The 55,384-nt window shown below is 72.0% G+C and carries 55 protein-coding genes, 1 pseudogene and 1 riboswitch (2 of these 57 only partly in view); of the genes and pseudogenes, 8 read left to right on the forward strand and 48 right to left on the reverse strand.

The window, feature by feature from the left end:
• Positions 1–371, forward strand: partial view of a DUF4832 domain-containing protein gene (locus tag AB0368_RS14080; protein WP_366154580.1) — the final stretch only. The gene continues 970 nt to the left of window position 1, outside the view; the window shows 371 of its 1,341 coding nt (coding positions 971–1,341); its start codon lies beyond the left edge, outside the window; its stop codon occupies positions 369–371.
• A 26-nt stretch (positions 372–397) separates the two neighbouring features.
• On the opposite strand, the gene ribH is transcribed toward AB0368_RS14080, so the two are convergent.
• The 6 genes and pseudogenes from ribH to rpe all read right to left on the reverse strand — a co-directional run bounded on the left by ribH (position 398) and on the right by rpe (position 5,870).
• The gene (gene ribH / locus AB0368_RS14085) at positions 398–874 is read right to left on the reverse strand and encodes a 6,7-dimethyl-8-ribityllumazine synthase (RefSeq protein ID WP_366154251.1); all 477 of its coding nucleotides are present in this window, start codon (positions 872–874) and stop codon (positions 398–400) included.
• Between the two features lie 44 nt (positions 875–918).
• On the reverse strand, positions 919–2,124 hold the full coding sequence (locus tag AB0368_RS14090) for a bifunctional 3,4-dihydroxy-2-butanone-4-phosphate synthase/GTP cyclohydrolase II (protein ID WP_366154252.1): 1,206 nt from the start codon (positions 2,122–2,124) through the stop codon (positions 919–921).
• Entirely contained in the window at positions 2,114–2,716 is a 603-nt protein-coding gene (locus AB0368_RS14095; RefSeq protein ID WP_366154253.1) for a riboflavin synthase, read from the reverse strand. Before AB0368_RS14095 ends, AB0368_RS14090 begins: the two co-directional genes overlap by 11 nt.
• Positions 2,717–2,765: 49 nt before the next feature.
• A pseudogene (gene ribD / locus AB0368_RS14100) lies at positions 2,766–3,812 on the reverse strand (bifunctional diaminohydroxyphosphoribosylaminopyrimidine deaminase/5-amino-6-(5-phosphoribosylamino)uracil reductase RibD); the annotation flags it as partial.
• Between the two features lie 133 nt (positions 3,813–3,945).
• A riboswitch (FMN riboswitch) is annotated at positions 3,946–4,128 on the reverse strand.
• Between the two features lie 75 nt (positions 4,129–4,203).
• Positions 4,204–5,196 (reverse strand): response regulator, encoded by a 993-nt coding sequence (locus AB0368_RS14105; protein WP_366154254.1) that lies wholly within the window; start codon positions 5,194–5,196, stop codon positions 4,204–4,206.
• A complete protein-coding gene (rpe, locus tag AB0368_RS14110) occupies positions 5,193–5,870 on the reverse strand; it encodes a ribulose-phosphate 3-epimerase (protein WP_366154255.1) in 678 nt (225 codons plus the stop codon). The genes AB0368_RS14105 and rpe overlap by 4 nt, the downstream gene beginning before the upstream one ends.
• 66 nt (positions 5,871–5,936) lie before the next feature.
• On the opposite strand from rpe, the gene AB0368_RS14115 reads away from it, so the two are divergent.
• Entirely contained in the window at positions 5,937–6,806 is an 870-nt protein-coding gene (locus tag AB0368_RS14115; RefSeq protein WP_366154256.1) for a septum formation family protein, read from the forward strand.
• A 119-nt stretch (positions 6,807–6,925) separates the two neighbouring features.
• On the opposite strand, the gene AB0368_RS14120 is transcribed toward AB0368_RS14115, so the two are convergent.
• The 19 genes from AB0368_RS14120 to pyrR all read right to left on the reverse strand — a co-directional run bounded on the left by AB0368_RS14120 (position 6,926) and on the right by pyrR (position 28,897).
• Positions 6,926–7,537, reverse strand: a complete 612-nt coding sequence (locus AB0368_RS14120) for a sulfotransferase family protein (protein ID WP_366154257.1) — start codon at positions 7,535–7,537, stop codon at positions 6,926–6,928.
• Between the two features lie 42 nt (positions 7,538–7,579).
• The gene (locus AB0368_RS14125) at positions 7,580–9,067 is read right to left on the reverse strand and encodes a transcription antitermination factor NusB (RefSeq protein WP_366154258.1); all 1,488 of its coding nucleotides are present in this window, start codon (positions 9,065–9,067) and stop codon (positions 7,580–7,582) included.
• Complete coding sequence (fmt, locus tag AB0368_RS14130; protein ID WP_366154259.1) at positions 9,064–9,990, reverse strand: methionyl-tRNA formyltransferase; 927 nt, start codon at positions 9,988–9,990, stop codon at positions 9,064–9,066. The genes AB0368_RS14125 and fmt overlap by 4 nt, the downstream gene beginning before the upstream one ends.
• A gap of 2 nt (positions 9,991–9,992) precedes the next feature.
• A complete protein-coding gene (gene def, locus AB0368_RS14135; RefSeq protein ID WP_366154260.1) occupies positions 9,993–10,550 on the reverse strand; it encodes a peptide deformylase in 558 nt (185 codons plus the stop codon).
• Positions 10,551–10,589: 39 nt separating this feature from the next.
• A complete protein-coding gene (locus AB0368_RS14140; protein WP_366154262.1) occupies positions 10,590–11,807 on the reverse strand; it encodes a cytochrome P450 in 1,218 nt (405 codons plus the stop codon).
• 97 nt (positions 11,808–11,904) lie between these two features.
• Complete coding sequence (locus AB0368_RS14145; protein ID WP_366154581.1) at positions 11,905–14,166, reverse strand: primosomal protein N'; 2,262 nt, start codon at positions 14,164–14,166, stop codon at positions 11,905–11,907.
• Between the two features lie 364 nt (positions 14,167–14,530).
• Positions 14,531–15,721, reverse strand: a complete 1,191-nt coding sequence (gene metK / locus AB0368_RS14150) for a methionine adenosyltransferase (RefSeq protein WP_366154263.1) — start codon at positions 15,719–15,721, stop codon at positions 14,531–14,533.
• A gap of 8 nt (positions 15,722–15,729) precedes the next feature.
• Positions 15,730–17,022 (reverse strand): bifunctional phosphopantothenoylcysteine decarboxylase/phosphopantothenate--cysteine ligase CoaBC, encoded by a 1,293-nt coding sequence (gene coaBC / locus AB0368_RS14155; protein ID WP_366154264.1) that lies wholly within the window; start codon positions 17,020–17,022, stop codon positions 15,730–15,732.
• A gap of 72 nt (positions 17,023–17,094) precedes the next feature.
• Positions 17,095–17,358, reverse strand: a complete 264-nt coding sequence (rpoZ, locus tag AB0368_RS14160) for a DNA-directed RNA polymerase subunit omega (protein WP_071807772.1) — start codon at positions 17,356–17,358, stop codon at positions 17,095–17,097.
• 80 nt (positions 17,359–17,438) lie between these two features.
• On the reverse strand, positions 17,439–18,038 hold the full coding sequence (gene gmk / locus AB0368_RS14165; protein WP_366154265.1) for a guanylate kinase: 600 nt from the start codon (positions 18,036–18,038) through the stop codon (positions 17,439–17,441).
• Between the two features lie 32 nt (positions 18,039–18,070).
• Positions 18,071–18,388: an integration host factor, actinobacterial type gene (mihF, locus tag AB0368_RS14170; protein WP_071807771.1), complete on the reverse strand. Its 318-nt coding sequence runs from the start codon at positions 18,386–18,388 to the stop codon at positions 18,071–18,073.
• Positions 18,389–18,572: 184 nt separating this feature from the next.
• Positions 18,573–19,403, reverse strand: a complete 831-nt coding sequence (gene pyrF / locus AB0368_RS14175) for an orotidine-5'-phosphate decarboxylase (protein WP_366154266.1) — start codon at positions 19,401–19,403, stop codon at positions 18,573–18,575.
• Between the two features lie 20 nt (positions 19,404–19,423).
• A complete protein-coding gene (locus tag AB0368_RS14180; RefSeq protein WP_366154267.1) occupies positions 19,424–20,683 on the reverse strand; it encodes an adenosylmethionine--8-amino-7-oxononanoate transaminase in 1,260 nt (419 codons plus the stop codon).
• A complete protein-coding gene (locus AB0368_RS14185; RefSeq protein ID WP_366154268.1) occupies positions 20,680–21,684 on the reverse strand; it encodes a quinone-dependent dihydroorotate dehydrogenase in 1,005 nt (334 codons plus the stop codon). Before AB0368_RS14185 ends, AB0368_RS14180 begins: the two co-directional genes overlap by 4 nt.
• Positions 21,681–24,989 (reverse strand): carbamoyl-phosphate synthase large subunit, encoded by a 3,309-nt coding sequence (gene carB / locus AB0368_RS14190; RefSeq protein WP_366154269.1) that lies wholly within the window; start codon positions 24,987–24,989, stop codon positions 21,681–21,683. The genes AB0368_RS14185 and carB overlap by 4 nt, the downstream gene beginning before the upstream one ends.
• A complete protein-coding gene (gene carA / locus AB0368_RS14195) occupies positions 24,989–26,098 on the reverse strand; it encodes a glutamine-hydrolyzing carbamoyl-phosphate synthase small subunit (RefSeq protein WP_366154270.1) in 1,110 nt (369 codons plus the stop codon). The genes carB and carA overlap by 1 nt, the downstream gene beginning before the upstream one ends.
• On the reverse strand, positions 26,095–27,375 hold the full coding sequence (locus AB0368_RS14200) for a dihydroorotase (RefSeq protein WP_366154271.1): 1,281 nt from the start codon (positions 27,373–27,375) through the stop codon (positions 26,095–26,097). Before AB0368_RS14200 ends, carA begins: the two co-directional genes overlap by 4 nt.
• On the reverse strand, positions 27,372–28,334 hold the full coding sequence (locus tag AB0368_RS14205; RefSeq protein WP_366154272.1) for an aspartate carbamoyltransferase catalytic subunit: 963 nt from the start codon (positions 28,332–28,334) through the stop codon (positions 27,372–27,374). Before AB0368_RS14205 ends, AB0368_RS14200 begins: the two co-directional genes overlap by 4 nt.
• The gene (pyrR, locus tag AB0368_RS14210) at positions 28,331–28,897 is read right to left on the reverse strand and encodes a bifunctional pyr operon transcriptional regulator/uracil phosphoribosyltransferase PyrR (RefSeq protein ID WP_366154273.1); all 567 of its coding nucleotides are present in this window, start codon (positions 28,895–28,897) and stop codon (positions 28,331–28,333) included. The genes AB0368_RS14205 and pyrR overlap by 4 nt, the downstream gene beginning before the upstream one ends.
• Before the next feature lie 301 nt (positions 28,898–29,198).
• On the opposite strand from pyrR, the gene AB0368_RS14215 reads away from it, so the two are divergent.
• Complete coding sequence (locus tag AB0368_RS14215; RefSeq protein WP_071807762.1) at positions 29,199–29,687, forward strand: transcriptional regulator; 489 nt, start codon at positions 29,199–29,201, stop codon at positions 29,685–29,687.
• Between the two features lie 184 nt (positions 29,688–29,871).
• Here AB0368_RS14215 and nusB read toward each other — a convergent pair whose 3' ends face one another.
• From nusB to aroB, 4 genes are all read right to left on the reverse strand, one after another.
• A complete protein-coding gene (gene nusB / locus AB0368_RS14220) occupies positions 29,872–30,282 on the reverse strand; it encodes a transcription antitermination factor NusB (RefSeq protein ID WP_366154274.1) in 411 nt (136 codons plus the stop codon).
• Between the two features lie 23 nt (positions 30,283–30,305).
• Positions 30,306–30,863 (reverse strand): elongation factor P, encoded by a 558-nt coding sequence (gene efp / locus AB0368_RS14225; RefSeq protein ID WP_071807759.1) that lies wholly within the window; start codon positions 30,861–30,863, stop codon positions 30,306–30,308.
• A 90-nt stretch (positions 30,864–30,953) separates the two neighbouring features.
• Positions 30,954–31,385, reverse strand: a complete 432-nt coding sequence (aroQ, locus tag AB0368_RS14230) for a type II 3-dehydroquinate dehydratase (RefSeq protein WP_366154275.1) — start codon at positions 31,383–31,385, stop codon at positions 30,954–30,956.
• Positions 31,382–32,458, reverse strand: coding sequence for a 3-dehydroquinate synthase (gene aroB, locus AB0368_RS14235; protein WP_366154276.1), 1,077 nt, complete (start codon positions 32,456–32,458; stop codon positions 31,382–31,384). The genes aroQ and aroB overlap by 4 nt, the downstream gene beginning before the upstream one ends.
• Before the next feature lie 71 nt (positions 32,459–32,529).
• Between aroB and AB0368_RS14240 the strand changes: the two genes are divergently transcribed.
• On the forward strand, positions 32,530–33,228 hold the full coding sequence (locus tag AB0368_RS14240; RefSeq protein ID WP_366154277.1) for a Clp protease N-terminal domain-containing protein: 699 nt from the start codon (positions 32,530–32,532) through the stop codon (positions 33,226–33,228).
• On the opposite strand, the gene AB0368_RS14245 is transcribed toward AB0368_RS14240, so the two are convergent.
• Both AB0368_RS14245 and aroC read right to left on the reverse strand, forming a co-directional pair.
• The gene (locus AB0368_RS14245) at positions 33,215–33,721 is read right to left on the reverse strand and encodes a shikimate kinase (protein WP_366154278.1); all 507 of its coding nucleotides are present in this window, start codon (positions 33,719–33,721) and stop codon (positions 33,215–33,217) included. The genes AB0368_RS14240 and AB0368_RS14245 overlap by 14 nt on opposite strands.
• Positions 33,721–34,899 carry a chorismate synthase gene (gene aroC / locus AB0368_RS14250; protein WP_366154279.1) on the reverse strand — a complete coding sequence of 393 codons (1,179 nt, stop codon included), beginning with the start codon at positions 34,897–34,899 and terminating at the stop codon, positions 33,721–33,723. The genes AB0368_RS14245 and aroC overlap by 1 nt, the downstream gene beginning before the upstream one ends.
• A 145-nt stretch (positions 34,900–35,044) precedes the next feature.
• Between aroC and AB0368_RS14255 the strand changes: the two genes are divergently transcribed.
• Positions 35,045–36,196 (forward strand): multidrug effflux MFS transporter, encoded by a 1,152-nt coding sequence (locus AB0368_RS14255; protein ID WP_366154582.1) that lies wholly within the window; start codon positions 35,045–35,047, stop codon positions 36,194–36,196.
• Here AB0368_RS14255 and AB0368_RS14260 read toward each other — a convergent pair.
• The 8 genes from AB0368_RS14260 to AB0368_RS14295 form a co-directional block, all read right to left on the reverse strand.
• Positions 36,171–37,007: a shikimate dehydrogenase gene (locus AB0368_RS14260; RefSeq protein WP_366154280.1), complete on the reverse strand. Its 837-nt coding sequence runs from the start codon at positions 37,005–37,007 to the stop codon at positions 36,171–36,173. The two genes, AB0368_RS14255 and AB0368_RS14260, sit on opposite strands and share 26 nt — an antisense overlap.
• A gap of 10 nt (positions 37,008–37,017) precedes the next feature.
• Positions 37,018–38,205: an endolytic transglycosylase MltG gene (gene mltG, locus AB0368_RS14265; RefSeq protein WP_366154281.1), complete on the reverse strand. Its 1,188-nt coding sequence runs from the start codon at positions 38,203–38,205 to the stop codon at positions 37,018–37,020.
• Entirely contained in the window at positions 38,202–38,663 is a 462-nt protein-coding gene (gene ruvX / locus AB0368_RS14270; protein WP_366154282.1) for a Holliday junction resolvase RuvX, read from the reverse strand. Before ruvX ends, mltG begins: the two co-directional genes overlap by 4 nt.
• Positions 38,664–38,679: 16 nt before the next feature.
• Positions 38,680–41,364, reverse strand: coding sequence for an alanine--tRNA ligase (gene alaS, locus AB0368_RS14275; RefSeq protein ID WP_366154283.1), 2,685 nt, complete (start codon positions 41,362–41,364; stop codon positions 38,680–38,682).
• Entirely contained in the window at positions 41,361–41,663 is a 303-nt protein-coding gene (locus AB0368_RS14280) for a hypothetical protein (protein ID WP_366154284.1), read from the reverse strand. Before AB0368_RS14280 ends, alaS begins: the two co-directional genes overlap by 4 nt.
• Positions 41,664–41,708: 45 nt before the next feature.
• Positions 41,709–42,167 (reverse strand): DUF948 domain-containing protein, encoded by a 459-nt coding sequence (locus tag AB0368_RS14285; protein WP_366154285.1) that lies wholly within the window; start codon positions 42,165–42,167, stop codon positions 41,709–41,711.
• 76 nt (positions 42,168–42,243) lie between these two features.
• A complete protein-coding gene (locus AB0368_RS14290; RefSeq protein WP_366154286.1) occupies positions 42,244–43,257 on the reverse strand; it encodes a hypothetical protein in 1,014 nt (337 codons plus the stop codon).
• Between the two features lie 377 nt (positions 43,258–43,634).
• Complete coding sequence (locus tag AB0368_RS14295) at positions 43,635–43,877, reverse strand: hypothetical protein (RefSeq protein WP_366154287.1); 243 nt, start codon at positions 43,875–43,877, stop codon at positions 43,635–43,637.
• A gap of 256 nt (positions 43,878–44,133) precedes the next feature.
• Here AB0368_RS14295 and AB0368_RS14300 point away from each other — a divergent pair, with 256 nt between their 5' ends.
• The gene (locus AB0368_RS14300) at positions 44,134–45,777 is read left to right on the forward strand and encodes a hypothetical protein (protein WP_366154288.1); all 1,644 of its coding nucleotides are present in this window, start codon (positions 44,134–44,136) and stop codon (positions 45,775–45,777) included.
• A 755-nt stretch (positions 45,778–46,532) separates the two neighbouring features.
• Here the strand turns inward: AB0368_RS14300 and AB0368_RS14305 are convergent.
• The 4 genes from AB0368_RS14305 to AB0368_RS14320 all read right to left on the reverse strand — a co-directional run bounded on the left by AB0368_RS14305 (position 46,533) and on the right by AB0368_RS14320 (position 50,200).
• Complete coding sequence (locus tag AB0368_RS14305) at positions 46,533–47,987, reverse strand: replication-associated recombination protein A (protein WP_366154289.1); 1,455 nt, start codon at positions 47,985–47,987, stop codon at positions 46,533–46,535.
• Between the two features lie 96 nt (positions 47,988–48,083).
• A complete protein-coding gene (locus tag AB0368_RS14310) occupies positions 48,084–48,293 on the reverse strand; it encodes a hypothetical protein (protein WP_366154290.1) in 210 nt (69 codons plus the stop codon).
• A 72-nt stretch (positions 48,294–48,365) separates the two neighbouring features.
• Positions 48,366–49,640 (reverse strand): MFS transporter, encoded by a 1,275-nt coding sequence (locus AB0368_RS14315; RefSeq protein ID WP_366154291.1) that lies wholly within the window; start codon positions 49,638–49,640, stop codon positions 48,366–48,368.
• Positions 49,637–50,200: a helix-turn-helix domain-containing protein gene (locus tag AB0368_RS14320; protein ID WP_366154292.1), complete on the reverse strand. Its 564-nt coding sequence runs from the start codon at positions 50,198–50,200 to the stop codon at positions 49,637–49,639. The genes AB0368_RS14315 and AB0368_RS14320 overlap by 4 nt, the downstream gene beginning before the upstream one ends.
• Positions 50,201–50,258: 58 nt before the next feature.
• On the opposite strand from AB0368_RS14320, the gene AB0368_RS14325 reads away from it, so the two are divergent.
• Positions 50,259–50,738 carry a GNAT family N-acetyltransferase gene (locus tag AB0368_RS14325; protein WP_366154293.1) on the forward strand — a complete coding sequence of 160 codons (480 nt, stop codon included), beginning with the start codon at positions 50,259–50,261 and terminating at the stop codon, positions 50,736–50,738.
• Between the two features lie 33 nt (positions 50,739–50,771).
• Positions 50,772–50,921: a hypothetical protein gene (locus tag AB0368_RS14330; protein WP_366154597.1), complete on the forward strand. Its 150-nt coding sequence runs from the start codon at positions 50,772–50,774 to the stop codon at positions 50,919–50,921.
• On the opposite strand, the gene AB0368_RS14335 is transcribed toward AB0368_RS14330, so the two are convergent.
• The 5 genes from AB0368_RS14335 to AB0368_RS14355 form a co-directional block, all read right to left on the reverse strand.
• A complete protein-coding gene (locus AB0368_RS14335; protein WP_366154294.1) occupies positions 50,922–51,416 on the reverse strand; it encodes a GyrI-like domain-containing protein in 495 nt (164 codons plus the stop codon).
• A gap of 19 nt (positions 51,417–51,435) precedes the next feature.
• Positions 51,436–52,245: a sugar nucleotide-binding protein gene (locus tag AB0368_RS14340; protein ID WP_366154295.1), complete on the reverse strand. Its 810-nt coding sequence runs from the start codon at positions 52,243–52,245 to the stop codon at positions 51,436–51,438.
• The gene (gene aspS, locus AB0368_RS14345; RefSeq protein ID WP_366154296.1) at positions 52,245–54,047 is read right to left on the reverse strand and encodes an aspartate--tRNA ligase; all 1,803 of its coding nucleotides are present in this window, start codon (positions 54,045–54,047) and stop codon (positions 52,245–52,247) included. Before aspS ends, AB0368_RS14340 begins: the two co-directional genes overlap by 1 nt.
• A gap of 89 nt (positions 54,048–54,136) precedes the next feature.
• Positions 54,137–54,814 (reverse strand): hypothetical protein, encoded by a 678-nt coding sequence (locus AB0368_RS14350; RefSeq protein WP_366154297.1) that lies wholly within the window; start codon positions 54,812–54,814, stop codon positions 54,137–54,139.
• A gap of 158 nt (positions 54,815–54,972) precedes the next feature.
• Positions 54,973–55,384: the 3' portion of a hypothetical protein gene (locus AB0368_RS14355; RefSeq protein ID WP_366154298.1), read on the reverse strand. 572 nt of this gene lie beyond the right edge of the window; only the last 412 of its 984 coding nucleotides appear in the window; its start codon lies beyond the right edge, outside the window; the stop codon is at positions 54,973–54,975.

Below are 55,384 nucleotides of genomic sequence, written 5' to 3' on the forward strand. Positions count from 1 at the left end.
GCACGCCGCCCACCGTCCGGCGCGGATCCGCCATGCCGATCACGCTGCAGATCCGCAACGACGGCTGGTCCACCCCCATCAACCGCCGGCCCGTCTTCCTCATCCTGCGCAGCACCTCGACCGGTGCGGTGTACCGCTTCGGCGTCCCCACCGACCCGCGCCGGTGGGCGGCGGGCAGCACCACGACGGTCAGCGAACCGGTCACCATCGGCCTTCTGCCGCCCGGCACCTACGATCTGCTGCTCAGCCTGCCCGACCGGCCTGGCCTCGACTATCGCCCGGAGTACGCCATCCAGCTGGCCGACAGTGGCCTCTGGGAATCGGCGACAGGTTTCAACAAACTGCTCCGTGCCGTCACGGTCGAGCCGTGACGGCCGGGGACCAGTCGCAGCGCCGGTCAGGCCTTCTCGACGTCGCGGATCGCGATGACCGCGTCGAGCACAGCCACCGTGCTCTGCCAGCCCTTGTCCTCGATCGAGTCCTCGAGCCCCGCCCGGTCCTTGGCCTGCCCCAGGCTCTCGACGGTCAGCACCCCGTGCGCCACCGGCGTGCGCTCGTCCAGCGCCACCCTGGTCAGCCCCGCGGTCACCGCGTCGCAGACGTAGTCGAAGTGGGCCGTCTCGCCGCGGATGACCACGCCCAGCGCGACCACGGCGTCGCACTTCTTCGCCAGGGCCTGCGCGACGATCGGCAGCTCCACCGAGCCGGCCACCCGCGTCACGATCACGTTGTCCACGCCGCACGCCTTCGCGGCCGCCTGCGCCCGGTCGACCATGTGGTCGACCAGGTCGGAATGCCAGCGCGAGCCGACGATGCCGACCTTGAGCCCAGCGCCGTCGACGGTGTTCAGGTGCGGATCCCCGAAACCGGCCATGATGCCCCCTTTACGAAAATGTTCCCATATGCGGAGGCCGCTGATCAGCCCAACGCCTCGAACAGATGCCCCATGCGGTCCCGCTTGGTCCGCAGGTAACGGACGTTTTCCGGGTGCAGTCGCACGGGCAGCGCCGCCCGGCCGGTGATCGTCAGGCCGTACCCCTCGAGCCCGGCCCGCTTCGCCGGGTTGTTGGTGAGCAGCTGCATCGAGCGCACGCCCAGGTCGACGAGGATCTGCGCGCCGACGCCGTAGTCGCGCGCGTCGGCCGGCAGGCCCAGCTCGAGGTTGGCGTCGACCGTGTCCAGGCCCCGATCCTGCAGCTGGTACGCCTGCAGCTTGTGCAGCAGCCCGATGCCGCGCCCCTCGTGCCCGCGCATGTAGAGCACGACGCCTCGCCCGGCCGCAGCCACCTTCTCCAGGGCGGCGTCCAGCTGAGGCCCGCAGTCGCAGCGCACCGAGCCGAAGACGTCGCCGGTCAGGCACTCCGAGTGCACCCGCACCAGCACGTCCTCGCCGTCGCCGAGGTCGCCGTACACCAGCGCGACGTGCTCGGCGCCGTCGACGGCCGCCCGGTAGCCGACCGCGGTGAAGTCGCCGTGCTCGGTGGGCAGCCGGGTCTCCACGACCCGCTCGACCTGGTTCTCGTGCCGCCGCCGGTACGCGATCAGGTCGGCGATGCTGATCAGCGCGAGGTCGTGCTCGACCGCGAACTTCTCCAGGTCGGGCAGGCGCATCATGGTGCCGTCGTCGTTGACCATCTCGCAGAGCACCCCGGCCGGACGCAGCCCGGCGAGCACCGCCAGGTCGATCGCCGCCTCGGTGTGCCCCGGCCGGCGCAGCACGCCACCCGGCTTCGCGCGCAACGGCACGACGTGCCCGGGGCGCGACAGGTCGGTGGGCCGGGTGTCGGCGCTCGCCAGCAGCTTGATCGTGTGGGCGCGGTCGGCGGCCGAGATGCCGGTGCTGACGCCCTCGCGCGCGTCCACGGTCACCGTGTACGCCGTACCCCGCCGGTCCTGATTGGTGTGGAACATCGGCGGCAGGTCGAGGCGGTCGGCCTCCTCCTCGGTCAGCGGCACGCAGATGTAGCCCGAGGTGTAGCGGACCATGAACGCCAGCAGCTCCGGCGTGGCGTATTCGGCCGCGAAGATCAGGTCGCCCTCGTTCTCCCGGTCCTCGTCGTCCACGACGATCACCGGCCGTCCGGCGGCGATGTCCGCAACCGCGCGCTCGATCTCATCCAGCATGACGATCCCCCAGCATCTTCTCGACGTACTTCGCGATGACGTCGACCTCGAGGTTGACCGGGTCGCCGACGCCCTTGGAACCCAGGACGGTGAGCTTGAGCGTGGTCGGGATCAGCCCGACGCTGAACGAGTCCACGGTGACCGCCATGACGGTCAGCGAGACGCCGTCGACGGTGATCGAGCCCTTCTCCACCACGTAGCGGGAGAGCTCCGGCGGGAGGGAGAAACGCAGCACCTCCCACTCGGCGGCGGGCTCGCGGGCGATGAGCTTCGCGACCCCGTCGACGTGACCCTGGACCAGGTGCCCGCCGAGCCGGCTGCCCACGGTCGCGGCCCGCTCCAGGTTGACCGGGCTGCCGACCGCGAGCGCGCCCAGCGACGAGCGTCGCAGGGTCTCGCCCATGACGTCGGCGGTGAAGATTCCGTCCTCGTTGTCGATGACGGTGAGACAGACCCCGTTGACCGCGATGGAGTCGCCGTGCCTGGCGTCCGATGTGACGACGGGTCCGCGTACGGCGAGCACCGCCGAGTCGCCCCCCGCGTCGATGAGGCGGACGACCTCACCGAGTTCCTCGACGATTCCGGTGAACATGGAGGATCCCTTCTTCCGGATTTGGGTGGTGGGCGGCGTGGTCGGATGGCTTGTGCCGCAGTAGTGCGGTGAAGCGCAGGTCGGAGCCGATCTGCGCGATGTCGGTGAGGTCCAGGTCGATCGCCTCGGCGATCGTGGTGACGCCCGCGTCGATCAGCGCCGTGCGGCCGGCGCCGAGCAGCTTCGGCGCGATGAAGCCCACCACCCGGTCGACCAGCCCCGCGGCCAGGAACGCCCCGGCCAGGGTCGGGCCGCCCTCGAGCAGCACCGCGCGGATGCCGCGGGCGTACAGGCCGGCGAGCAGGGCGGAGAGGTCGACGTGGCCGTCCGGCCCCACGCCGACCTCGGCCGCCGTCGCGATCCAGGTCTCGGCGGCGGCGTCGCGGACGCGGGCCGTCGCCGGGGTACGCCCGGACGAGTCGACGACCACCCGCAGCGGCTGCTTGATCGCGAGGCTGCCGTCGCGCAGGTCCCGGACGGTGAGCTGAGGGTCGTCGGCGAGCACCGTGCCCACGCCGGCCACGATGGCGTCGACTGTGCTGCGCAGCCGGTGCACGTCGGCCCGGGCCGGCTCCGAGGTGATCCACATGCTGGTGCCGTCGGCCGCCGCCGAGCGCCCGTCCAGGGTGGCCGCGTACTTCCAGGTCACGTACGGGCGGGCGCGGCGTACGGCGGTCAGCCAGGCAACGTTGCCCGCCTCGGCCTCCTGACGGCGTACCCCCGTCTCGATCTGGATCCCGGCGGCGCGCAGCGTCGCCGCTCCCCCGGCCGCGACCGGCGTCGGGTCGTCGACGGCGATGACCACCCGCTTGATCCCCGCCGCGATGAGCGCCTGGGCGCACGGGCCGGTCCGCCCGGTGTGGTTGCAGGGCTCGAGGGTGACCACCGCGGTGCCGCCCCGGGCCCGCTTGCCGGCCTGGGCGAGCGCGACGATCTCGGCGTGCGGGCCGCCCGCGTACGCGTGGAACCCCTCCCCCACGACCTTGCCGTCGAGGTCGAGCAGGAGGCAGCCGACGACCGGGTTGGGGCTGGTGGTGCCGAGGCCACGGGCAGCCAGCGCAATCGCGCGCCCCATCGCCTCGTGCTCGGTGACCATTTCCCTGCCTTTCCCTGACGCGGTGCGGTCACGCGCTCAGGGAGATGGGGAAAAACGCCGGGAACAGGACATCAGGGGACGCTTCGCGCCGCCCTGGACGAGGCACGCCGCGACGAGCCCTCGGTCCTGTTCCGCGCGCTGTCTCCCATCCGGACTGTCTGACCGATCGGCGTGTGCCGTTCGATCAACCGTCGGCCCTGGAGTCTCACCAGGTCCACCGGCCGTCGCAGAGCGACGTCCGGGTCGCGGGCTTACCTCCTCAAGATGCAGGAGGATCACCGCCGGTTCGGAATTTCACCGAGTCCCGCCAGCGCGTGGTGGGTCACCGGTCAGTGTTGCACGGGATCGGCGAGTTGCCACCTGCTGGGCGACCCACGTCACAAGTACGACATCAGAGCGGCGGGTCGTCGAGGTTCTCCGAGTCGAGGCGGCGGCGGTCGATGGCGACGTACGAGCCCGGCTGGCTCTTGGCGACCTTCTTCATCTCCGAGGCGACCGCCACCACGGCCCGGTGGTCGAGGTAGTTGCGGCCACCGTCGGTGGACTGCGCCACCCCGATGGAGAGCGTCACCAGCGCCGCCCGCTGCTTACCGCCACGCCGGTCCGGCACCTCGATGTAGCCGCGGCGCGCGTCCTCCGGGTCGTACAGCTGGTCGGCGGAGGCCTCGAAGTCGGTCACCATGTGCTTGGTCAGGGGAAGCACCTGCTCGGGATGGCAGATGAAGACGAAGTCGTCGCCGCCGATGTGGCCGAGGAACACCGGCGGGCGCCCGGCCGCGGCGGCAGCGCGGTGCAGGCTGCGCGCCAGCGTGGTGATGAAGTCGTCGCCGCGGTCGAAGCCGTACACGTCGTTGACCGGCTTGAACCGGTCGATGTCGACGTAGCCGACGGAGAACTCCCCGCCGGCCTTCATCCGGTCGACGATCTCGCGTGTCACACGGGCGTTGCCGGGCAGCCCGGTCAGGGGCGACACCTCGCGGAACTCCTTGTTGCGCCGCAGCGTCGAGGAGACCCGGGCGATCAGCTCCGCGGTGTCGAACGGCTTGACCAGGTAGTCGTCGACGCCGGCGGTCAGCCCCACGACCTTGTCGACGGTCATGCCCTTGGCGGTCAGCATGATGACCGGCAGCGCGGAGGTCAGCGGCTCGGCCCGCAGCCGGCGGGTCAGCTCGACGCCGTCCATCCGCGGCATCATCCAGTCGACCACCGCGAGGTCGGGGCGGCGCGACTCCATCATCTCCAGCGCCTCCTGGCCGTCGCGCGCCCGGATGACCTCGAAGCCGTGCACCTTGAGATTGAACCCGACGAACCCGGCGATGTCGTCGTCGTCGTCGACGACCATCACGAGGTCGGGTTTCTCCTGGGGTTCGGCGCCGGCGCTCATGCCCGGACGATCGTGCGCTCGGCGAGCGCCCGCAGCCTGCGGATCGCCTCGGCGGGGTCCTCCGCGCCGTAGACGGCGGTGCCCGCGACGAACGCGTCGGCGCCCGCCTCGGCGGCCTGCTCGATGGTGTCGGCCGCGATGCCGCCGTCGACCTCCAGCCGCACCTCGAGGTTCTTCGCCGTGATCCGCCGGCGCACGTCACGGACCTTGCCGAGCATCTCGGGCATGAACTTCTGGCCGCCGAAGCCGGCCTTGATGGTCATGATGAGCACCGTGTCCACGTAGGGCAGCAGCTCCAGGTAAGGCTCCACCGGCGTGTCCCGGTCGATGGCGAGGCCGGCCTTGGCCCCGGCCGCGCGCAGCGTCTTGGCCAGCGCCACCGGGTTCTCGCAGGCCTCGGCGTGGAAGGTGACGTTGTAGGCGCCGGCCTCCGCGTAGCCCGGGGCCCAGCGCTCCGGGTCCTCGATCATGAGGTGCACGTCGAACGGGATGCTCGTCGCCTTGCGCAGGCTCTGGACGACCGGCAGGCCGATGGTCAGATTGGGGACGAAATGGTTGTCCATGACGTCCACGTGCACCCAGTCGGCCGCCCCCTCGATGTCGTGCACCGCTTCGGCGAGATGCGCGAAGTCCGCGGCCAGGATGCTGGGGGCGATGATCGGCGATGACTCCACCGGAGAAGTGTATGGCCTCCGCGGGCCGGGCCGGGATACTCATGGGGTTCCGGACGGGAGGCTGGCATGCGGCGGGTGGTGGCGGCACTGGTGGCGGCGATGCTTGCCGCCGGGTGCACCGGCCCGCCCTCCGGCGACGCGGACGGCGACCTGACGGACGACTGGTCACCGTCGCCCACCCCCGCGGCGTTCCGCCCGGCCGCGCACGCGTGTCACGCACGGCTCGTGCAGGCGGCGTCGGTCGCCGACGAGGAGCCGGTCGGCTGCGACCAGGTGCACGTCAGCGAGGCCTTCCACCTCGGGACGGCGCCCGACGCCGACGTGCCGCCAGCGGCGGGCACGGCCGGCGACCGAGCCGCGTACAGGGAATGTGCGCAAGCCGCGGTGGACTTCGTCGGCGGATCGTGGCGCACCGCCCGGCTCGCGGTCCACGTGGTGTGGCCGACTCGGCAGGGGTGGTCCGGCGGCGCGCGCTGGTTCCGCTGCGATCTCACCCAGACAGACCTTGACGGGTACGGCCAGAGCGGCCGTACCGGCAGCCTCGAGGGCGAACTCACCCGCCCGTCCCCGCTTCGGCTGGGCTGCTTCACCCCGACGGTCGACGGCGAGACGGTCACCGAGATGCGTCCGGTGGGGTGCGGCCAGAAGCACCGCGCGGAGTTCGCCGGCCTGTGGCAGGCACCCGACGTCTCGTACGCGGACCTCGAAGCCGGCGTCGCCAGAAGCGCGGCGGGCTGCCGCAGCGTGATCGCCCACTTCGCCGCCCTGCCGGACGATTCCGACATGCAGTACCGCAGCGGCTGGATCTCGTACAACCCCACGCGCAGCGAATGGGTGGCCGGTGAGCGGCGGGTGCGGTGCTTCGTCTATTTCGCCGAGCGCACCATGACCCGGTCGCTGAAGAACGCCGGCCCGTCCGTGCTGACCGTCGACTGACTCACGCGCGGCGGGGCGCTCCTGTCCACGCGCGCCGCGTGGCAATGCACTCCATGTTCACGCACGCGCGCCTTGTTCACACGCGCCCTGTGTCACGCGCGCGTGGCGATGTGCCCCAGTTACGTGCGTGAGGCGAGGCGCTCCTGGAACGCCGCCGTGTCGTTGGTGCGCGGGAACGGCTCGTCAGGCACCGGCACGCCGAGGAACGCGCAGAGCGGCTCCCAGCCGTCGGTCACCCGGAACTCGAGCAACCGGTCGGCCGGGACCTCCCGCCGGACCGCCGCGTTGTGCTCCTCGAACACCCGGATGGCGTGGTCACGGTCGGCGAAGCGGCCGCCGAACGTGCCGTCCCAGACCACCGTTTCGATCATGGCGACGGGCGAGTCGCCGCCACGCGGGGCGTGCAGCGCCGCCTGGTAGATCGTCCGCAAGGCGCTGTCGTACCAGGCGTCCGGATCCCGCACGGTCAGGACGACCTTGGCGCCCGCGTGCTGCGCGACGAGCTCCCGCCAGAAATAGGTGCCCGGCCAGTCCACGGTGGAGCGACAGCCCTCGAACGCCTTGCGCAGGCTTGCCGGATCACCGCCGGCGGCCCGCCGGAACAGAGCCGAGCGCGCCGGATCGGCCAGCAGCGGCACCATGTGCATGCACGGACCGAAGCCCAGGCGCTCGATGGCGATTTTCAGGCTGAGTGTACCGGTACGTCCGAATCCGACCCCGATGACATCCATGGATGGACGATACTGGACATTGTTGACCCGAAAGGTGAGCTTTCAGCTGGTGCGGCGCAGCACCGCCAGGAACATGGCGTCGGTGCCGTGCCGGTGCGGCCACAGCTGAACCGTCGGACCCGGCCCGAGCTTCGGCATGCCCGGCGGGAGCAGTGGCCGCGCGTCCACGAAGTCGACCTCCACCCCGCTGCGCCGCGACCCCTCGGTGACCGTCACCTGAGTCTCGACCATGTGCGGCGAACACGTCACGTACGCGACCACGCCACCCGGACGGACCGCCCGCAGCGCCGCCACCAGCAGCTCGCGCTGGAGCCGGGTCAGCGGCGGCAGGTCGGCCGGCTGGCGGCGCCAGCGGGCCTCGGGGCGCCGCCGCAGCGAGCCCAGTCCGGTGCAAGGCGCGTCGACCAGCACCCGGTCGAACCCCTCCTCCGGCAGGTCGGGGTCGCGGCCGACCGTACGCCCGTCGGTCGGCAGAACGGTGACCGGCAGCCCGCCGGTGGCCTGCTCGACCAGCCGGGCGCGGTGGTCGGCGACCTCGACGGCGGTGACCTCGGCGCCGCGCTGCGCGGCGATCGCGCCGAGCAGGCCGGCCTTGCCGCCCGGCCCCGCGCACAGGTCCAGCCAGCGGGTGTCCTGGCCCTGGACCGGGGCCGCCAGCAGCGCGGCGGCGACCAGCTGGGAACCCTCGTCCTGCACGTGGGCGCGGCCGTCGCGGATGGCGGCGAGGTCGCCCGGCGACCCGCCGTTGAGATAGACCGCGTACGGCGAGAACGCCCCCGGAACCCCCTCCACCTCGTCGGCGAGGTCGACCGCGTCGGCCCGGCCCGGGCGGGCGCACAGGTGCACGACCGGCGGCTGGTTGTCCTCGATCAGCAGCCGGGCGGTGTCGTCCAGGTCGCCGCCGAGGGCCTCGGAGAACGACCGGATGATCCACTCCGGGTGGTTGTGCACCACGGAGAGGTTGCCGATCGGATCCTCCGAGTAGTCCGGCGCGAGCCGGGTCAGCCAGTCGTCGAGGCTGGTCTCGGAGATGCCGCGCATGACCGCGTTGGCGAACCCGGCGGCACCGGGCGCGACCGACCGCACCAGGTCCACGGTCTGGTTCACCGCCGCGTGCGCCGGGACCCGGGTGAAGAGCAGCTGGTACGCCCCCAGCCGCAGCGCGTCCCGGGCGGGCGGGTCGATCCGGGCCACGTCCCGCCCGGCCGCCTCGGCGATGATCCGGTCGAGGGTGCCCAGGGCGCGCAGCGTGCCGTACGTCAGCTCGGTGGCGAACGCCGCGTCCCGCCCGTGCAGCCCCATGCCCCGCAGGATCTCGCCGAGGACCAGGTTCGCGTACGCGTCATCGCGGTGCACGGCGGCGATCGCCTCGTACGCCGCCTGCCGGGCCGGGTCCGTCGGCGGACGGCCGCCGCGCGGTCCCCGGCCGGAGCGGACGTCACGGCCGTCGGTCCGGCCGTATCCCGGACCGCCGGGTCGCCGGGGCCGCCCGGAGTTGTGGGGGCGGTCGGCGCGGTGCTCGGAACTCACTGAAGCTGCTCTCCCGGGTTGATCCGCAGGCCGCGCGCCCAGTCGCTCGCGGACATCGGCTTCTTGCCGGCGGCCCGGACCTCGCCGAGGATCACCGGGGTGGTGGCGGTGCCGGCGAGCACCTGGGTGCGCTCGACCAGCAGTTCGCCGGGCTTGAGGGGGGACGCGTTGGCGACCGGGCGCACCGGGCCGAGCTTGAGCCGCTCGGCCCGCAGGGTCGTCCAAGCGCCGGGGGCGGGCGTGCACGCCCGGATCCGCCGGTCGACGGCGAAGGCCGGATCGTCCCAGCGCACCCGGGCGTCCTCGACCGTGATCTTCGGAGCCATGCTGACCCCGTCGGCGGGCTGCGGATGGGCCCGGGCCGTGCCGGCCTCGATCGCGTCGAGGACGGCGACCAGCAGCCCCGCCCCCTCGGTGGCGAGCCGGCCGAGCAGGTCGCCGGAGGTGTCGTGCGGGCGGATCTGCTCGGTCAGCGTGCCGTAGACCGGACCGGTGTCCATGCCGGCCTCGAGCTCGAACACGCTGGCACCGGTGACTTCGTCGCCGTGCAGGACGGCATGCTGCACGGGCGCGGCGCCGCGCCACGCGGGCAACAGGGAGAAGTGCAGGTTCACCCATCCGCGTCGGGGAATCTCCAGCGCGGTGGGCGGCACCAGGGCGCCGTACGCGACCACCGGCACGCAGTCCGGCGCGATCTGGCGCAGCCGCTCCTGGAACTCGGCCTCCCGCGGGCGCTGCGGGGTGAGCACCTCGATGCCCCGCTCGTCGGCCCACGCACCGGCGGGCGAGCGGACCAGCCGCCGCCCCCGGCCGGCCGGCGCGTCGGGGCGGGTCACGACGGCCACCAGCTCGTGCGAGGAGGCGGCGATGGCGTCGAGGGAGGGCAGGGTCACCTCCGGCGTACCGGCGAAGACGAGACGCATGCTCACCGCCCCACGCCGAAGAGGCCCCGGCCGTGCGGGCTGGGCTTGACCACAGGTGGCTTGGCAGCGTCGTACCAGTCCGCGGCGCGGATCTGCTTCATCGCGTCCTTCCGGGCGGCGGTGTCGAGGCGGTCCAGGAACAGCACGCCGTCGAGGTGGTCGGTCTCGTGCTGCACACAGCGGGCCATCAGCCCGGTGCCGACCAGGCGGACCGGATCGCCGTACTCGTTGAAGCCCTCCGCCACGACGTTCTGGCGGCGCTTGGTGTCGACATAGACACCGGGGATGGACAGGCAGCCCTCGGGGCCGTCCTGCTCCTCCTCGTCGGGGAAGCTGAGCACCGGGTTGACGATGTGCCCGACCACGTCGTCGACGTCGAACGTGAACACCCGCAGGCCGACCCCGAGCTGCGGGGCGGCCAGGCCGGCGCCACCCTCGTCGAGCATGGTCTCGGTGAGATCCCGGACCAGGGCGCGCAGTTCCTTGTCGAAGTCGGTGACCGGATCGGCCTGCGTACGCAGCACCGGGTCGCCGAACAGGCGGATGGGCTGAACGGTCACGCGGTGCCACTCCTGACTCGGGAAAGACTGGGTCGCGCCCTAGTCTACGGAGCCCACCGAGACCGGAAGAGTCGCCCATCCGCGCAGGGTGAGCCGGTCGCGGCGCACCGGCTCAGCGGCCGGCGCCAGCCGCGGAAACCGGCGCAGCACGGCAGGCAGGGCGACCTGAGCCTCCAACCGCGCCAGCGGCGCGCCGAGGCAGTAGTGCACGCCCGCCCCGAACGACAGCGGCGCGTTGTCCGGCCGGTCCGGATCGAACCGGTCCGGATCGGCGAACCGCGCGGTATCCCGGTTCGCGGCGCCGAGGAACACGATGAGCTCGCTGAACGCCGGCACCGGCACCCCGGCGACCACGGTGTCCGCCCCGGCGAAACGGCCGGTCAACTGCACCGGCGGCTCGTACCGCAGCATCTCCTCGACGTACGCGGGCGCGGCACCGGGATCGTCCCGCAGCCGCCCGGCGAGCGCCGGTCGTTCCAGAAGCACCCGCAGGCCGTTGCCGAGCAGGTTGGTGGTGGTCTCGAACCCGGCGACCAGCAGCAGGGCCAGATTCCCCATCAGCTCGCCGGCGGTGAGCTTGTCCCCGCCGGAATCGTGCGCCGCCGCCAGGGCGGTGACCAGGTCATCCTGCGGATCTTGGCGGCGCACCTCGATGAGGGCGGTGAAATAGTCCTCCAGCTCCTCGGCCGCGGCATGGGCACCGGCGGCCTGCTCCTCGGTGAGCTGCACCTCCAGCACCGCGGTGAGGGCCTCGGCCAGCCGCCGGAACCGGCCCCGATCAGCGGCCGTGACGCCGAGCAGGGCACAGATCACCTTGATGGGCAACGGGTACGCCAGCTGCGTCATGAAGTCGGCCACCCCGCCGCCGGTCCGCGCGACCATCTCGTCGAGGGTTTCCGCGACCTGAGCCTCGATGACGTCCCGGAGCAGACCCACCCGCCGGGCCGTGAAGACGCCGGAAGCCAGCCGCCGCATCCGCGTGTGATTCGGCGGATTCTGCTTCAACATCGAGTCGGCGAACAGGGCGACACCCTTGTTGCCCCGCCAATCGGGCCAATGCTGGTCGAGCAGCGCCGCGTCGAACACGATCATCGCGGGATCCCGAAGAACCGCATCGGCGGCATGCCAGCCGGTGACGAAGAACGCACCGGCCTGCCCGACGATCGGCCCCTGCGACCGCAGCGCGGAGTAGGCGGGATAAGGATCGAGCCCGGCACCGGGCGAAAGCAGCACCTCGACGGCCGCGGCGGCATCCATCACTCCATTGTGCTGACCCCGGCACACCGATGTCGATCCAGCCCTTCAGCGTCGGCGCGTCCTCACGCGGGCTCGACCCCTTTTTCCGGGCCGGACATCACAGCAGTTCAGCGGGGTCGACCTGAACGCGCACCGGCAGGGCCGCCTTCTTCGCGCTCCGCACCGCGGCGCCCTCGTGCAGAGCGCGGGCCAGCTCGGCGGCTCGACCCCGCGACACCCGGACCAGCATGCGTTCCTGGTCCTCCGGCGCGGGCACCGGCCCGAGCAGCTCGGCGCCCTGCGGCAGCCGTGCAGCGGCGAGCAGCTCCGCGACCGCCTCGGCCCGGCCGGTGAGGCTCGCGAACCGGGCGGCGGGCGGAAAGCCCAGCTCCCGGCGCTCCGCCAGCTCCCGGGCGGCGAACCAGCCCGGCTCCCACCGCAGCAACGCCTGCACGGGCGCCAGCGACCCGTCCGCGACAACCACCACCCGGCCACCCGCGGCGCCCGGCCGTGCCAGTGCGGCGGCGGACAACCAGCGCCGCATCGTCTCCTCGGCCGCGCGCAGGTCGGCGCGGGTCAGCAGGGCCCAGGTGTCGAGCAGGAGCACCGCGCCGTAACCGCCCTCGGCGACCGGCTCGGCGCCCGGGGTGGCGACGACCACGGCGGCATCGCCGGGAACGGTGTCCAGCACCTCGTCCCGCCCGGACGTCCGCACCGGCACGCCGGGAAACGCCCGGCCCAGCTCCTCGGCCGTCCGCCGGGCACCGGTCACCGAGGCACGCAGCCGCCGCCCCCCGCATGCCGGACAGGCATAGGCCGCGGCAGCACGCCCACACCAGTGACAGGTCGGCACCGCCCGCGCCCCCGCCAGCCCGAGCGGCCCGGAACAGTGCGGACACCGGGCGGGCATCCGGCACTCGGCGCACGCCACCGAGGGGAGATAACCGCGCCGAGGCACCTGCACGAGCACCGGCGCCCCGCCCTGCAACGCCTGCCGCGCGGTCTGCCAGGCCAAACTCGGCAACCGCGCGGTGACCGCTCCGGGATCCCGCGCGAGCTGCGAATCGTCACCCGTCGGAGCGACCGCGGGACTGCGCGCCCGCAACATGTCCCGCCCCGCGACGATCTCCTTCGCCCATCCGGTCTCCAAGAGCAACTGCGCTTCTCCGGTACGGGCGAAGCCCCCGACAAGCGCAGCACACCCGGCGAGCTGAGCCCGCGTGAGCAGCACCTCCCGAGCATGCGGATAGGGAGCCCGAGGCTCGGCGTGCAGATCGTCGCCGTCATCCCAGATCACCACGAGCCCCAGATCGGCGACGGGCGCGAACATGGCCGCCCGCGTCCCGGCGACGACCCGAACCCGGCGCCGGCTCGCAGCCAGAAACCGCCGATATCGCTCGGAAGGCCCTGCGGCGGCGTGGAGAGCCACATGCCGCCCCTCGCCGAGAACCTTGGTCAGCGCACGATCGACACGGTCGAGGTCGCGCGCGTCGGCCACCACCACGACGACACCCCGCCCACCCCGGACCGTAGCCGCAGCAACCTCAGCGATCCGCGCGGGCCAGTCCTCCCCAGGCAACGCCGACCACACGGCGCGGGCATCGCGCCCCTGCTCGAGCGCATGCAGGAACGCGGGCCCGGCCGGATAGTCGTCCCACCCGGTGCCGCTCACGGCGGTCTCGACGCCGACGTCGGGGGCAGGCCTTGCGCCGGAGTCCCGGGGAACCTCAGCGATGGCATGGCGGACCGGGTCTGTGGCGACATCGCTCGCGGCTTCGGAGACGGGAACATGCGCGGTGTCCGAGGCAGCGTCAAGGGCGGCATCGCGCACGGCGTCGGGAGCACGCTTGATGTCTGCGGCGACAACACGCGCGGCATCCCGCGGGGCGTCTGGGACAGCATCGCGCGCGGCGTCGTCGGCGACACCGCAGCCGGCATCGGGCGAGGCCACAGCTGCGGCATCCCGGGCAACCTCAACGGTAGCTTCGTGGGCCGCTACAGCAGCGGCATCCCGGGCAGCCTCAGCGGCGGGATCGCCGGCGGCTTCAGCGGCGGCCGGTTCGGGTTGTGCCTCCACCCTGGCGTGGCGCGGCGGAATTGCCAGCCTCAGGACGTCCGAGAGGTTTCCGGCATAACGATCCGCGATCGCCCGGGCCAGGCGGGCGATCTCGGGATCGAGCACCCGCTCCCCCGAGACCACTTTGTCCAGATAAGCCAGCTTGGCGTGGGTGCTGGACTCCACCCGTTCGAGCAGGAAGCCGTTGACCATCTGCCCGGCGAAGCGCACCTTCACCCGCACGCCGGGCTGTGCCACCGCGTCGTCCGCGGCGGAGATCAGATAGTCGAACGGCCGATCGAGGTGTGGCAGCGGCACGTCCACGCAGACCCGCGCGACCGGCAGCGTCGCCGCCGGCTCCCGGTCCTTGCTCTTCGCCGTCACCCGCCCATTCTGGCGCCGGGGTGCGACAACTTCGGCGAACAGCGGCGCCACATCGGCACCGATCGAAGGCACCGCGCTGTCGCCTTTGTCCGTGACACCGGGCGGAGGACCGGGCGGTCCCCCAGCCGGCCCGGCGACCAGAGCAGACACCCCGACCGGCCCGGCGACCAGAGCAGACACCCCCACGGGGCCGGCGACCAGAGCAGACACCCCGACAGGGCCGGCGAACAGAGCGGGTGCCCCGGCCGCAGCCTGGGCACCCGTCTCCTGCGTCAAAGCGTCAGCTCTTCCACCAACGGAAGCGTCAGGCCGCAGCGTTCTTCAGGTCCTGAGCGCGGTCCGTGCTCTCCCACAGCAGCTCCGGCAGTTCGCGGCCGAAGTGGCCGTATGCCGCGGTCTGCTGGTAGATCGGGCGCAGCAGGTCGAGGTCGCGGATGATCGCGGCCGGGCGGAGGTCGAACACCTCGTGGATGGCCTTCTCGATGCGCTCCACCGGGACGTTCTCGGTGCCGAAGGTCTCCACGAACAGCGAGACCGGGTGGGCCTTGCCGATCGCGTACGCGACCTGGGTCTCGCACCGCTCGGCGAGGCCGGCGGCGACCACGTTCTTGGCGACCCAGCGCATCGCGTACGCCGCGGAGCGGTCCACCTTGGACGGGTCCTTGCCGGAGAAGGCGCCGCCGCCGTGGCGGGCGTAGCCGCCGTACGTGTCGACGATGATCTTGCGGCCGGTGAGGCCGGCGTCGCCCATGGGGCCGCCGATCTCGAAGCGTCCGGTCGGGTTGACCAGCAGGCGGTAGCCGTCGGTGTCCAGCCCCAGGCCTTCGAGCTCGGGGGCGATGACGTGCTCGCGGATGTCCGGGGTCAGCAGCGACTCGAGCGAGATGTCCGCGGCGTGCTGCGACGACACCACGACGGTGTTGAGGCGGACCGGGCGCAGGCCGTCGTACTCGATCGTGACCTGGGTCTTGCCGTCCGGGCGCAGGTAGGGGATGGTGCCGTCCTTGCGCGCGGCCGACAGGCGGCGGGCCAGGCGGTGGGCGAGCGCGATCGGCAGCGGCATCAGCTCGGGGGTCTCCGAGCAGGCGAAGCCGAACATCATGCCCTGGTCGCCGGCGCCCTGGGCGTCGAGGACGTGCTCGGAGTTGCCCTCGCGCAGCTCGACCGCGCTGTCGACGCCCTGGGCGATGTCGGGCGACTGCGAGCCGATGGACACGCTCACGCCGCACGACGCGCCGTCGAAGCCCTTCTTCGACGAGTCGTAGCCGATGCCGAGGATGGTCTCCCGCACGATGCTGGGGATGTCGGCGTACGCCTGGGTCGTCACCTCGCCGGCCACGTGCACCTGGCCGGTCGTGATCAGGGTCTCCACCGCAACGCGGCTGCGCGGGTCCTGCGTCAGCAGGGCGTCGAGAATACCGTCGCTGATCTGGTCAGCGATCTTGTCCGGGTGGCCTTCCGTGACCGACTCGGAAGTGAACAGGCGGCGTGCCACGGTGCTCCTCAGAATTTCGTCGAAGGTTCGTTCCGCGGCAGTGTAGTCACCGACGCGGTGGGGGCGCAGGCCCGGTCCAGCGGCGTCCCAGTCTGCCTGGCCTGCGGCTCGAGCCGGGTGGCGACCTCGTCCCATATCGCATCCGCCACATCGTCTTTGGGGAGTTCCCCCAGCTGCACGGTCGTGCCGTCGGCACCCAGAATCGTCACCGTGTTGTGGTCGGCTCCGAAGACCAGGTCGGCGCCCACCTCGTTAACGACGATGAGGTCGGCACGTTTCCGACTGAGCTTTCCGCGGGCGTTCTCCAGCGCGTCCCTCGTCTCGGCGGCGAACGCGACGAGCAGCTGACCAGGGCGTTTGCCGGCACCGATCTCGGCCGCGATGTCCGGGTTGGTGACCAGCGCGATCGTGGGCGCCGTACCGTCGTCCGATTTTTTGATCTTGTGTCCGGCGACGTCCGAAGGGCGGAAATCGGCCGGCGCGGCGGCCATGACGACGACGTCCGCGCCGGCGGCGGCCGCGACGGTGACCTTGCGGAGTTCTTCCGTCGTGCCGACTTTCACCACATCGGCTCCCGCAGGAGCGGGCAAAGTGACGTTCGCCGCAATCAGGGTGACCCGGGCACCACGGGCGACCGCAGCCCGGGCGAGGGCGTATCCCTGCTTCCCCGACGAGCGATTGCCGAGGAACCGTACGGGGTCGAGCGGCTCACGGGTGCCGCCCGCGGTCACCACGACGTGCCGCCCGGCGAGGTCGGCCTCGGCCGCCGCGCCGCGGCGCAGGACCCGCAGCGCGGTGGCGAAGATCGCCTCGGGGTCGGGCAGCCGCCCCTTGCCGGTGTCGGCGCCGGTCAGCCGGCCGACCGCGGGCTCGATGACGATGTGGCCGCGCTCGCGCAGGGTCGCCACGTTGGCGCGGGTGGCGGCGTTCTCCCACATCTCGGTGTGCATCGCGGGCGCGAAGATCACCGGGCAGGTGGCGGTGAGCAGGGTGTTGGTCAGCAGGTCGTCGGCGAGGCCGTGGGCGGCCTTCGCGAGCATGTCGGCGGTGGCGGGGGCGACGACGACCAGGTCGGCGTGCCGGCCGATCCGCACGTGCGGCACCTCGTGGACGTCGTCCCAGACCTCGGTGGCCACCGGGCGCCCGGACAGCGCGGCCCAGGTGGGCTCGCCGACGAACTTGAGCGCCGAGGCGGTCGGGACGACCCGGACACCGTGGTCCGACTCGGTGAAGAGGCGCAGCAGCTCACAGGCCTTGTACGCGGCGATCCCGCCGCAGACGCCGAGCACGACCTCGGTCATGACCACTCCCGTCGAGGAGAACGAAAAACCCGCGCCCGCAGAGCGGACGCGGGTCGAAGGACACCGAGGGCGTCAGGGCTGGTCGGTGGCCTCGGCGGTGAGCAGGCCCGCGTTGATCTCGCGCATCGCGATCGACAGCGGCTTCTCCTGCGGCGTCGTCTCCACGAGGGGGCCGACGTACTCGAGGAGGCCCTCACCGAGCTGGCTGTAGTAGGCGTTGACCTGACGGGCGCGCTTGGCCGCGAAGATCACCAGGGAGTACTTCGACGAGGTCTTGTCGAGCAGCTCGTCGATCGGCGGGTTGGTGATGCCTTCGGGGTTGGCGATGGTTCCCACGAATGATTCCTCACGATTGGGAGAGCTGAGCGGTCCTACGACTCCGGCGCTGCACTCCGAGGCCTTACGACTTTGAGGCCTTACGCCTCGGGAGCTTGGGCGGGAGTCAGGAAGGACGAACCGAGCAATCCTACCAGCTCGTCAGCGGCGCGCTCGACGAAGTCGTTGACGACCGTACGGTCGAACTCCTTCTCGGCCGCCAGCTCGTGATCCGCGTGTTCGAGGCGGCGGCGGATGGTCGCCTCGTCGTCGGTGCCGCGGCCGACCAGGCGGCGGCGGAGCTCCTCGACGCTGGGCGGGGCCAGGAACACCAGCTGGGCGTCGGGCATCATGGCCCGCACCTGCCGGGCGCCATGCAGATCGATCTTCAGCAGCACCGGCCGGCCCTGCGACAGCCAGCCCTCGACCTGCGCGCGGGGCGTGCCGTACATGTTGCCGGCGAACTCCGCCCACTCGAGGAGCTGGTCTCCTTCGACCAGACGCTGGAACTCCGAACGGGTGACGAAGTGGTAATGCTCACCATCGGTCTCGTAGTCGCGCTTCTTGCGGGTCGTCACCGACACCGACAGCTTGATCCATGGCGAGCGCGCCCGGATCAGCTCGATCACGCTGTCCTTGCCCACCCCCGAGGGGCCGGACAGGACGGTGAGTCGGGCTGCCGGGCGCGCGTCGTCATCCATGCTCACAGGCTCATTCAACACGAGCCGGTGAGTCAGTTCGCAGCGAACTCCCCCAGGAGGGCCTTACGCTGCTGCTCGCCGAGGCCACGAAGGCGACGACTGTCGGCGATCTTGAGCTTCTCCATGATCTGGGTGGCCCGGATCTTGCCGATGCCCGGCAGCGCCTGGAGCACGGCCGAGACCTTCAGCTTGCCGACGACGTCGTCGCCCTCGGCCCGGTCGAGCACGGCGGCGAGGGTGGTCTTGCCAGACTTGAGCTGATCCTTCAGCTCTGCCCGGGCCTTGCGAATCTCCGCGGCCTTCTCCAACGCGGCTGCACGCTGCTCGGGGCTCAGTGACGGGAGCGGCACCAGTTCTCCTCAGGTCCCTATCGCGCCAGTAGTCCAATACCGGCGCTTCTGTGAAACGTGGTGTGCCAGGGAACCAAAGGGGCATGTGGTTCCCGGCGCCGGGAAAACTAGCGGTCAACGGCGCTTTCGGCAACGTGGGGGTACCCCCCACCCGCCTGCCACCGGGCCTGGTAAGCAGGCCGTTTCACCCGATCACGGCCCGGCAGGCGGCCTCGGCGCGGTCCGCGGCGGCCCGCAGGGCGACCGGGTCCGGGCCCGCCGAGAGAACCTCCCGTGAGTACGACGGCAGCACGTTCCGCAGGCTCTCACCGAAGATCGCCTTGAGCCCCGCGGGGTCGCCGCCCTGCGCGCCGAGGCCCGGAGCGAGCAGCGGTCCGTTGACGTCCGAGAGGTCGTGACCGGTCTCGCCGATGGTCGCCCCGACCACGAGTCCGAAACTTCCGAGGCCGTCCACACCCCTGTTGAGCTGGGAAATCTCGTCGATGACGGTCTGCGCGACGGTTCGCCCGCCGGCCGTTCGCGCGTGCTGGACCGCCGCTCCTTCCGGGTTGGACGTCAGCGCCAGGACGAAGACACCGGCGCCGTTCGCGGCCGCCGTGTCGAATGCGGGCCGCAGAGAACCGACACCGAGATAGGGACTCACAGTAATCGCGTCGGCACGGAGAGAACTGTCCGGATCCAGATATGCACTCGCGTAAGCGGCCATCGTGGACCCGATGTCGCCCCGTTTCACGTCCAGAAGCACGAGTGCACCGGCCTCTCGTGACTGTCGGATAATTGACTCAAGGATCATGGTGCCACGTGATCCAAATCTCTCGAAAAAGGCCGACTGCGGCTTCAGAACGGCGACCCGATCGGCCAGTGTTTCGACAACCGTAAAGGCGAAGCGTTCCAGGCCGGCGACGTCGTCCGAGAGACCCCATCGCGCCAGGAGGGCGGCGTGGGGATCGATGCCGACGCACAGCGGGCCCCTGGCGTCCATGGCGGCGCGCAGCCGGCGTCCGAAGCTCTCCATAGGGGCGATTCCCTTTCGTGTCAGGTGGCGGACACCGCGGCGGCGATTCCTCGGGTAATGGAGGCGACATCGGCGTCGCTCGCCACGTACGGCGGCATTGTGTAGATCAGGTCCCGGAACGGCCGCAGCCACACCCCGGCCTCGACCGCGGCGGCGGTGGCCTTCGGGACGTCGACGTCGTGGCCGAGCTGCACGACGCCGATCGCGCCCAGGACGCGCACGTCGGCGACGCCGGGGGCGCTGCTCAGCGGCTCCAGACCGGCGCGCAGGGCCCGTTCGATACCCGTCACCCGGCCCCGCCAGTCCTGGGCCGTCAGGAGGCCGATGGAGGCGTTCGCCACGGCGCAGGCGAGCGGGTTTCCCATGAAGGTGGGCCCGTGCGCCAGCCCGCCCGCGCTGCTCGCGCTGACGGCACGGGCGACGGCGGTCGTGCACAGCGTCGCGGCGAGGGTCAGATAACCTCCGGTCAGGGCCTTGCCCAGGCACATGATGTCCGGCGTCACCCCGGCGTGGCCCGCCGCGAACAGCTCACCGGTACGCCCGAAGCCGGTGGCGATCTCGTCGAAGATCAGCAATACGCCCTGGGCCGCCGTCACCTCCCGGAGCACCCGCAGATACTCCGGATGATGGAACCGCATCCCGCCCGCGCCCTGCACGACCGGCTCCACGATCACCGCGGCGAGCTCGTGCGCGTGCCGTTCGACCGTCTCGGCCAGCTCCGCGGCGTAGGCCTCGTCGTAGCCGGCCGGCGGTGCCCCGGCGAAGACCTGGGCGGGCAGGACGCCGGTCCACAGCGAGTGCATGCCGCCGACCGGGTCGCAGACGCTCATCGGGTGGAACGTGTCGCCGTGGTAGCCGCCACGCCAGGTGGCGAGCCGGCGCCGGCCGGTCTGCCCGCCGGCGAGCTGGGCCTGCAACGCCATCTTGATCGCCACCTCGACCCCGACCGAGCCGGAGTCGGCGAGGAAGACGTGCTCGAGTCCCTCCGGGGTCAGCTCCACCAGCGTGCGGCAGAGCTCGACCGCAGGCGCGTGGGTGAGGCCGCCGAACATCACGTGGCTCATCCGGCCGGCCTGGTCGGCCAGCGCGGCGTCGAGCACCGGGTGGCGGTAGCCGTGGATCGCCGCCCACCACGACGACATGCCGTCGACCAGCTCACGGCCGTCGGCCAGCCGCAGGCGGACACCCTCGGCGCTGTCGACCACGTACGGCTCGGCCCGCCCGGGCATGGGCCCGTACGGATGCCACACATGGGCCCGGTCGAGCGCCAGCAGGTTCATCGGCGGGCCTTGGCCGCCGCTCTGACCAGCGCCGGACCCCGGTAGATGAAGCCGGTGTAGAGCTGCACGAGCGACGCGCCGGCGTCGAACATCCGGGCCGCGTCGTCGGGCGCCACGATGCCGCCCACGCCGATGATCGGCAGCCGGCCACCGGTCTCCTGGTGGACGAAGTGGACGATCTTGCGGGCCCGCTCGGTCAGCGGCCGCCCCGACAGTCCCCCGGCCTCCCCCGCCCGTGGCTGGTCGCCGGCGGCGACACCGTCCCGGCTCAGCGTCGTGTTGGTGGCGATCACCCCGGCGGCGCCGTACGCGAGGCAGACCTCCAGCAGCTCGGCGACCGCGGGCTCGGCGAGGTCCGGGGCGATCTTCACCAGCACCGGGGTCTTGCCGACCAGCGCGCCGAGCAGCGCCGCGATCGCCGACTTGTCCTGCAGCGTCCGCAGGCCCGGCGTGTTCGGCGAGGAGACGTTGACCGCGATGTAGTCCGCGTACGGGTGCAGCAGCTCGTAGGAGGTCAGGTAGTCCTGCACCGCCTCCTCGAGCGGCGTCACCTTGGATTTGCCGAGCGAGATCCCGAGCGGGATCCCCAGCGGGCCCAGGGCCTTGAGCCGGTCGGCGAGCGCCGCCGCACCCTCGTTGTTGAAGCCCATCCGGTTGATCACGGCCTGGCTGTCGCGCAGCCGGAACAGCCGGGGCTTGTCGTTGCCGGGCTGCGCCTTGGCGGTGACCGTGCCGACCTCGACGAAGCCGAACCCGAGCGCGGGCCAGGCCGGCAGCGCGACGCCGTTCTTGTCCATCCCGGCGGCCAGCCCCACCGGATTGGGGAACCGCACGCCGAAGACCTCGACCGGCGCGTTGACCGAATACAGCCGGCGCAGCAGGGCCCGGGTGCGGGCGCCGAGGCCGGCCAGCCGTCGCAGGGTGACCTCGTGCGCGGTCTCCGCGTCCCCGCCGCCCACCCGGAACAGCACCGGGCGGACGGCGGTCTCGAAGATCGTCACTCGGTCTCCCGCAGCGCGGCGTGCAGCTCCTGGAGCGGGCGTACGGACATGTCGCCGCGCATGAGCGCCTCGATGCCCATCACCGCCGCGGCCGCACCCGGCACCGTCGTGATGCTCGGGATGTCGTAGGTGACCGCGGCGCTGCGGATCTCGTAGCCGTCCGAGCGGGCGCTCGCCCCCGAGCCCTGCGGGGTGTTGATGATCAGCGCGATCTCGCCCGCCCCGATCAGCTCCACCGCATTGCGGCCGGGGCTCTCGAAGTGCTTCGGCACGATCTCGCACGCGATGCCGTGCCGGCGCAGGACCTCGCCCGTTCCCGCTGTGGTCACGATGTCGAAGCCCAGGTCGGCGAGGCGCTTGATCGGGAAGATCATCGAGCGCTTGTCGCGGTTGGCCACCGAGACGAAGACCTTGCCGCTGGTCGGCAGGGAGCCGTACGCCGCGGCCTGCGACTTGGCGAACGCCGGGCCGAAGGCGGGGTCGATGCCCATGACCTCGCCGGTCGACTTCATCTCGGGCCCGAGCAGGCTGTCCACGCCCTTGCCGGCCGGGGTGCGGAACCGCTTGAAGGGCAGTACCGCCTCCTTGACCGCGATGGGCGCGTTCGGCGGGGTCTCGCCGCCGTCGCGGGTGCGCAGCAGCACACCCTCCTCGCGCAGCTCCTTGACGGTGGCACCGAGCATGATCCGGGCCGCCGCCTTGGCCAGCGGCACCGCGGTCGCCTTGGAGACGAACGGCACCGTCCGGGACGCGCGCGGGTTGGCCTCGAGCACGTAGAGGGTGTCGTCCTTGAGCGCGTACTGGACGTTGAGCAGGCCCCGCACCCCGACGCCGCGGGCGATCGCCTCGGTGTAGCGGCGGACCTCGGTCAGGTGCGAGCCGGCCAGGGTGACCGGCGGCAGCGTGCACGACGAGTCGCCGGAGTGGATGCCGGCCTCCTCGATGTGCTCCATCACACCGCCGATGTACACCTCGCCGGTGGCGTCGCACAGCGCGTCCACGTCGATCTCGATCGCGTCGTCGAGGAAGCTGTCGACGAGCACCGGGTGGTCCGGCGAGATCTCCGTGGCGCGGGCGATGTAGTCGGCGAGGGTCGGCTCGTCGTACACGATCTCCATGCCGCGGCCGCCGAGCACGTACGACGGCCGGACCAGCACCGGGTAGCCGATCTCGTCGGCGATCGCCTTGGCCTCCTCGAAGGAGGTCGCGGTGCCGTGGGCAGGCGAGCGCAGCCCCGCCTTGGCGAGCACCGCACCGAACGCGCCGCGGTCCTCGGCCAGGTCGATCGACTCCGGCGAGGTGCCGACGATGGGCACCCCGGCCGCCTTGAGCCGCCGGGCGAGGCCGAGCGGGGTCTGGCCGCCGAGCTGCACGATCACGCCGACCACGCCGGGGCCGCCCGCGGCCTTGCCGGACGCGTCCTCGGAGTGGAAGACCTCGAGCACGTCCTCGAAGGTCAGCGGCTCGAAGTAGAGCCGGTCGGCGGTGTCGTAGTCGGTGGAGACGGTCTCCGGGTTGCAGTTGACCATGACGGTCTCGTACTGGCCCTTGAGCGCCATGACCGCGTGCACGCACGAGTAGTCGAACTCGATGCCCTGGCCGATCCGGTTCGGGCCGGACCCCAGGATCAGCACCTTGGGCCGGTCCGAGGGCGCGACCTCGGTCTCCTCGTCGTACGTCGAATAGTGGTACGGCGTCTGCGCCTCGAACTCGGCGGCACAGGTGTCCACGGTCTTGTAGACCGGCCGGATGCCGAGCCGGTGGCGCAGCGTCCGCACCCCGTCCTCGCCGGCCAGCTCGGGACGCAGCGCGGCGAGCTGGCGGTCGGACAGCCCGCTGCGCTTCGCGCGGCGCAGCAGCGCCTCGTCGAGCACGGGCGCCGAGAGGATCTCCTCGCGCAGGTCCACCAGGGCCTTGATCTCGTCCAGGAACCACGGGTCGATCCGGCCGCTGGCCTCGTGCACCTGCTCGACGCTCGCGCCGAGGCGCAGCGCGGCCTCCACGGTGTAGAGGCGCCCGTCGTGCGGGATCCGCAGCGCCTCGAGGGCCTCGTCGCGGTCCTCGAAGGAGGGTGCCGTCCAGAAGCCGGCGGCCTTGGTCTCCATCGAGCGCATCGCCTTGTTGAGCGCCTCGGCGAAGTTGCGGCCCAGGCTCATCGCCTCGCCGACCGACTTCATCGTGGTGGTCAGCTCGGGGTCGGCGCCGGGGAACTTCTCGAAGGCGAACCGCGGGATCTTCACGACCACGTAGTCCAGCGCCGGCTCGAAGGCCGCCGGCGTCTTGAGCGTGATGTCGTTGGGGATCTCGTCGAGGGTGTAGCCGATGGCCAGCTTCGCCGCGATCTTCGCGATCGGGAAGCCGGTGGCCTTGGAGGCCAGCGCCGACGAGCGCGAGACGCGCGGGTTCATCTCGATGACGACCAGGCGCCCCGTGTCCGGGTTGATCGCGAACTGGATGTTGCAGCCGCCGGTGTCGACGCCGACCTCGCGCAGGACCGCGATGCCGAGGTCGCGCAGGTTCTGGTACTCACGGTCGGTGAGGGTCATCGCGGGCGCCACGGTGACGCTGTCGCCGGTGTGCACGCCCATCGGGTCGATGTTCTCGATCGAGCAGACGACCACGACGTTGTCGTGCTTGTCCCGCATCAGCTCGAGCTCGTACTCCTTCCAGCCGAGCACGCTCTCCTCGATGAGCACCTCGTGCACCGGGGAGGCGGCCAGGCCGGCGCCCGCGATGCGCTCGAGGTCCTCGTCGGTGTGCGCCATGCCGGAGCCGAGCCCGCCCATGGTGAACGACGGGCGGATGACCACCGGCAGGCCCAGGTCGGCGACGGTGGCCCTGACCTCGTCCATCGAGTGGCACACGCGGCTGCGCGGGGTCTCGCCGCCGGCCTTGGCGACGATGTCCTTGAACAGCTGCCGGTCCTCGCCGCGGCGGATCGCGTCGATGTTGGCGCCGATCAGCTCGACGCCGTACTTGTCCAGCACGCCGTTCTCGTGCAGGGCGACCGCCGTGTTGAGCGCGGTCTGCCCGCCCAGCGTGGGCAGGATCGCGTCGGGGCGCTCCTTGGCGATGACCAGCTCGACGAACTCCGGGGTGATCGGCTCGACGTACGTGGCGTCGGCGAACTCCGGGTCGGTCATGATCGTCGCGGGGTTGGAGTTGACCAGGGAGACGCGCAAACCCTCGGCGCGCAGGACCCGGCAGGCCTGGGTGCCCGAGTAGTCGAACTCGCAGGCCTGGCCGATCACGATCGGCCCGGAGCCGATCACCATGACGTGCTGCAGATCAGTGCGCTTCGGCATCAGGCATCCACCTTCTCGACGAGCTCCACGAACCGGTCGAACAGGTAGTCCGCGTCGTGCGGGCCCGCGGCCGCCTCGGGGTGGTACTGGACGGTGAAAGCGGGCACCTCGAGTGCCCGCAAGCCCTCGACCACGTTGTCGTTGAGGCACACATGGGAGACCTCGACGCCGCCGAAGTCCGTGTCGATCACGGTGTTCAGCGGCGCGTCGACGGCGAACCCGTGGTTGTGGCTGGTCACCTCGACCTTGCCGGTGGTCTTGTCGAACACCGGCTGGTTGATGCCGCGGTGGCCGTACCCGAGCTTGTAGGTGCCGAAGCCGAGCGCCCGGCCCAGGATCTGGCTGCCGAAGCAGATGCCGAACAGCGGCACCCGACGCGACAGCACGGCGCGGGCCAGCGCGACCGGCCCGTCCGCGGTGGCGGGGTCGCCCGGGCCCGGGGACAGGAACACGGCGTCGGGGCTGACCGCGAGCAGGTCCTCGATGGACGAGGTGGCCGGGAAGATGTGCGTGGTCACGCCGCGCTCGGCCAGCCGGCGGGAGACGTTGCGCTTGATGCCGAGGTCGAGGGCGGCGACCGTGTACCGGTGCTCGCCGACCGCCTCGACGGTGTAGCGCTCGGGGGTGGTGACCTCGGCGGACAGGTCGGCGCCGAGCATCTCGGGAGCGGCCTTGACCCGCTCCAGCAGCGACGCCGGATCGAGGTCGACGGTGGAGATACCGACCCGCATCGCGCCTCGCGAGCGCAGGTGCCGGGTCAGCGCCCGCGTGTCGATGCCGCTGATGCCGACGACGCCCTCGGCGGCCAGGCGCTCGCCCAGGTCACCGGTCGCGCGCCAGTTCGACGGACGCCGGGCCGGGTCGCGCACGACGTAGCCCGCCACCCAGATCCTGCTCGACTCGTCGTCCTCGTCGTTGACGCCGGTGTTGCCGATCTGCGGGGCCGTCTGCACGACGACTTGCCGGTGGTACGACGGGTCGGTCAGCGTCTCCTGATAACCGGTCATGCCGGTGGTGAACACGGCCTCGCCGAAGGTCTCCCCCTCGGCGCCGTAGGAGTATCCGGAGAACGTGCGCCCGTCTTCGAGCACAAGGATTGCTGATTTCATTTGACGGCCTTCCCGTCCAGGACTGTCGGCTCTCCCCGGAGGAAGGTCGCGACGATGCGACCCGGCAGGGTGGTGCCCGCGTACGGAGTGTTGCGGCTGCGGCTCGCCAGCTCGGCCGGGTCCACGACCCGGCGGGCGGACGGGTCCACCAGCGTGAGGTTGGCCGGCGAACCGGCGGAGAGATCGGTGCCGTGCCCGGTCAGGCCGGCGATCCGGGCCGGGGCCCGGGACATGCGCTCGGCGATCAGCTCCCATCGATGATCAGGGCTCAGATCGCTCAGGACACTCAGGACGACCGGCAGTGCGGTTTCGAGGCCGACCATGCCGGGGCGCGCGTACGCCCATTCGCACTCCTTGTCCTCCACGGCGTGCGGGGCGTGGTCGGTGGCGACGATGTCGATGACCCCGTCGATCAGGGCCTGCCGCAGCGCCTGCACGTCGGCGGCGGTGCGCAGCGGCGGGTTGACCTTGTAGACCGGGTCGTAGCTGGCGGCGAGCTCGTCGGTGAGCAGCAGGTGGTGCGGCGTGACCTCGGCGGTCACCCGTACGCCCCGGGCCTTGGCGTGGCGCAGCACCTCGACGGACCCGGCCGTGGAGACGTGGCAGACGTGCAGGCGGCTGCCCACGTGCTCGGCGAGCAGCACGTCGCGGGCGATGATCGCCTCCTCGGCGACCGCGGGCCAGCCGGTCAGGCCGAGCCGGGTCGAGACCTCGCCCTCGTGCATCTGGGCGCCCTCGGTGAGCCGGGGCTCCTCGGCGTGCTGGGCGATGATGCCGTCGAACGCCTTCACGTACTCCAGGGCGCGGCGCATCAGGCGCGGGTCGGCGACGCAGTGCCCGTCGTCGGAGAAGATCCGCACGTTCGCCGCCGACGTGGCCATCGCGCCCAGCTCGGCGAGCTGCTTCCCGGCCAGGCCCACGGTGACCGCGCCGATCGGCAGCACGTCGACCAGGCCGGCCTCGCGGCCGAGCCGCCAGACCTGCTCGACCACGCCCGCGGTGTCGGCCACCGGCGACGTGTTCGCCATCGCGAAGACCGCGGTGTAGCCGCCGAGGGCCGCCGCGCGGGATCCGGTCTCGACCGTCTCGGCGTCCTCGCGGCCGGGCTCGCGCAGGTGGGTGTGCAGGTCGACCAGCCCGGGCAGGGCCACCAGACCCGCGGCGTCGATCGTCTCGTCCGCCTTGCCGGCGCCCTCGGCGATGACGCCGTCGCGGATCAACAAGTCGGTGGGGGCGGCACCCAGGACGGAGACATTCTTGATCCGGTACGACTTCATGCCTTGCCTCCGAGCAGCAGGTAGAGAACGGCCATCCGGGCGCTGACGCCGTTGGCGACCTGTTCGACGATCGTGGAGCGCGACGAGTCGGCCACCTCGGGCGCGATCTCCATGCCCCGGTTCATCGGGCCCGGGTGCATGACGATCGCGTGCTCCGGCAGCTTCCTCATGCGCGTAGCGTCGAGTCCGTAGCGGCGGCTGTATTCCCGCGCGGAAGGGAAGTAAGAGTCCTGCATCCGCTCGGTCTGCACCCGCAGCATCATCACCACATCCATGCCGGGCAGGACGCTATCGAGGTCGTACGACACTCTTGTTCGAGTTTCTTTCGGTTTTCCGCCGCGGGAAGGCTCAGTCTGGGGCGAGAGCGCGGCGGCGATGTCGACCGGGATCAGCGTCGGCGGACCGACCAGAGTGACCTTGGCGCCGAGGGTGCTGAGCAGCAGAACGTTGGAGCGGGCGACGCGGCTGTGAAGGACGTCACCCACGATGGCGACGTTCAGGCCGTCGATCTTCCCGAGCCGCGAGCGCATCGTGTACGCGTCCAGCAGCGCCTGCGTCGGGTGCTCGTGGGTGCCGTCGCCGGCGTTGATCACCGAACCGTCCACCCAGGACGCGAGCCGGTGCGGTGCGCCCGAGGCCGGGTGCCGGATCACGACCGCGTCGGCGCCCATCGCCTGCAGGGTCAGCGCCGTGTCCTTGAGGCTCTCGCCCTTGGAGACGCTGGAGCCCTTGGCGGAGAAGTTGATGACGTCGGCGGAGAGCCGCTTTGCCGCGGCCTCGAAGGAGATCCGGGTACGCGTGGAGTCCTCGTAGAAGAGGTTGACGACGGTACGCCCGCGCAGGGTCGGCAGCTTCTTGACCTCGCGACCGGCCAGGGCGGCCATCTCGCCGGCGGTGTCCAGGATCAGCGTGGCGGTGTCCGCGTCCAGGTCCGCGGCGGAACGCAGATGCTTGATCATGCGGCGTCTCCGTACAGCTTGACCTCGTCGACGCCGTCGTCGGTCTCGGCGAGCGACACGCGTACCTTCTCGGCCAGCGCGGTGGGGATGTTCTTACCGACGTAGTCGGCGCGAATGGGCAACTCGCGGTGCCCGCGGTCGACCAGGACGGCGAGCTGCACCGAGCTGGGCCGGCCGACGTCGCTGAGCGCGTCGAGCGCGGCCCGCACCGTGCGCCCGGAGAAGAGAACGTCGTCGACGAGGATCACGCGACGCCCGTCCAGCCCGCCGCCCGGGATGTCGGTCTTGCCGAGTGCCCGGGTGGCGTGCAGCCGCAGGTCGTCGCGGTAGAGGGTGATGTCGAGCGCGCCCACCGGGATGTCGATGCCCTCGAAGGCATGGATCCGGGAGGCGAGGCGGCGGGCCAGCGGGACGCCGCGGGTCGGGATGCCGAGCAGGACGGTGTCCGTGGCGCCGGACGTCTTCTCGAGGATCTGGTGAGCGATCCGGTCGACGACCCGCTGCAGGTCGGACCCCGAAAGAATGATCTTGGTAGAACCTGTGTCGGCGCGTGGGTATGCCACGGCTGACCTCCTTCCCCGCCTCACGGGACGGGTCGTTAAAGGACGTCTGTGCAACTCTTCACCGGACCCCCCGATCAAGGGCCGCCCGATGGCTGACGCTACGTTACCAGTGAGCGCAGCGATGACCATGGTGACGTGGCCGACCCACGGACCAGACGGACGAATGCGGGCAACTCTCTCCCTGGCTCAGCGACTCATCGGTAACCGACACTTGACCAGGGCTTGCAAACTCCGTACCGTCACGCAGCGTAGCGATCCGGAGGAAGAACCCTCCGGGCCAGCACAGTACTGGAGTGTCCGAATGCCGTCTGAGTACGCCAAGTCGTTGGGCGCCCGCCTGCGCTCCATCCGCCAGCAGCAGGGCCTTTCCCTGCAGGGCGTGGAAGAAAAGTCGAACGGCCGTTGGAAGGCCGTCGTGGTGGGCTCGTACGAGCGTGGCGACCGTGCCGTCACCGTCTCGCGTCTGGCCGAACTGGCCGACTTCTACCGCGTGCCCGTCTCGGAGCTGCTGCCCGACGGCAGCGGTGTCCGGCTCGAGGCCACCAACAAGATCGTGCTGGACCTGGAGAAGCTGTACGACGCGGCCGGCGAGGACCTGGCCTACGTCGCGCGCTACGCCCGGGCCATCCAGCAGCAACGCGGCGACTACAACGGCCGCGTCCTCTCGATCCGCGCGGACGACCTGCGCGCCCTCGCCATCGTGTACGACATCTCCCCGTCGGGCTTGATCGAGCGCCTGACCGAGGCCGGCGTACTGGTAGCCGACCCCCGCGCGTTCTTCGCCAGCTAGAGCACCCGCACGACGAAGGGGCCCGCATGTGCGGGCCCCTTTGTGCTTTTCGGCGATGTGGCTGACGGTCACGGACCGCGGGCAAACGGGCGGATGATCACCCACCGTCGATCCATCGGCGCTGCTCAATGAAGCGACCGGCTGCCCGGCAACGGTCACCGCGAACGAAGATCCGGACCGTGCGTCAGCGGGTGGCGAACTCCGCGATGCGGCCGAGGATGCCGTTGAGGAAGCGCGGACTGTCGTCGGTCGACATCTGCTTCGCCAGCTCCACCGCCTCGGTGATCGCCACCGGGTCGTCGATCTCCGGCAGGTAGAGCAGCTCGTACACCGCGATGCGGGCCAGGTTGCGGTCCACCACCGGCATCCGCTCCAGGGTCCAGCCCTCGGCGTAGCTGCCGATCAGCTCGTCGATCCGGTCCAGATGCTTGGCCACCCCCTCGACCAGCCCGACCGTGTAGTCGAGGTGGTCGGGGTGGGGCTTGGCGATCCGGTCCAGGTAGCTGGCGAGCACCTGGCTCGGCGGCAGGTCGCGGAGGTCGGCCTCGTAGAGGACGTCGAGCGCGCGCTTACGCGCCTTGCGGCGCGCAGGCATCTGCGTCTTGGGGCCTTCGGCCATCAGCTGCGGCCGAGGTAACGGCCGTCGCGGGTGTCGACCTTGATCTTCTCGCCGGTGGTGATGAAGAGCGGGACCTGCACGGTCGCGCCGGTCTCCACGGTGGCCGGCTTGGTGCCGCCGGTCGAGCGGTCGCCCTGCAGGCCCGGCTCGGTGTAGGTCACCTCGAGGAAGACGCTGGTGGGCAGCTCGATGTAGAGCGGGACGCCCTCGTGGGTCGCCACCGTGGCCTCGGCCTCGGGAAGCAGGTAGTTGGCCGCCTCGCCGACCGTGCCGCCGGGCACCGTGATCTGGTCGAACGTGTCCAGATCCATGAAGACGAAGTCCTCACCGTCCTGGTACAGGTACTGCATCGTGCGCTTGTCGACCGTCGCGGTCTCGACCTTGGTGCCGGCGTTGAAGGTCTTGTCCACCACCTTGCCGGAGAGGACGTTCTTGAGCGTGGTGCGCACGAACGCCCCACCCTTGCCCGGCTTGACGTGCTGGAACTCGACAACGGCCCACAGCTCGCCGTCGAGGTTGAGCACGAGGCCGTTCTTCAGGTCGTTGGTGGAAGCCATGTCCTGCCTTGATCTTGAAATCGGGAGTTGTCGAAGCGTAGAGGTGACCGGTGGAGTTTACCGGCGCAGGCGGTCACCCGGCGAATCGGGTCAGAGCAGTCCCGCGACGTGACGCAGGGCGAGGCGGTAGCCGTCGACGCCGAGTCCCGCGATCACCCCGGTCGCCACCGCGGAGACCACCGAGTGGTGCCGGAACTCCTCGCGGGCGTGGATGTTCGAGATGTGCACCTCGACCAGGGGCGCGCGCAGCAGCGCGCAGGCGTCCCGGACCGCGTACGAGTAGTGCGACCACGCGCCCGGGTTGAGCACCACCGGCGCCTGCTCGTCGGCGGCGGCGTGCAGCCAGGCCAGCATCTCGTGCTCGGCGTCGGTCTGCCGCACGAGCACGTCCAGGCCCAGCTCCCGGCCCGTCTCCTCGCACAGGCGCACCAGGTCGGCGTACGACGTCACGCCGTACACATCGACCTGGCGGGTGCCGAGGCGGCCGAGATTGGGCCCGTTGAGCACGTACACCCGGGTCATGCGGCCACCGCCTGGTAGGCGCGGGCGAGGACCGACTCGTCCGAGACGGTCAGGATGCCGGGCCGGGCCAGGCCGTCCAGGATCACGAAGCGCAGGGTGTCGGCCCGGGCCTTCTTGTCCACCCGCATCGCGGCGAGCAGCTCGTCCCAGGCGTCGGCACGGTACGACTGCGGCAGGCCGAGCAGGGACAACACGCGGCGGTGCCGGGCGGCGGTGTCGTCGTCGAGGCGACCGGTGAGGCGGCCCAGTTCGGCGGCGTAGACCAGGCCGACCGCGACGGCGTGACCGTGCTTCCAGCCGTACCGTTCATTCTTCTCGATGGCGTGGCCGAGCGTGTGGCCGTAGTTGAGGATCTCGCGCAGCCCGGACTCGCGCAGGTCGGTGCCGACGACGCCGGCCTTGACCCGGACGGCGCGCTCGACCAGCTCGCGCAGCACGGCGCTGCCGGGATCGGCGGCGGCCGCCGGATCGTGCTCGACCAGGTCGAGGATCGCGGGGTCGGCGATGAAGCCGCACTTGACCACCTCGGCGAGCCCGGCGACCAGGTCGTCGTGCGGCAGCGTGCCGAGCAGCTCGAGGTCGCACAGCACCCCGGCCGGCGGGTGGAACGCGCCCACCAGGTTCTTGCCCGCGGCGGTGTTGATGCCGGTCTTGCCGCCCACGGCGGCGTCGACCATGCCCAGCAGCGACGACGAGACGGGCACCCAGCGAACCCCGCGCAGCCAGCTGGCCGCCACGAAACCGGCCAGGTCGGTGACCGCTCCCCCGCCGACGCCCACGACGGCGTCCGTCCGCGTGAAGCCCGCGGCCCCCAGCTCGCCCCAGCAGCGGGCGGCCACCTCCGCCGTCTTGCCGGCCTCGGCGTCGGGCAGCTCGATCGGCAACGGCCGCATGCCGGCGGCCTCGAGCCGCTCGGCGATCGCCTCGGCGCGCTGCTTGAGGGGCCGGGAATACAGGACCGCCGCGCGTACCGCGCCCTCGAGGAGCCCGGGCACGGCGCCGAGCAAGCCGCGGCCGACCAGCACGTCGTACGGTCGCTCACCGGGCACGGAGATTCGGGTGACGTCGTCCATCGCCCCTGCATGCTAGTGCCGGGGCTATGGGGTTATAGACAGCTAACCCCATGCAGGGTTACATAGACGGCATGCCGAAAATCAACGTGTATCTCCCCGACGAGCTCGCCGAGGCCGTGCGCGACGCCGGCGTGCCGGTCTCCGCCGTCTGTCAGCGAGCCCTGGAGCAGGCCGTACGCCGCGTCACCGCCATCCGCCAGACCGTGCTCGGCGACCTGGATCCCGAACAGCTGGCGAATCGGCTGCCGCACTTCACCGCCCGGGCCGTGACCGTGCTGTCCCTGGCCACCGACCGGGCCCGCGCCGCCGGCGCACCGGCCGTGACCAGCGGGGACCTGCTGCACGGGCTGATCGCCGAGGGCGGCAACCTGGCCCTGCAGATCCTCGGCGCGATGGAGATCGACCCGGCCACGATCACCGTGCCGGACGGCACCGAGCCCGGCGGGGACGGCGACGGCCTGCGGTTCAGCACCGCCGCCGGGAACGTCGTCGAGCTGGCGGTCACCGAGGCGACGGGCCTGGGACACAACTACGTGGGCTGCGAGCATCTGCTCATCGGCCTTGCCGCCGAACCGGACGGCCTGGCAGGTCGCGCGCTGCGGGACCGGGGTGCCGACGGCCGGGCCGCCCGGCGAGCGGTGGCCGCCGCAACGGCCGGCTACGCCCACCTGCGGGCGAGCACCCCGGCGCCGGAGGTGCTCACCGCCGTACGCGCGGAATTGGCGCCCCTGATCAAGCGCATCGACGCGCTGGAGGCTAGCCGGGCTTGAGCAGCCCGGAGAGCTCGGCGGCGATCTCCCCGGGGTCGCGCCCGTCGGTCTTCACCGTGTGCGTGGCGACCGACGCGTAGAGCGGACGGCGCTGGTCCATGAGGTACTTCAGCGTCGCGCGGGGGTTCACGCTGAGCAGCGGCCGGCCGGCGCCCAGCCCCACCCGCTTGACCGCGTCGGACAGCTCCACCGACAGGAACACCACCGTGTGCGCCCGCAGGGCGTCGCGGGTGCCGGGGTCGAGAATCGCCCCGCCGCCCAGCGCGAGCACGCCGCCGAACGACTCGAGCGACGCGGCGATCGTCTCGCGCTCCAGGCGGCGGAACTCGTCCTCGCCGTCGTCGAAGAAGATCTCCGGGATCGGCTTGCCGGCCCGCTCCTCGATCAGGTGGTCGGTGTCGGCGAACGGGACGCCGAGCAGCGCCGCGACGGCCTGCCCGACCGTCGTCTTGCCGGCGCCGGGCGCGCCCACCAGCACGGCCGCAGGCGCCATCAGCGGATCGGCAGACTGTCGAGGTATCCGGCGACGTTGCGGCGGATCTCCGCCACCGAGTCGCCGCCGAACTTCTCCGTGGCCGCCTCGGCCAGCACGAGCGCCACCATCGCCTCGGCGACGACCGCGCCCGCCGGCACCGCGCAGACATCCGAGCGCTGGTTGATCGCCGTGGCCGGCTCGCCGGTGAGCACGTCCACGGTCTGCAGTGCCCGGTTCAGCGAGGAGATCGGCTTGAGCGCCGCCCGTACCCGAAGATTCTCGCCGTTGGTGATGCCGCCCTCCAGGCCGCCCGCCCGGTCGGTGACCCGCCGGACGCCCTCGGGCGTCGCGATGATCTCGTCGTGCGCGACCGAGCCGCGGGAGCGGGCCTGCGTGAAGCCGTCGCCGATCTCCACGCCCTTCACCGACTGGATGGACATCAGGGCGGTGGCCAGCCGGGCGTCCAGCTTGCGGTCCCACTGCACATGCGACCCCAGACCCGGGGGTACGCCGTAAGCAAGCACTTCCACGATGCCACCGAGGGTGTCCGCGTCCTTCTTCGCCGCATCGACCTCGGCCACCATGCGCGCACTCGCCTCGGGATCCAGGCAGCGCAGCGGGTCGGCGTCGATGCGCTCGGCGTCCTCGGGCGCCGGGATGAGCCCGGCCTTCGCCGCGACCGAACCCAGCTCGATGACGTGCGAGACGATCTCGATGCCCAACGCCTGCTTGACGAGCGCCTTGCCCACCACGCCGACGGCGACGCGGGCCGCGGTCTCCCGGGCGCTGGCGCGCTCGAGGATCGGCCGGGCGTCGGTGTGGCCGTACTTCTGCATGCCGGCCAGGTCGGCGTGGCCGGGCCGGGGCCGGGTCAGCGGCGCGTTGCGGGCCTGCGCGGCCAGCTCCTCCGGGTCGACCGGGTCGGCGGCCATCACCGTCTCCCACTTCGGCCACTCCGAGTTGCCGATCCGGATCGCCACCGGGCTGCCGAGGGTGAGGCCGTGCCGGACCCCGCCGATGATCTCGACCACGTCCTGCTCGAACTTCATCCGCGCGCCGCGGCCGTAGCCCAGGCGGCGGCGGGCCAGATCACGGCCGATGTCCTCGCTCGTCACCCGCACCCCGGCGGGCACGCCCTCCAGCAGGGCGACGAGCGCCGGACCATGGGATTCACCTGCGGTAAGCCAGCGCAACACGTGTCACAGTCTGGCACGCGGGCCGCGCGGTCCGCCGCCAGGCCACCGCCGTCCCGCCAGCCGGTATGGTCCACGGGTGTCCGCCCAGCCTGCCGCCCCCGCCGAGGAAACCGTCCCCCCGCCGCACCGGCCGCTGCTGGTCGTCATGCTCGGCCTCGTCACCGCCATCGGGCCGCTGTCGCTGGACATGTACCTGCCCGCGTTCCCCGCCGTCGCCGCCGACCTGCACGTGCCGGCCGCGGAGGTGCAGCTGTCGCTCACCACGTGCCTCATCGGGCTGGCCCTCGGGCAACTCGTCTGCGGGCCGCTCACCGACCGGTGGGGGCGGCGCCGGCCCGTGCTGATCGGCGTGGGTGCGTACGCGATCCTGTCCCTGCTCTGTGCCCTGGCCCCGAGCGCGCCGCTGCTGGCGGCGATCCGGCTCCTCCAGGGCTTCGCCGGCGGCGCGGGCGTCGTCGTGGCCCGCGCCATCGTCCGGGACCTGTACTCCGGTGTCGCCGCGGCCAAGTTCTTCTCCCGCCTGATCCTGATCTTCGGCGTGGCGCCGATCGCCGCACCCAGCCTGGGCAGCGCGGTGCTGAAGGTCACGTCCTGGCACGGCATCTTCGTCGCGCTGGGCATCATCGCGACGCTGCTGACCGCTCTGCTGGCGTGGCGGATCCCGGAGACGCTCCCGGCGGACCGGCGCAGCCCCGGCGGCCTGCGCGACACCGCCCGGACCGCCCGCGTGCTGGCCGCCGACCGGGTCTACATCGGCTACACGCTGGCTCAGTCGTTCGCGTTCGCGGCCCTGTTCAGCTACATCTCCGGCTCGTCCTTCGTGCTCCAGGACGGGTACGGCATCTCCCCCACGGTCTTCAGCATCCTGTTCGGGGTCAACGCCTGCGCGCTGATCGTGCTGAGCCAGGCGAACAGCAAGCTCCTGGACCGGGCCGCGCCCCGGAGGCTGCTGCTGGCGACCCTGGCCGCGCAGGCGCTCTCCGGCGCGGTGGTGCTCGCGGCGGCCACCCTGGGCAGCCTGTCCGGGCTCATCACGGGATTGTTCGTGCTGGTCGGGACCATCGGCATGGTGACACCGAACGCGACCGCCCTCGCGCTGGACCGGCACCCGGAACGGGCCGGCACGGCGGCGGCCCTGATGGGCGGCGTCCAGTCGGTGATCGCCGCGCTCGCCGCGCCGCTGATGGGCTTCGGCGACCCCGGCCTCGGCGTGCCGATGGGGGTGGCGATCCTGGCGTCAGCGGTCGTCGCGCTGCTGTCGGTGCTGCTGCTCACCGCGCCCCGGCGGCCGCGATGAGTGCCTCGCGCATGGCGCGCTCCGGGGCCGGCCGGACGCCGGTGAACTGCTCGAACTGCCCCAACGCCTGAGCCAGCAACAGATCCAGTCCGGACACCACGCGCACACCGTGCGCGGCGGCCGCGGCGGCCAGCGGCGTCGGCCACGGATCGTAGATCGCGTCGAAGAGCACCGTGCCCCGCCGCCAGGCGATCTGCACCGCGAGGCCGTCAGCGGCACCCTTCGGCACGGTCGAGATGACGGCGTCCGCGTCGAACACGGTCGCCGCATCGGCCCAGTCGACGCCGGCGATCGTCAGCCCGAGCGCCTCCGCGGCGGGGGCGAGCTCGTCGCGCGCCTCCGGTCGGCGGGTCACCACCGTCACGCCGGTGGCACCGAGCCCGGCAGCCGCGGCCAGCGCCGCCCGCGCGGTGCCACCGCCGCCCAGCACGGCGACGGACGGAGACGCGGAGAGACCGGCGTCCTGCAAAACCCGGACCATGCCCGGTACGTCGGTGTTGTCGGCGAACCAAGTCCCGTCGTCACGGCGTACCAGAGTGTTAGCGGCACCGGTCGCGACCGCGACGGGCGACGCCTCCGCGGCCAGCGTCAGGGCCGCCTCCTTGAGCGGCATGGTCAGCGACAGGCCGGCCCACTCCGGCCCGAGGCCGGCCACCAGCTGCGGCAACTCGGCCTCGGCGCACTCGATGGCCGTATACGACCAGTCGAAGAGGCCGGCCGCGGCGAAACCCGCGGCGTGGATCACCGGCGACAGCGAATGCGCGATCGGCTTGCCACAGACGGCGGCCCGGCGGCCGGTGTTGGGTTGCACCCCTCAGACCCTAGAGGACACCGTTCTTCTTGGCGGTCTCGATGTTCTTCAGGTGCTGGTTGTAGTCGGCGGTGAAGGCCGAATGGCCCTGCTTGTCAATGGCCACGAAATACAGCCAGTCACCCTTGGGCGGCGCGAGCGCACCCTCCATCGCCGCCTTGCCCGGGTTGTTGATCGGCGTCGGCGTGAGGCCGTCCTTGCCGTGCAGCCGGTACGGGTTCTTGGTGTCGAAAAGCTCCGCATCGGTCATCTTGCCGGACGGCTTCGTCGGCTTCCCGGTGAGCTGGTAGTAGTAGTTGATCCCGACGTCGAACTCCAGGCATTTGCAGTGGAAGCTGCTGCCGTAGAGCCGGTTGTACGCGACCCGCGACACCTTGCCGAGGTCCGCGGCGTTGCCCGCCTCGGCCTGCGACAACGACGCCACGGTCAGCACCTCGTACGGGCTGATGTTCCGCTCGGTCTCCGCCTTCTTCACGAAGTCGATGTCCTGCGCGACCGACAGGAAGTGCTGAATCATCAGCTGGAGGTAGTCCGACGCCGTGCCCTTGGGCGGGAACTCGTAGGTGTCCGGGAACAGGAAGCCCTCGACCGACTTGGTGACCTTCTGCCCGTCCGTACGGTTGAACCAGAAATCCGGAATGCCGAGCGCCTCCGGGTCCTTGGCGGCGTTCTTGAAATCGGCCACCGGGATGTTCGTCGCCTTCGACAGAATGGCGTAGACCTGGTTGGCCGTCTTGCCCTCGGGGATGGTGACGCCGTTGCTCACCCGCGTCTTCGGGTCGAGCAGCAGGGTGACGGCCTGCTCGGCGGCCATCTGTTTGCGCAACTTGTACGTCCCCGACTGGATGTTCTTGCCCTTGGGATTCGCATCCGCGGCGTCCACGAAAGCCGCCGTGCTCTTCACCACGTCAGCGTCCACGAGCGCGTTGCCAATATCGGTCAGGCTGGCGTTCTTCGCGATCTCGACCTGCACCGGATCGGTGCCCGGGCCGTCGTAGTCCGCGGCGGTGAAGAAGCCCTTGACCTTCTCGTAGCCGAGATAGCCGCCGACGCCGAGCACGCCCAGCAGGATGAACACCATGAGGAAGGCGACGGCGGACTTGCCCTTGCCGCCCTTGGCACCGCGGGCGCCCCGCCGGTGGCGGGGTTTGCCGCGTTCGATCTGTTCGTCGAACGCCAGGTCCAGCTCGTCGATCATCTCGTCTGCCTCCGCTGTGCGTCCAGCCAGCTCTGCAGGATCTCCACCGCGGCCGCCTGATCGACGACCGCCCGTTGCCGCTTCCCCCGGACTCCTCGCTCGGCAAGCCTACGGGTTGCGACCACGGTCGACATCCTCTCGTCCGCCAGGGCGATCGGGACCGGCCCGACCGCCCGTTCCAGCCGCTCAGCGTACGCACGAATGTCGATGGCGGCATCCCCCTCGGCGCCGTTGAGGCGCACCGGGAGACCCACCACGATCTGCACCACCTCGTGCTCCCCCACGAGGCGGACGAGCTCGGCGATGTCGCCAGGGACGGCGCCAGGCGCCGCCGTCATGTCACGGGGCACCGTAACCAGGGGGGTGGCCAGGATCCCGTCGGGGTCACACAGCGCGACCCCGACGCGCACCTTACCGACATCGACGCCCAACCGCCTACCCCGCGGCAGTGCGTTCATCGGGCCACCTTTCCTCTCAGGCAGCCTCCCCGACCGCCTTCTCCACCGCCGCAAGCAGCGCCGTGACCTGGTCAGCGGGCACTCCGCCGCCCTGCGCGAGGTCGGCGTTGCCGCCGCCCCTGCCGGACAGGGCGCCCTTCACCAGGTCCGCGGCGGACAGGCCGCGGTGCTTCGCTGTCGCGTTGATCGCTACGATCAGTGACGCCTTGCCGTTGGACCGGGCCGCTACCGCGACCACGGCGGGTCGACCACCGTCGATCTTCCCGCGGATCTCCTGGGCAAGGGTACGCACGTCGTTGGTCGCCGCGCCCTCGGGTGCTTCGGTGGCCACGAACGCCACGCCCCGCAGATCCCTCGCCTGCGCAGCCAGCGCACCGGCCCCACCCAGCACCATCTGGGCGCGCATCTTCTCGAGTTCCTTCTCCGCGTCGCGTAGCGCGGTGACGGTCTGCTCGACCCGCTCCGCGACCTTGTCGCCGGGCACCCGGAACATCTCCGCGAGGCGCGAGACCAGCAGGTGTTCCTTGGCGAGGAAGCCGAACGCGTCGATGCCGACGAGCGCCTCGACCCGGCGTACGCCGGCGCCGATCGACGACTCGGTGAGGATCTTCACCAGGCCCAGCTGGCCGGAGCGGGCGACGTGCGTGCCACCGCAGAGTTCACGCGCATAGTCGCCGACTTCAACCACTCGGACCTCGTCGCCGTACTTCTCCCCGAACAGGGCCATCGCGCCGAGCCGGCGCGCTTCCTCCTGCGAGGTGATGAAGGCATGGACCTCGAGGTCACGCAGCAGCACCTCGTTGACCTGCTGCTCGACGTCGTGCAGCACGCTCGGCGACACCGCGCCGGGGGTGTTGAAGTCGAACCGCAGCCGGCCCGGCGCGTTCAGCGAACCCGCCTGGGTCGCGGATTCGCCGAGGAACGTCCGCATCGTCTGGTGGATCAGGTGCGTCGCGGTGTGCGACCGCGAGATCGCTTTGCGCCGGGTCACGTCGATCTCGGCGAAGCCGGCCTCGCCCGCGCGCACCTCGCCGCGGACCACCTTGGCCTTGTGCACGATCAGGCCCGGAATGGGCTGCTGCACGTCGACGACCTCGACCTGACCGCCGCCGACGTTGATCAGGCCGCTGTCGGCCTGCTGGCCACCGCCCTCGGCGTAGAACGGGGTGCTGTCCAGCACCAGCTCGACGTAGTCGCCCTCGCCGGCCGCCTCGACCCGCGCGCCGCCGTCGCCCAGCAGCGCACGCACCCGCGACTCCCGGGAGACCTCCGCATAGCCGGTGAACTCCACCGGGCCCCCGGCGTCCAGCACCGCACGGTACGCCGACAGGTCCGCGTGACCGGTCTTGCGCGCCGCCGCGTCCGCCTTCGCGCGGGACCGCTGATCCGCCATCAGCCGGCGGAAGCCTTCCTGGTCGACGCTGAGGCCCTGCTCGGCCGCGATCTCCAGGGTGAGGTCGATCGGGAAGCCGTACGTGTCGTGCAGCTGGAACGCCTGCGAGCCGGAGAGCGCCTTGCCGCCCTTGGTCTTGGTGTCGGTGATCGCCGTGTCGAGGATCGTGGTGCCCGCGCGCAGGGTGGACAGGAACGCGTCCTCCTCCGCGTACGCGTACGTGGAGATCCGGCCGAACTCCTCCGCGAGTTCCGGGTACGACGGCGCCATGCAGTCCCGCGCCACCGGCAGCAGCTCGGGCAGCGCGCGTTCCTGCCAGCCGAGCAGCCGCATGGCCCGGATCGCCCGGCGCATGATGCGCCGGAGCACGTAGCCGCGTCCCTCGTTCGACGGCGTCACACCGTCGCCGATCAGCATCAGCGAGGTGCGCACGTGGTCGGCGATCACACGCAGGCGCACGTCGTCGGGGCTCGATTCACTGGCCGCGTGGCCGGAGCCCGCGCCGTACTTCTTGCCGGTGAGCTCGGCCGCGCGGGCCAGGATCGGGCGGACCTCGTCGATCTCGTAGAGGTTGTCCACACCCTGCAGCATCGACGCGATGCGCTCGAGGCCCATGCCGGTGTCGATGTTCTTCGCCGGCAGATCACCGACGATCTTGAACACCTCTTTGCTCTTCACGTCGGTGATCTCGTACTGCATGAAGACGAGGTTCCAGAACTCCATGTACCGGTCTTCGTCGACCTCGGGGCCACCCTCACGGCCGTACTGAGGACCGCGGTCGTAGAAGAGCTCGGAGCACGGACCGGCCGGGCCGGGGATGCCCATGGACCAGAAGTTGTCCTTGTTGCCCCGGCGCACGATCCGCTCGGCGGGCATGCCGGTCTGCCGCCAGATGTCGATGGCCTCGTCGTCGTCGAGGTAGACGGTCGCCCAGATCCGCTCCGGGTCGAGACCGAAGCCGCCCTGCTCGACCGGGTTGGTGCACAGCTCCCACGCGAGCGGGATCGCCCCCGCCTTGAAGTAGTCGCCGAACGAGAAGTTGCCGTTCATCTGGAAGAACGTGCCGTGCCGCGACGTCTTGCCGACCTCGTCGATGTCGGGCGTGCGGATGCACTTCTGCACGCTGACCGCGCGCTGGTACGGCGGGGTTCGCTGGCCGAGGAAGAACGGCACGAACTGCACCATGCCGGCGTTGATGAACAGCAGGTTCGGGTCGTCGATGGCGGGCAGCGGGGCACTCGGCACGACCGTGTGCCCGTTGGCCTCGAAATGCGCCAGATAGCGCCGCTTGATCTCCGCCGTCTTCATCGCTGACCCTCCTGGGCGTGCCGCCCGTGTGAGCCGTCCTGCTCGTCACGCAGGTCGGCGAACCTGTCCTCGTAAAGCTCGCCCGCGGCGAAGGCCGCGTGGATCTCCTGCTCGCGCTCGGCCATCCCCTCGCGCACGTCTTCCACGAAGCTACGCAGGGACTCGACGAGACCGCCAGCCGATTCCGACAGCGACGTGGCGATGCCGGAAGGGGTGAACTCGTTGGCCTTCCTGGTGATCTTTCGGACGACGATGGCGCCGACGGCCAGGCCCACGCCCAGCCAGAGCAACCGCTTCATGAGTCTTCTCTCCGGTTCTTCGGCTCTTTCGTACGCGCTGAGGCGTCAGCGGGCCGCGCGGGCCGCCTTGCGTCGCTGCTTGAGGGAGGTGCGAACCTCGCGTTCGTCCTCGGCGTGCCGGCGGGCGGCGGCGGCCTTGCGCAGGCCATACCCGAACGAGGCGACCTTGACCAGCGGGTTCGCGGCGGCGGCGGACACGACGGTGGCCAGGTTGGCGACGTTCGCGGTGACGTTCTGGGCGTGCTCGGTCATCGTGTCGATCTTCGCGAGCTGGACGTTCACACCGTCCAAAGAGACCTGCACCTGACCGAGCGCGGTGTTGACGTTCTCCACCGTTTCGGTGACACCGCCGAGCAGCGGCCCGGTGCGGTCGTTCAGGTCGTTGATGGCCTGCGTGGCCGCATCCACGGTGTGCCGCAGCTTGAGGATCGGCACGGCCAGCACCAGCACGAGCATCAGGAACGCGCCCGCCGCGATCAGGCCTGCGATTTCTCCGGCGTTCATTACACGCGTCTCCTCTACCGACGAACCGTTGAGCGTGACAACGTGCAGACCCTACCGTCCGTCATCGCGGACCGCGTCACGACGCCGAGGGTGTCGGCTCCAGCAACGGATCATTCGTCAGCACGGGGTCCGGCGTCTCCCCGATCAACGACGGGTCGACGGCGGGCTGAGGCTTGCCCCGGAGATCCGTCACGGCGTTCTGCACCTTGATGGTGACGGTCGACCCGACACACTTCGCGGGATCGGTGGTCGGCACGGTCCCGTCCGGCCCCGTGGACGGCACCGTCGCCGGATCCCGCGCCGCGACCGCGTCCACGGCACACTCGGGCAGGCGTACCCACAGGTCCAGAGTGAACTCGTCCCTGGTCCAGCACGTGTACTTGCCCTCGGTCGTCGGCTGGTCGGTGCACTCACCGCCGCGAACCGCCCACCCGGCGGACCGCAGCGCGGCCGAGTACGCCTGGTTGGTCTCCTCGAACGGCCGGTCGGACTGGGCCTCCCGCTCCCGGAACCGGCACTCGATGAAGCACCACCGGCTCCCGCTGATCCGGTCGTCGGTGTCCTTGCCGGCCCATCCGGGCACGTCGAGCGCGTCGAGGGAGTTGAAGACCGGGTCGCGGGTGGCGGAGCGGATCCCGAAGAAGAGCGGCAGCAGGCCGAGCACCAGGATGCTCAGCGAAACCAACGTCAGCACCCGCAGGCGGCGCTTCGCCCGCATCTGCCGGCGCAGCTCCGACCGCGCACCCCGCAGACCGCCCAGCGGACCACCCTGTGTTCCGGGCTCGTCGTCACCATCGGCCTTCGACGGTACGGACGCCCGCGCGGCAGCCGCAGCCCGAATGGCGCCCCTGACACGCCCCGAGGAGCCGTCGCCCGTCCCCTGACCAGACTTCCCGCCGGTGCCCTGGTCCTGGCCCTGAGCAGCACCTTGGCCGGGCACCTGGGCGGCGCCGATGCCGGGTACCTGAGCGGCGCCCTTGCCGGGTGCCTGGGCGGCACCGATGCCGGGCGCCGCAGTTGCGCCCTGGCCGGGAACGGCAGCGGCGCCTCGGCCCGCTTGCACCGTGGCTGCGGCACGGACGGGTGGCACGGCCGCTGCGCCGCGGCCGGGCAGATCAGGCCCGCCCTCGCCTGTGGTACGAATCGGCAGATCGCCCGGGCCGGACGTCGGACCCGGTGCTCCGGAGACCGGGCGGGGAGCACCTGACGTCGGGCGGGGCGGGATCTCGGTGGGGCGGAGACCACCGTCGGCCGGACGGAGACCACCGTCGCCTGGACGGGGAGCGCCCGAAGTCGGACGAGGAGCGCCCGAGGCCGGACGAGGAGCGCCCGAAACCGGACGAGGACCACCTGAGACCGAGCTCGGCAGACCCGAGACCGGGTCGGGAGCACCGGAGACAGGACGCGAGGCACCTGCAGCGGGGCGCGGGGCGCCCGAAACAGAGCGCGAAGCACCGGAAACCGGTCTTACGGCGCCCGGGATCCCACCCGCAGGACTGCCCTGCACGGCTCCCGTGCCGCGCGGGCCCCGACCCGCGCCAGGCGGAACAGCGCCCGCGCCACGCGGAACAGCGCCCGCGCCACGCGGAACAGCGCCCGCGCCACGCGAAATCGGACCCGTCCCACCCGGACCCGCGCCAGTACCTCGCGGAAGAGCGCCCGTTCCACCCGGAACAGCGCCAGTGCCACGTGGGATCGGGCCCGTGCCATGGGGGACCGCGCCAGTGCCACGAGGAACAGCGCCCGTTCCGCGCGGGATCGGGCCCGTGCCGTCCGGAGTCGCCGGGGGCCGGACCGGTGCGGATGCCGCCCGCCCCGGGACCTCCGACGGGCGTCCTGGTGCGGCGGCGCGGCCGGGGGGTGCCGCACCCGGGCCCGCGAAGTCGGTGGGCATTCCGGCGGGGGCCGTCCCTGCCGGTCCCGACGCGGCTCGGCCGGGTACCTGCGGACCGCCCGGACCGGGCTGATGACGGCCCGGCTGTCCTCCGCCGGGCGGATTCTGACCCGGACGCGCGACACCCGGCTGGCCCTGACCCGGCCGCGCCGCACCCGGGTGACCCTGACCCGGCCGCGCCACTCCCGGCTGACCCTGACCCGGCCGTGGCACGCCAGGCTGACCCGGACGCGCCGCACCCGGCTGACCCTCACCGGGTCGCACGACGCCCGGCTGACCGGAGCCGCCCGGGCGAGCCGGGTCCGGCTGGCCCGCGCCGGGGTGCGGCTGACCGGGCGGCGGCGGCTGGCCCGGTACGGCGCGACCCGGCTGACCCGGGCGTCCTACCCGGCCGGTGCCCCTCGCGGGTGCGCCCGGCGCGCGGGCCCCGGCCTGCGCGATCTGTCCCGTGGTGCCGATGACGCCGGAGGTGCTGCCCGCCATGGCCCCGGCACGACCCGGCACCGGAGGCGTCCTGACGCCTTCCCTGCCGGGTACCACCGGCGGAACCACGGCCGCGGACGCGCGTGCCGGCTGCGCCGGTCCGGTACGGCCGCCGTCCGGGGCGCCGCGTCCGCGCCTGCCGGTGGGCGCGTTTCCGGCGTCCGGGCCGCGCTGTCCGGCGGGCCGGATCGGTCCGGTGCCGCCGCGGCCGGGCGGCATCGCGCCGGAGGCCTCGTCCGAGTCCGGGCGGCCGTGGCGGCCACCCTGGTCGGCCGGCGGGCCACCGGGCCGTACGCGGCCGGAGGCAGCAGCGTTGCGGGAGCCGAAGGACTGCCCTTCCGCGCCGGGAACAGCCGACACGGGCCGGGTGGCGCCACTGCTCGGGCGTGCGGCACCGCCGCCTTCGTGACGACCGGCCGGTCCGCCGGCAGGGAATCCGGGCTCGGCCCGATCATCCGGCGCGCTGCGACGTCCACCGGACGGGAAACCCGGCTCGGCCCGATCGTCCGGCGCGCTGCGACGTCCACCGGACGGAAATCCCGGCTCGGCTCGATCATCCGGCGCGCTGCGACGTCCACCGGACGGAAACCCGGGCTCGGCAGGCGCGCTGCGGCCGCGGACCCGCGGGAAAGCGCCGCTGCGGTCGGCGGCAGCGCGACCGTCACCGGGCTCAGGTGCGGCGTGGCCACCTGGGCGATCCGGCGCGGCATGCGCGGCACCACGATCGGGCGCGGCGTGCCCTCCCGTGTGCTCGGGGGCTCCGCGGCCGGGTGCCAGGTCAGCGAGGCCGGCCGGGCGGTCCGGGGCGGCATGACCGCCTACCCGGTCGGGTCCAGCCTGGCCGGGGGCGCGACCCGGCGCCGGATAACCACCGTCGCGGTCGGGCGCCTGATAGCCGGCGTCGCGGTCGGGCACCGCGTGGCTGCCGGGCCGGGAGGAGCCTGCGCCCGGACCGGATGGCGCCGCGCCGCCGTGGCGGGGCTGAGCCGGATCCGGCCGCCCGGGCATCGCGGGGTTGCCCGCGCCGGTCTGCTCGGGATAGCCGTGACCGGAAGGCTGTTGGTGGCGGGCGGCACGCCCGGGCGGCGACACGGGACGGCCGGGCAACGGGCCCTGCGGGGGTGCAGCGCGCCGGCCGGCCGGTGGCGGCATGCCCGGGGAGACGGGTCGCGCCGCGGGGACCTGCGGGGCGTTGCCTGTGGCGGGCACGCCGGATGCCGGACGCACGGGTGAGAAGCCGCCGGACGGGCGGCCCACGGCCGATTGGCCCCCGGACGGACCATCTAGGGACGGGTGGCCGCCGGACGGGCCGCCTACGGACGGGAAGCCGCCGGACGGGCCGTCAACCGGCGGATAACCGCCGGACGGTGAGCCCACGGCCGGGAAGGAACCGGAGGAGCTTCGGTCATGCGAGCCCGGGTCGATGTTCCGACGGCCGTGACCGGGGCCGGCGGCTTCCGGGTCCGGAGCGGCTCGGCGACCCGCGGCCGGAGCAGGACCCCCGCCGGGCCCAGCGGGAGACGGACCGCCACCGCGCGCAGCCGGAGTCGGTGCGCCGCCGCGGGCAGCCGGAGTCGGTCCGCCGCCGCGCGCAGGCGGAGTCGGACTACCGCCGTGGGCGGACGGGGTCGGACTACCGCCGCGGACCGCCGGAGACGCACCGCCGCCGCGCGCGGACGGGGACGGGCCGGGGGCGGGTGGCCCGGATGACGGCAGTACCGGGAACGGATCGCCGTCGGGTGCCTCGTCCGGGCCCGGCGCGCGCCGGCCGCTCTTGCTGGTGCGGGCCTCGCCCGGGGCTGTGCCCGGTCCGATCGCGCCGCCCTTCTCCTTGGCGGTGCGCAGGTCGTCGAGCCACCCCGTCTCCTCGCGGGGGATCTCTTCGGGCGCGACCGGCTCCGGACGGCCGCGACCGAACAGCCGGCGGCTGCGGCCGGTCTGGTCGGCGCGCTGGTCGTCGTAGTCGCTGGGCTCGGCGCCGCGCCTGCTCACGGCTGGTCCTCTCCGGCGGCGGGGCCGCTGTCGTCGTGCTGCGCGGTCGGGGCGGGTGGTGTGCCGCCGGGGGGCGGCGGGGTGCCTCGGACGATTCTGCGCAGCCGGGGCAAGCGGTCCGCAACCGCTCGTTCGGCGCCGTGGTCGGTTGGGGTGTAGTAGTCGGCGCCGATCAGATCATCCGGCACGTACTGCTGCCTAACAACACCCTTGGGGTCGTCGTGTGGGTAGCGGTAGCCCTTGCCGTGACCGAGACCACGTGATCCGGGGTAGTGGGAGTCGCGCAGGGCGGCCGGGACCGCGCCGCCGCGGCCCGCGCGGACGTCGGCGATCGCGGCCGAGATGGCGGTGGTCACGCTGTTGGACTTGGGCGCGGTGGCGAGGTGGACCACCGCTTGCGCGAGGTTGAGCTGGGCCTCGGGCAGGCCGACGGACTGTACGGCCTGGGCCGCGGCGGTCGCGACGAGCAGCGCCTGCGGGTCGGCCATGCCCACGTCCTCGCTGGCGAAGATGACGATGCGGCGGGCGATGAAGCGGGGGTCCTCGCCGGCCACCAGCATGCGGGCCAGCCAGTGCAGGGCCGCGTCCGGGTCGGAGCCGCGCATGCTCTTGATGAAGGCGCTGGTCACGTCGTAGTGGGCGTCGCCGTCGCGGTCGTAGCGGACCGCCGCCACGTCGACCGCCTTCTCCGCCGTGGCCAGGTCGATCTCGGTGACGCCCTGGGCCGCCGCCGAGCCGGCCGCCGCCTCCAGCGCCGTCAGCGCCTTGCGAACATCGCCGGCTGCCAGCCGTACCAGATGATCCTCGGCCTCCGTGGTCAGGGTGACCGCGCCGCCCAGGCCGCGTTCGTCGGTGACCGCGCGGCGGATGAGCCCGCGGACGTCGTTCTCGTCGAGGGCCTGGAGGGTGAGCAGCACGCAGCGGGACAGCAGTGGGGAGATGACCGAGAAGTACGGGTTCTCCGTGGTGGCCGCGAGCAGCGTCACCGTGCGGTCCTCGACGGCGGCAAGCAGCGAGTCCTGCTGGGTCTTGCTGAAGCGGTGCACCTCGTCGATGAAGAGGACCGTCGGCGGTCCCCCGGCGCGGCGTCTGCGGCGGGCGGTGTCGATGACCGCGCGGACGTCCTTGACGCCGGCGGTCAGCGCGGACATGGCGACGAACGTACGGTCGGTGGCCGCGGCGACCAGGTGCGCGATCGTGGTCTTCCCGGTGCCGGGCGGGCCCCAGAGGATGACCGACATCGGGGTGGTGCCGGTGACCAGCTGGCGCAGGGGCGCACCGGGGGCGAGCAGGTGCTGCTGCCCGACGAGCTCGTCGAGGGTGGCCGGGCGCATGCGTACGGGAAGTGGCGAGTCGGCCGAGGGGCGGGTGAAGCCGGACTCCGCACCGGCCGGTGCCGCGGTGTCCACGCCACCCGGCCCGGTCAGGGGGAAGAGTCCGTCGAATTCCATCGGCAACGACAGTACCGGCCCGCCCTCCGGTGCCGGAAATGCACCGATGTGGGCGGGCCGGATAGTAACCCTGTGTACGCGCGGAGCAACCAGAGGTCAGCCGCGGCCGGGGCGGCGACCGTAGAAGCGGCGGCCACTGCCGCTGCCGGCGCGCGGGCCGCTGCCGATGCCGGCGAGGTAGAGCGAGAGCAGCAGCAGTCCGAGCGAGGCGAACGTCGGGAAGTTGAACAGGTCCGTGGTCTTCACGTCGAGCAGGTCGAGGAGCAGGTAGATGCCGAAGACGACGGCCGCGGCGATCGCGAGCATGGTGGGCCTCCAGTGGGGGTGAGAGCGCTTGGCGTGCTGTTACCCCCGGGGTGGTCGCGCGCAAACCCCCGCTCACGGCGCCGGCACCACCTCCGGCGTACCGGTCGGGACGGTCTCCGGGGCACTGCGCCGCGCGACGAGGTAGAGCGGCGCGGCGAGGGCCAGGACGGCCGCCCCCACCAGCAGCGCGACCACCAGGCTCGCCTGCGTGGCGATCGCCGTGAGCACGACCAGTCCGAGGGCGCCGGCCGGCTGGGCGACCATGGAGTTCAGCGAGACCAGGCTCGCCCTGTACGGCCCCTCCACCTGGCGGTGCAGCAGGCCACTGTGGACCGGGTTGGCCGCGCCGTGCACGGTGTAGCAGAGCAGGAACGCGGCGATCACCCCGACGGGCCCGGCGAGCAGGGCCATCCCGGCGACGGTGATCCCGTGCAGGATCCGCAGCGTGAAGCCGGTCCACGGCGCACCGATGCGGCGGGCGAGCACGGGCACCAGCGCGGCACCGGCCGCCGAGGCCAGCCACGCCACCGAGCCGACCGGGCCCATCAGCGCGGAGGCCCGGTTGGGGTCCCCCAGTACGTCGGCCAGGCGTACGGACGTCAGGCTCTCGAAAGCGATCATGCCGAAGCCCCAGAACACCTCGACCGCGATGAGGGCGACGACCACCCGGGACCGGCGCAGCAGCCCGACGGCGCCCCCGATCGCCCCCGGCACAGCACGCACGGAGGCGGCCAGGGCGCCGAGGCCCCGCCGGGAACGCGGCTCAGTCATCAGGGTGGCCACGGCGACCAGCGAGGCGACCTGCAGGGCGAGCGCCACGTACACGGGTGAGCTGAGCGCACTGACCGGGCCGAACGGGCCCAGGGCGACCAGGCCGCCGGTGACCAGGGCCCCGGCGGCGATGGCGACCCCGATCACCACGCCGCTGCGGCTCAGGCCCGTCTCGATGTCGGCGTGCTCGTCGGCGGCCAGGGCCTGGTCGACGTACCAGGACTCGAGCGGTCCACTGTCGAGCGCGCGGTAGATGCCCTGGAGCATGTAGAAGATCACGAACAGCAGGACCGAGTCGGCGACGGTCAGCAGGCACAGCGACGCGATGTCGACGATGCCCGCGAGCAGCAGCACGGGTCGCCGGCCCATCGCGTCGGACAGCCCGCCGGTCGGCAGCTCGAGCAGCAGGACGGTGATGCCCTGCAGCGCGGCGGCCGAGCCGTACTGGGCCAGCGTGAGGCCGCGTTCCAGCGGGAGCAGGACGATCACGGGGATCATCAGGCCGACGGGCAGCCAGCGCAGGGCGAGCAACAGCAGGAAGCGACGCTGGGCACGGGCGGGGGTGAGCGTGGTCATGACGGCTCCACTCTCGGCATTCCGTACAGGTAGAAGACGATCTGCCGGGCGTCCGGGGCCGGGCCGGCGGCGCGGTAGCGCTCGACGACCTCGGCGAGTTCGGCGTTGAGGGCGTTGAGCTGGTCGGCCGAGAGGTGCAGCCAGTAGTCGGAGAAGTTCGCGGCCTCCCGCCACTGCGGCGCCTCGTCACCCTGGACGCGCCGCCAGGCCTCGGCCTGCTCGACCAGGCCGCGCAGCCAGGAGCCCTCGAGCCAGTCCGCCGCGGCGGTGGCATCGGGATCCCCTGCGAAGTTGTCCCGCTGCCAGCTCGTCATGTCGTGCGCCGAGCGCCACCAGCGTTCCCGGCCACGGCCGGGCCTCTCCTCCTCGAGCACCAGACCGACGTCGGCCAGCTGCCGCAGGTGGTAGCTCGTCGCCCCGGTGTTGGTGCCCAGCGCCTGGGCCAGCCGCGTGGCGGTCGCCGGCCCGTCCAGGCGCAGCCGGCCCAGCAGCCGGAACCGCAGCGGATGCGCCAGCACCCGGATCTGGCGGGCGTCGAGACGGACTTCCCTCTGCTCCATACCTTGCACAATAGTTGTGCACAGAGTTTATGCAACAGTTTTATGCAACGATGTGGTCATGATCGATGCGAGACAGGCGGTGCCCGGGGACGCGCAGGAGCTGATGCGCCTGCGCAAGGTGATGCTCGACGGGATGGGCGACGAGCCGGCACCGTCCGGCGAATGGGAACGAACCGGCGCCGCCATCCTCGAGAAGCAGCTCAGCGACCCGGACGGCATGCTCGCCGCCTTCGTCGTCGACCGCCCCGACGGCACCGGGCTCGCGGCCTGCGTCGTGGGCGCGGTCGATCAGCGGCTCCCCAACCCGCGGGACCCGACCGGACTTCGCGGGTACGTGTACAACGTCGCGACCGACCCCAAGTACCGGCTCAGGGGCTACTCCCGCGCCTGCCTGACCGCCCTCATCGACTGGTACGCCACCCGCGGCGTCTCCGCCGTCGACGTGCGTGCCTCGCCCGACGGGGAACCGCTCTACGCGGCGATGGGCTTCCGGCGTACCGATGAACCGGCGATGCGCCTCTACCTGCCGGCGCCTTGACCTCAACCCCGCTTGAAGATGCACGCTGCCGTCATGGTCCTCGACGACGCGCTGATCCGGCTTCGCCGCACCGGCCCCGAACGGGACGGCTGGCTGTCCAACCACGCCCCGATGGCGGTGGAGGCCTGGCTCGCGACGGCGACCCGGCGCTGCTCGTGGCATCCCGCCATGCCACCGAACTGATCAGTCGGCGAGCTTGAAGAGCAGCACGGTCTGCCATTTGTGCATGTCGGGCTCCTGGGCCGGATTGGTCATGAGCACCTCCAGCCGCGCACCCCACACCTCGCCCTCGGGGGTCGGCGTCCGGTCCCACTCCAGGCCGCGATGCTGTGCCCAGTCGAGCAGGTTCGCGGTGACGCCCATGAGCTCGTCGGGGTGCCCGACGTGCGACACGGTCGCGTACCGCCCGGCCGGCAGCACGTCCACAAAGGTCGGTTCGGCGACGTCGATCGGCGCGGCCACCGGGATACCGGCCTCGACGATCAGCTCGGCCGACATGTCGATGACCCGGTAACGGAAGAAGGGCGCCCCGACGGGGGTGACACCCCGCTCCCCCAGCCAGCCGAACATCGTGGGCAGATGATCGGCGACCCGGGCGAACTCGGTCATGGTGATCGATTCCCGCCGCCCGACGTAGACCTGCTCGGGCCGTTCGACGATGGTGGGTTCCGCCAGCATGCGGTCCATCATGCCGGGTCTAGCGCCGCAGCGCCTCCGACACCGGCCGCAGCGGGGTTTTGAGCAGGCCGGTGGCGCGGGTGGAATCCAGCAGGAGGCAACCCGGCCGGGTACCGAGGCCGCCCTCCGCGATCGTGCAGGCCGGGACCGCCGCCGGGTCCAGGCCGTGCGCCCCTGCCACCAGGCGGCCGAGCTCGGCGCGGCTCACCGCCTGCGGGCCTGCCACGTTGATGACGCCGGCGTAGCCGGAGGCCGCCAGCTCGAGGATCGCCGCGGCCAGGTCGGTGGCGTCGATCGGGCAGCGGTACTCGTCGGTGAAGAGGGCGCCCTGTTTGCGGCCCGTCGTCAGGTCCAGCGCCAGCCGGACCTGGGCGCTGCGCTCGTCGCCGACGATCAGGGAGGTGCGGACCACGACTGCCGCCGGGTCGATCGCGCGGACGGCTGTCTCGCCTGCCGCTTTCGCCGCGCCGTAGAAGTAGACCGGGGTCGGGGGCTCGTCGTCCGTGTACGGCGCTGGGCGTCCCGCGTGCACGGCGTCCGTGGAGACGTGGACGAGGCGGGCGCCCACTGTGGATGCGGCCAGGGCCACGTTCGCCGCGCCGTCTGCGCAGGTGGTCCAGCTGTCCGCTCGGTACGCCGTGTTGATGACGAGCTCTGGGCGTACCGAAGACATCAGGGTCTGGACCGCGGCGCGGTCGGTGATGTCCAAGGGTGACCGGCCCGCTGCCGGGGTCGTGGCCGTGCCCACCACGTCGCCGCCGGCCGCCGACGCGAGCCGGGCCACCTCACCGCCGAGGTGGCCGCTCGCGCCGACGACCAGCGTGCGCATCAGTTGGAGCGTTCGACCGGTACGGCCTGACCGTCCGTGCCCGGGGTGCCCGACATGGCCTTGGGCTTGGCGTCGATACCGGCCTCCTTGCGCTGCTCGGCGGTGACCGGCGTGGGCGCGCCGGTCAGGGGGTCGAAGCCGCCGCGGGTCTTCGGGAACGCGATGACCTCGCGGATGGAGTCGTTGCCGGAGAGCAGCATGCAGGTACGGTCCCAGCCGAGCGCGATGCCCGCGTGCGGCGGCGGGCCGTACTTGAACGCCTCGAGCAGGAAGCCGAACTTGTCCTGGGCCTCCTCGGGCGTGATGCCGAGCAGGGCGAAGACCCGGCTCTGCACGTCGGCCTGGTGGATACGGACGCTGCCGCCGCCGATCTCGTTGCCGTTGACCACGATGTCGTACGCGTACGCCAGCGCCTGGTCGGGGCCGTCCTCGAAGCGGTCCAGCCACTCCGCGTTCGGCGACGTGAAGGGGTGGTGCACGGCGGTCCAGCCGCCCTCGTCAGTTTTCTCGAACATGGGCGCGTCGACGACCCAGCAGAACGCCCACGAGGACTCGTCGATCAGGCCGGCCCGCTTGGCGATCTCGATGCGAGCCGCGCCGAGCAGCTCCTGGGCCTCGCGCCGCTCGGTGGCCGCCGCGAAGAAGACAGCGTCGCCGGGCTTGGCGCCGACGGCGTCCGCGAGGCCACCGAGGTGCGAGGCCGAGAGGTTCTTGGCCACCGGGCCGCGGGGCTCGCCGGTTTCCGCATCGAGCACCACGTACGCCAGGCCGCGGGCGCCGCGCGCCTTGGCCCAGTCCTGCCAGCCGTCCAGTTCCTTACGAGTCTGGGAGGCGCCGCCCGGCATGACGACCGCGCCGACGTAGCCACCCGCGTCGATCGCGCCCGCGAACACCCGGAACTCGGTGCCGCGCAGGTAGTCGGTCAGCTCGGTCAGCTCGACGCCGTAGCGCAGGTCGGGCTTGTCGGAGCCGTACCGGTTCATCGCGTCGTGCCAGGTGATCCGCGGGATCGGGGTCGGCACGGTGTAGTCGGCCAGCTCGCCCCACAGCCGGGTGACGAGCTCCTCGCCGAGCTCGATGATGTCGTCCTGCGTCACGAAGGACATCTCGATGTCGAGCTGAGTGAACTCGGGCTGCCGGTCGGCGCGGAAGTCCTCGTCGCGGTAGCACCGGGCGATCTGGTAGTAGCGCTCCATGCCCGCGACCATCAGGAGCTGCTTGAACAGCTGCGGGGACTGCGGGAGGGCGTACCAGGTGCCGGGCTGGAGACGTACAGGAACCAGGAAGTCGCGGGCGCCCTCGGGAGTCGACCGCGTCAGCGTCGGGGTCTCGATCTCGTTGAAGTCGCGGGCGTGCAGCACCTCGCGGGCGATCTGGTTGGCCCGGCTGCGCAGCTTGAGCGCCTTGGCCGGGCCGGAGCGCCGCAGGTCGAGGTAGCGGTACTTGAGGCGCAGGTCGTCGCCGGCCTCGATGTTGTCGTCGACCGGCAGCGGCAGCGGCGCGGCCTCGGAGAGCACGACCAGCTCGCTCGCCACGACCTCGATCGCGCCGGTGGCCAGCTCGGGGTTCTCGTTGCCCTCGGGGCGCGCGGTGACCTCGCCGGTCACCTTGACGCAGAACTCGTTGCGCAGCGCGTGCGCGTCCTCCTCGCGGAAGACGACCTGGACGACGCCGGAGCCGTCGCGGAGGTCGACGAAGATCACGCCGCCGTGGTCGCGCCGGCGGGCCACCCACCCGGCGAGCGTCACCGACTGACCGGCGTGGTCGGCCCGCAGGCTGCCGGCGTCATGGGTACGGATCACGGGAACGTCTCCTCACACAGGTTCACGGGGCGCATCCGACATTCTGTCAGGAGTGGCCCCGCCCCATCGGCACCGGCCCGGATCCGCGGTCAGCCGGCCGGCCAGGCGGTCGCGCGCAGACCGGCCTCGCCGTCCCCGGTCACCTCATCCACCTGCACCCGGACCAGCCTGACTCCGGTGGCCGGCGGGGTGCCCGTACCGGTGAGAACGCACAGGACCAGGCCCTTGTGCACCGGCACGATCATGCCGCCGCCGAGCGGGCTGGTCCGGATCGCCTTCGCGCAGCCCGGGCCGTCCACGTCCGCGTCGCCGACGTCGCTGCCCGCCACCGCGCCGGGCGCGAGCGTGATCCGGGGCGGCTCGCCGCCGCAGCGGCTGTCGTAGCGCAGGTCGCTGATCTGCCCGGCGGCGTTGACCCGGGGCTCGTCCAGGTCGAGGAAGGTCACGCCGGTGCAGCCCGCCTGGATCCGCAGGGCCTCCTCCCCGTACGCGCCCCCGGTCGCCGGCGAGGGCACGGCGGGGGCCATCGGCCGGGCGTACGCCTGCTCGGCGCGCTGGAGTGCCCGCCACGCCAGCAGCGCGGAGGCCGCGGCCACGAGCAGCGCCAGCATGGCGAGCAGGACGGCGGCGACCACTCCGCGGCGGGGTGGGGCGGGTGACGGGCCGGCTTCGGCCGCGCCGAGGCGTTCGGTGGGACCGTCGTCCGGGAACGGGTCGGCGCCCTCCGGCCAGGCGGTGGACGAGTTCGAGGCGCGGAAAACCGACATGGACGACTCCGCTCGCTGGAAGCGCCGGCGATCGGCGCGAAACACCTCATACCGGTATTGATCGACCCTAAGAGGAGTCGCGGTCGCGGCCCATCCCCCGAAGAGGGAGATCTCGTCTTTGCTTCGGGACCTTGCTTACTTCGCTTCGGGACCTTGCCTTACGCCGCCAGCTCCGCGAGGACGGCCCGGACCTCGGTGTACCGCTGCGCGCGGTGCCCACCCTCGGGCGGCTCGCCGAGCGCCGAGACGCCGTCGGTCACTCCGTACGTGATGCGGTAGAGGACGACCCGGGTGGCCACGTCCCGCCACACCCCGGCGAGGGCCGCGCTCGGCCGGTGCCCGAGCTCGGTGATCGTGAACCAGGGCGGGAACAGCGCGTGCGACTCCACGGCAGCGTCGATACGCCGGCGCAGAAGCACGGTGAGCTGCTCGACGGCCGTCGCGCCGCGGTGCGTGCGGTACTCCTCCTGCCGGCGCAGGTCACGCTCCAGGTCCTGCTCGGCCACGGCGACGTCGTCCCGCATGGCGGCCAGCTCCGCGTTCTGCGAACAGAGCCGCTGCCAGTGGTGC

Origin of the sequence: Actinoplanes sp. NPDC051475 (assembly GCF_040689425.1) — a bacterium.
Taxonomy (GTDB): domain Bacteria; phylum Actinomycetota; class Actinomycetes; order Mycobacteriales; family Micromonosporaceae; genus Actinoplanes.

What these genes read in the sequence shown, in the direction of transcription:
- ribH (WP_366154251.1), bottom strand. Translation starts at nt 874, where the DNA reads ATGGCCGGTTTCGGGGATCCGCACCTGAACACCGTCGACGGCGCTGGG.
- AB0368_RS14090 (WP_366154252.1), bottom strand. Translation starts at nt 2,124, where the DNA reads ATGCTGGATGAGATCGAGCGCGCGGTTGCGGACATCGCCGCCGGACGG.
- AB0368_RS14095 (WP_366154253.1), bottom strand. Translation starts at nt 2,716, where the DNA reads ATGTTCACCGGAATCGTCGAGGAACTCGGTGAGGTCGTCCGCCTCATC.
- AB0368_RS14105 (WP_366154254.1), bottom strand. Translation starts at nt 5,196, where the DNA reads ATGAGCGCCGGCGCCGAACCCCAGGAGAAACCCGACCTCGTGATGGTC.
- AB0368_RS14115 (WP_366154256.1), top strand. Translation starts at nt 5,937, where the DNA reads ATGCGGCGGGTGGTGGCGGCACTGGTGGCGGCGATGCTTGCCGCCGGG.
- AB0368_RS14120 (WP_366154257.1), bottom strand. Translation starts at nt 7,537, where the DNA reads ATGGATGTCATCGGGGTCGGATTCGGACGTACCGGTACACTCAGCCTG.
- fmt (WP_366154259.1), bottom strand. Translation starts at nt 9,990, where the DNA reads ATGCGTCTCGTCTTCGCCGGTACGCCGGAGGTGACCCTGCCCTCCCTC.
- AB0368_RS14140 (WP_366154262.1), bottom strand. Translation starts at nt 11,807, where the DNA reads ATGGATGCCGCCGCGGCCGTCGAGGTGCTGCTTTCGCCCGGTGCCGGG.
- coaBC (WP_366154264.1), bottom strand. Translation starts at nt 17,022, where the DNA reads ATGACCGAGGTCGTGCTCGGCGTCTGCGGCGGGATCGCCGCGTACAAG.
- gmk (WP_366154265.1), bottom strand. Translation starts at nt 18,038, where the DNA reads ATGGATGACGACGCGCGCCCGGCAGCCCGACTCACCGTCCTGTCCGGC.
- pyrF (WP_366154266.1), bottom strand. Translation starts at nt 19,403, where the DNA reads ATGGAGAGCTTCGGACGCCGGCTGCGCGCCGCCATGGACGCCAGGGGC.
- AB0368_RS14180 (WP_366154267.1), bottom strand. Translation starts at nt 20,683, where the DNA reads ATGAACCTGCTGGCGCTCGACCGGGCCCATGTGTGGCATCCGTACGGG.
- carB (WP_366154269.1), bottom strand. Translation starts at nt 24,989, where the DNA reads ATGCCGAAGCGCACTGATCTGCAGCACGTCATGGTGATCGGCTCCGGG.
- carA (WP_366154270.1), bottom strand. Translation starts at nt 26,098, where the DNA reads ATGAAATCAGCAATCCTTGTGCTCGAAGACGGGCGCACGTTCTCCGGA.
- AB0368_RS14200 (WP_366154271.1), bottom strand. Translation starts at nt 27,375, where the DNA reads ATGAAGTCGTACCGGATCAAGAATGTCTCCGTCCTGGGTGCCGCCCCC.
- AB0368_RS14205 (WP_366154272.1), bottom strand. Translation starts at nt 28,334, where the DNA reads ATGATCAAGCATCTGCGTTCCGCCGCGGACCTGGACGCGGACACCGCC.
- AB0368_RS14215 (WP_071807762.1), top strand. Translation starts at nt 29,199, where the DNA reads ATGCCGTCTGAGTACGCCAAGTCGTTGGGCGCCCGCCTGCGCTCCATC.
- nusB (WP_366154274.1), bottom strand. Translation starts at nt 30,282, where the DNA reads ATGCCTGCGCGCCGCAAGGCGCGTAAGCGCGCGCTCGACGTCCTCTAC.
- efp (WP_071807759.1), bottom strand. Translation starts at nt 30,863, where the DNA reads ATGGCTTCCACCAACGACCTGAAGAACGGCCTCGTGCTCAACCTCGAC.
- aroQ (WP_366154275.1), bottom strand. Translation starts at nt 31,385, where the DNA reads ATGACCCGGGTGTACGTGCTCAACGGGCCCAATCTCGGCCGCCTCGGC.
- aroB (WP_366154276.1), bottom strand. Translation starts at nt 32,458, where the DNA reads ATGGACGACGTCACCCGAATCTCCGTGCCCGGTGAGCGACCGTACGAC.
- AB0368_RS14240 (WP_366154277.1), top strand. Translation starts at nt 32,530, where the DNA reads ATGCCGAAAATCAACGTGTATCTCCCCGACGAGCTCGCCGAGGCCGTG.
- AB0368_RS14245 (WP_366154278.1), bottom strand. Translation starts at nt 33,721, where the DNA reads ATGGCGCCTGCGGCCGTGCTGGTGGGCGCGCCCGGCGCCGGCAAGACG.
- AB0368_RS14255 (WP_366154582.1), top strand. Translation starts at nt 35,045, where the DNA reads ATGCTCGGCCTCGTCACCGCCATCGGGCCGCTGTCGCTGGACATGTAC.
- mltG (WP_366154281.1), bottom strand. Translation starts at nt 38,205, where the DNA reads ATGATCGACGAGCTGGACCTGGCGTTCGACGAACAGATCGAACGCGGC.
- ruvX (WP_366154282.1), bottom strand. Translation starts at nt 38,663, where the DNA reads ATGAACGCACTGCCGCGGGGTAGGCGGTTGGGCGTCGATGTCGGTAAG.
- alaS (WP_366154283.1), bottom strand. Translation starts at nt 41,364, where the DNA reads ATGAAGACGGCGGAGATCAAGCGGCGCTATCTGGCGCATTTCGAGGCC.
- AB0368_RS14280 (WP_366154284.1), bottom strand. Translation starts at nt 41,663, where the DNA reads ATGAAGCGGTTGCTCTGGCTGGGCGTGGGCCTGGCCGTCGGCGCCATC.
- AB0368_RS14285 (WP_366154285.1), bottom strand. Translation starts at nt 42,167, where the DNA reads ATGAACGCCGGAGAAATCGCAGGCCTGATCGCGGCGGGCGCGTTCCTG.
- AB0368_RS14295 (WP_366154287.1), bottom strand. Translation starts at nt 43,877, where the DNA reads ATGGCACGGGCCCGATCCCACGTGGCACTGGCGCTGTTCCGGGTGGAA.
- AB0368_RS14300 (WP_366154288.1), top strand. Translation starts at nt 44,134, where the DNA reads ATGACGGCCCGGCTGTCCTCCGCCGGGCGGATTCTGACCCGGACGCGC.
- AB0368_RS14305 (WP_366154289.1), bottom strand. Translation starts at nt 47,987, where the DNA reads ATGGAATTCGACGGACTCTTCCCCCTGACCGGGCCGGGTGGCGTGGAC.
- AB0368_RS14310 (WP_366154290.1), bottom strand. Translation starts at nt 48,293, where the DNA reads ATGCTCGCGATCGCCGCGGCCGTCGTCTTCGGCATCTACCTGCTCCTC.
- AB0368_RS14315 (WP_366154291.1), bottom strand. Translation starts at nt 49,640, where the DNA reads ATGACCACGCTCACCCCCGCCCGTGCCCAGCGTCGCTTCCTGCTGTTG.
- AB0368_RS14320 (WP_366154292.1), bottom strand. Translation starts at nt 50,200, where the DNA reads ATGGAGCAGAGGGAAGTCCGTCTCGACGCCCGCCAGATCCGGGTGCTG.
- AB0368_RS14325 (WP_366154293.1), top strand. Translation starts at nt 50,259, where the DNA reads ATGATCGATGCGAGACAGGCGGTGCCCGGGGACGCGCAGGAGCTGATG.
- AB0368_RS14330 (WP_366154597.1), top strand. Translation starts at nt 50,772, where the DNA reads ATGGTCCTCGACGACGCGCTGATCCGGCTTCGCCGCACCGGCCCCGAA.
- AB0368_RS14335 (WP_366154294.1), bottom strand. Translation starts at nt 51,416, where the DNA reads ATGCTGGCGGAACCCACCATCGTCGAACGGCCCGAGCAGGTCTACGTC.
- AB0368_RS14340 (WP_366154295.1), bottom strand. Translation starts at nt 52,245, where the DNA reads ATGCGCACGCTGGTCGTCGGCGCGAGCGGCCACCTCGGCGGTGAGGTG.
- AB0368_RS14350 (WP_366154297.1), bottom strand. Translation starts at nt 54,814, where the DNA reads ATGTCGGTTTTCCGCGCCTCGAACTCGTCCACCGCCTGGCCGGAGGGC.